Source organism: Haloferula sp., from assembly GCF_049672945.1.
GTDB lineage: Bacteria > Verrucomicrobiota > Verrucomicrobiia > Verrucomicrobiales > Akkermansiaceae > Haloferula.
Map to the genome: position 1 here is coordinate 1 of NZ_JBATWY010000214.1, position 43,550 is coordinate 43,550.

A 43,550-nucleotide genomic window follows, 5' to 3' on the forward strand; every position below is an offset into this window, starting at 1 on the left:
CTCCAACACAACCGCTGATAGGCGTCGCTGTCTCACGCCTTGTTCGGCTTGCCGGTGTTGCCTAGGAGGTCCGAAGTTCCCTCCGAGCCAGCAGCACTACCGGCAAATATCAATAGGTTAGAGTGGCCTCATTGATTCGGAATGTCCGGCCCATCATCAATGCGAGTTGTCGTCCTAGAATCTCGATCCACTCTCGTCTCTCTTCCCATGCGTGAACGAACCCGCCCATCCTCAGAGGCTCACTATCCCAGTGTAGTTCAAGGAACCCGTTTCCATCTCTCGCATCCTTTACGGGTTGAAGAATGACTTCAGAGGATCGGTCTAGGTGAATCCAGTCCGAACCAAGCGGGCTTTGAATTCCAGCGAGCCCAAGTCGACGGTCTATAACTGCAACCAGAAGGTCCGATCCGTCGTGCCTCCCATCCTTCATTCCTGCCAAGATGCCGAGCGACTCGGGCAAGACTCTAGGGGTTGAAATGCAGATAGAGTTCCCGCGGTCGGATGGAAGGGCTAGAGAGAACGAATCCATTTTTTGCCGAACGTCGATGGTGAGGCGATCCCGGTAACCGAATCGGGAAGGCTACGGACAGCCAAGCAGCTTCCGAAGCTGGCGGCAAGAACGTAACAAAGCCGCTGAAAGGGGTCGCCTCAACCGCCTTGTTAGGTGTTCTTGATTCTTGCGCTATCGGCGGCCATGCGAAGGCAGGTGAACGTGCAATACTCGTCTGAAGGTGGTCTGGAATCGGCCTCTGCGCCAGCGAGCCATGTGTCTAGGCGATCATCCCACGAATCAAGGAATTCGATCAACTCGGTCCGTTCGTGGTCAGTGAGGCTTTCGACCATCTCCTCGCGGTAAATGTCGTCACCAACGCCATACCTCTCTGCGAGTGGAGCCAACGAATGGAATTCTTCGGGAACTTTACTGAGATCCAGTTTCGGCGGTATTGCCGCAGGGTCATCGAAGGTCTTCATTTCTTCACCTAACGATTGAGCTGAGGCGATCCCGGTGACCTCACCGGGAAGGCTGCGAACATCCAATCAGCTTCCGAAGCTGGCGGCAAGAACGCAACAAAACCGCTGATAGGGGTCGCCCTCCAGCGCCTTGTTCTCCGATTGTTGTTTAGACCGGTATGGCGACGGAGCTCTCAGAAGAGGAACGACCTGGGATAAAGCCACACTCGATAATCAGCCAGATAAGTCCGGCAACAGGGACTAGGCCGATCAACAATAACCAACCTGAGCGCCCCCGATCTCGAAGCCTTCGCAGCGATACCGCAACCGTGAGCCACAGAACAACCGTCACCAAGACCAGCAACGATACAAGCATGGGCGGTTGCAACGAACCCTCATCAAGTGCCGGAATGATCAGGGATAAGATTAGGCATTGGGCAACGAACTCGGAGACTAGCGTGACGATCCACCACTCAGAACGTGAGGCGTCACCTTTTGGTGAGAATAGCTTCGTGATCATAGTATTTTCTGGAGAACGTCAGAGAACAGGCGATCCCGACCCATATGGCGGGGCTCCGATTCTCGTTGCCGGATGTAAGCACCAAAACCGTATCGTAACAAGGCCGCTGAGAGGGGTCGCCTGATTCGGCTTGTTCGGCTTGTTTGTCGTCTTCTTACGAGCGTGCAGCAATATAGGCAATAAGCGCGAGCGCAGGGGCAACTCCTGAAATCAGGACGAGGGACAAAATCGGCGTAAATTCCTCTGTCGGATCAATCATGACCCTTCCCGCAATCAGAAGCGACATGAGGCCAGCTCCGCCGACTGAGTAGAACCACACCCAGACCATCCAATCCGGGAGTCCACTGTTCACCTTCCCGTAGCCAACCGTCCAACTTAGTAGCTGGGCGATCCATGCTATCGTCGTCAGCGAAAGAATCAAAATCGACGCCGCGCGCAATACAGGGCGATCTGCGAGGAGTTTCATTTCTGCCGAACGTTTGAGGAATGGCGCGGCGATGAGAAGCTTCGAATTCAACAAAGCGGCTTATTCGCCGTCGCCATGTCCGTCTTGTTCGGCTGCTTTTTGTTCTTGTTCTAGAAGCTGTAGTGCGACCCGAAGTTCATCGATCGAGCCGGGAAACGGAGCGATTCGGGGGTACATCACACCAAGTTCGGGGTCGTCCACACTATTGAAGCACCAAGCTACTTCGCCTAAGCTTTCGGGCTCGAAGGGCTGGACCCTGCCCTTGGTGTTTGGTGGGTGGATCGTCTTGAACCAGAAAACGGCTATCCGCTCTGGCGGCTCGTACCCCGAAGGAACTTTGATGAAATCCTCTAGGCTGATTTCCGCCCAATAGAGTTCTCTGGTAGGATTTACTTCGGACGGGAGGTCCTTTGAGAACCCGGCGATTCTCTTCCAATTCGTTATTTTCCCAGTAGCGATGGTGTCGTTGACCTCCGCATATGCTCGAACAGTAAAGTCAATCTCGGCTCCAACTAGAGCCGTAGAGCAAAGGGAGAGGGTCAGTATCCATAGCGATTTCATGGCACGGTGTGAAAAGGGGGTCAGTCAAGGTTTTTAACCCTATTCTTGTGGCGGTGCAGGCGAAACCCAGAGGTAGCTTAAACCCGGCGCTCCATCTCCAGAACTCAAACCGGCATCGGGAAGGCGCGCATGAATTCGTGCACGCGGTCGCGCAGGGCGTGAAGCTTGGCTTCATCCCCGACCGATTGAAGCGCTTCATTGATGAAGTCGGCCACTTGTTGGATGTCGGATTCCTTCATCCCGCGAGTCGTCACCGCCGGCGTTCCAATTCGAATGCCGCTTGGCTTCATCGGGGTGCCTGTGTCGAAGGGAATCGAATTCTTGTTCACCGTGATCCCCGCTTCATCGAGAGTCGTCGAAGCCACGGAACCATTCAGGTCCTTCGAACGCAGGTCGACCATCAGCACATGGTTGTCCGAACCACCGGACACCACCCGGAAGCCGTGCTCCGTGAGGCGTGTGGCCATCGCCTGCGAGTTCTTCACGACCTGCTTCTGATAGCCCTTGAATTCGTCCTTGAGCGCCTCACCAAAGCAAATGGCCTTGGCGGCAATCACATGCATCAGCGGTCCACCCTGAATGCCCGGGAAAACCTGCGAGTCGATCTTCTTCGCGAATTCCTCCTTGCAGAGAATGATGCCACCACGCGGTCCGCGCAGCGACTTGTGGGTCGTCGACGTGACGAAATCCGCGTGAGGAAACGGACTCGGATGCACCCCGGCCGCCACCAGTCCGGCAATGTGCGCCATGTCGACGAAGAGATAGGCGCCCACTTCACGAGCGATCTCACCCATTCTTTCGAAATCAATGACCCTCGAGTAGGCGCTGGCCCCACAAGTGATCAAAGCCGGCTTGGTCTCGCGGGCAAGTTCGGCAAGGTGATCATAATCGATCCGCTCATCTTCCTGAGACACCCCGTAGTGGGTGACCTCATAGAATTTTCCGGAGAAGTTCGCCTTGTGGCCATGGGTCAGGTGACCTCCATGGGCCAGGTCCATCGTCAAAATCCTGTCACCCGGCTTGAGCACCGAGAAATACACGGCGGTATTCGCCTGCGATCCGGAGTGCGGCTGCACGTTCGCATGATCGGCCCCAAAGAGCTCCTTCGCCCGCTCGATCGCGATCCGTTCGATCACGTCGACATTCTCACAACCCCCATACCAGCGTCGACCGGGATAGCCTTCGGCATACTTGTTCGTCAGCACCGAACCCTGCGCCTCCATCACTGCGGGAGATGCGAAATTCTCAGAGGCGATCAGCTCGATGTTGAAACGCTGGCGCTTCTCCTCGTCCACGATCGCCGCATAGATATCGGGGTCGGTTTCCGCGATGCGCGACCCTGAGGCTTTGCACACCCGACGCTCGTGGCGTCCACCTTCGAATGCGGTCGCCAAAAAGGCGTCCACCATCTCGAGCGCGGTCGCCTCATCGGTCGCCTTGCCACTCAAACACAGCACGTTGGCATCGTTGTGCGAACGGGTGATGATCGTTTCGTCAACGGTCCTCACGTTCGCGGCCCGCACGTGCGCGTGTCGATTCGCTGCCATGCAGACACCGACGCCCGAAGTGCAGCACAAAATGCCGAACTCATGGGTGAAATCCGCAACCGCACGGCCAACGAGGTTGGCGAAGTCCGGATAGTCGACCGACTCCCTGCCATGGGTTCCGAAATCCGTAACCTGATAGCCCGCCGCCTTCAAATGGGCGACGATGGCTTCTTTCAGGTCCACTCCGCCGTGATCGGCTCCAAGGGCGATTCGAAGGTCTTTCTTACTCATGAAATCAGAATGAAGGGGGCGGAAGGGAAATGGCGGTGGAACACCGATGTTCCAAGTGAAAAGTGCCCGCGCGAGTGCGATTCCATCGGATCAACCAATTCGCCCATTTCCGGACTCTAATCACCACGCTCCCCCTGCCAGGTCTGGTCGATGAAGGCGATGATGGTGGGAATCGCATGGTCGAGCGTCTTCGCGACATCTTCGTAGGCCCGTTTTCCCATGCCAATCGGATCCGGCACATCGCAGGCCAGCCCCTTTCCGGGAACCTCGGCGAACTCGCAAGCGAGGTAGAACTTGTCCTCGTGATCGGGAAAAAGGGAGCTCAAGGCCTGCAAATGGCCCGCCGTCATTGCGAAAACGTGGGTCGCCTGATCGATCAGTTCCTCGCTGACCGGCTGACTCTCAAATCCCTCCAGCTCCACACCGCGGGACTTGAGCAAAACCCGGGTCTCCTGGCTCACCGGCGATCCCGGATAGGCGGCCACTCCAGCTGAGGCCACGGTGAAATCATCCCGATCCGCGATCGCCTTCCGAAAAAGACCCTCAGCCATCGGGCTACGGCAGGTGTTTCCCGTGCAGACAAAGAGAACCGATTTGCTCGCCGACATCGTGCCTACCTTGTTCGGGATGCAGCGGCCGGTCAAGCGGCAGCCTTCGCCGATCAAGCCCGGCTCTTCTTCCAGACCAGAATCACATCCAGAAACGGCCGCAAATACCGCTGTGCCTTCGCCTCGCCGATGCCCGGAACCGCGAGCCCTTCCTCGAGAGTCGCCGGCTGATATCGCGCCAGCGCCTCCAGGGTCCGGTTGTTGAAAACCACATACGCGGGAACACTCTCCGCCTTGGCCAACTTCGCCCGCAGGTCCCGCATCATGCTGAAAAGCTGCGGATCGAAGCCCTGATCATCGAGCCCCTCGACGACCGCCGGACCTCCTTCATTTCTGGAAGGCCAGACGAGTCGGTAGGACTTCGAGCCCTGCATCACCTTGTCACCGCGGTCACTGAGGGTCAGCAGCGGGTACTCACCGGTCTCGACTCGCAGCAATCCACCATCCGTCATCGCCCGGAAGAGCCCGTTGAGGTAACCGGTCCCCTGCTCTTTCAGAATGCCGTAGGTGCTCAGCTGGTCGAGTTTGGCAGCGATCACTTCCTGCGAACGACTGCCCGTCAGCATCATCACGATCTTCCCCCGGCCGAAGCAGCCTTCCCATCCGGCCGAGGTCCTGCGCGACATCCGCGCCACCCCCGCGAGGGCCTTGCGCACGATCAGGTGCTCCTCATCCGTGGCGACCCGGGTACTTCCGCCATCGTCGCAGCAGACATCGCAACTGCCGCAGACATCCGCGTTTTCCTCACCGAAGTATTCGAGAATCCACTGCTGGCGGCAGGCACGGGCGTAACACATCTCGACCATCGCCTTGAGCTTTTCCCGATCTCGGCGGTCCTTCTCTTCGAGCGCCGCCTCGTCCAACTCCAGACCTGACGCCGAAACCTGAGGCTTTTTCAAACGCGTTCCCCGCATCCGCTTTCCGGGAATATCGAAGCGCTCGATGTATCCGGCCCGAGCCAAGGCCGCCACGGCACTGCTCACCGACATCGAATTCTTCAATCCCACTCCTTCGGCAATGTCGTCAATACTACGATGAACCTCGTAGTCATCATCCGCCTCATCCAGGAAATACTGGTAGACATCGCGAATGGCCTGGGCCCCGGGGTTTGCCCCATCGATGAAGAATTCCTGCGTCCGGGTATCCGCGTAGTTGTAGAGCAATTCGCACACCGCCGCTTCCCCGTCCCTCCCGGCACGTCCCGCCTCCTGATAGTAGGCTTCGATACTACCAGGGATCTCGTAGTGGATGACAAAACGCACGTCCGCCCGATCGATCCCCATCCCAAAGGCATTCGTCGCCACCGCCACATCCGCCTTTCGCTGAAGGAAGACATTCTGCGCCCGCTCACGTTCCTGGTCACTCATTCCTCCGTGGTAGGCGATCGCCTTCATCCCCCACGCCGCCAGGGTCTCACTCACCTCGTCCACCTTCTTACGCGTCGCACAGTAGACGATCCCCGTCTTGTGCTCCTTCACGATCGCCTTCACCCGCTCGAGCTTCTGTGCCTTCTTCTCCACCGCAGTGATCGCCAAGGAGAGATTGGGCCGCGAAAACCCACTCACCACTTCGAAAGGATCGCGCAGACGAAGCACCTTCATGATGTCCTCCCGCACCATCGGCGTGGCGGTCGCCGTCAAGGCCACGCATTGAGGATGCCCGATCATTTCCAGCGACTTTCCAAGCCGCATGTAATCCGGTCGGAAATCATGTCCCCACTGGCTCAGACAGTGCGCTTCATCGACCGCGAAAAGCGAGACCTCGATCCCTTCGAGAGCCCGAAGAAACGACTCCGCACGAAACCGCTCGGGAGCCACATAGACCAGCTTGTATTTGCCCGAGCGCATTCCATTCAAGCGCTCCTTCTGCTCCTCCCACGGCACGGTCGAATTGATCACCGTCGCCGCGATTCCCTTGGCCTCCAGCGCATCAACCTGATCCTTCATCAAGGCAATCAGCGGCGAGATCACCAGCGTCACTCCTTCAAAACAAAGCGCCGGCAATTGGTAGCACAGCGACTTGCCGCCACCGGTCGGCATCACCACCAGACCATCGCGCCCACTGGTGATCTGATCGATCACCACGTCCTGACCATCGAGGAAGGCACGGTGCCCGAAATGCTTCTCAAGTGCCTCCAACGGCGTCTGGACCAACTTCTTGCTCACAACGGCCATAATTTCTCCTGTTCAAATGAACTTTTTTCTCCAAAGCGTCAAGCCAAGCCGGAGCATTCCGGACACGGAGCCCAAGCAGCTCCGAGACTGATGACAGCAACGGAGCAACCAAACATCCACGAATGGGTGATTGCCACCAAGTTCTTTCGATGGTTAATGCTCACTCCCATTTCGACGACCTCTTCTCATGAAACATCTCCGCACGGCTTTCCTCCTCCTCACGATTTCGCCACTCAGCGCCCAGATCGTCCTCACCGAGACCAACGACCGCCTGCGGGTCGAGATTGATGGCGAGCTTTTCACCGAATATCGCAGCGATCGGAAAGTCCCCTGCCTCTATCCGATCATCAGCCCGACCGGAGCCGGCTTGACCCGGAACTTCCCCTTCGACGACTCCATTCCGGGCGAAGAACACGACCACCCCCACCACGTCTCCGTGTGGTTCACCCACGGCCTCGTCAATGGCGTCGATTTCTGGGCCCAGCATCTGAAGAGAAAGGGGGAAATCGTCCACAAGAGCTTCGGTCCCCGCAGCACCCAATCCAGCTCGGCCAACGGACTCCCCTCACACACCGCCACCTTCTCCGTGAATCTCTCATGGGAGGAAGGCGACACCGTCCATCTCACCGAGACGCGCACTTACACCATCACCGCTCGTGGGGACACCCGCCTCATCGACGTGGAGTCGGTCCTCACCGGAGTGGATGGCGACGTCGTCTTCGGCGATACCAAGGAGGGTACCGCCGCCATCCGCGTCGCTCCGACCATGCGCCTGAAAGGCAAGGTCGGCAAAGGCTCGATCCTCAACAGCAATGGCGAACGCGATGGAGATGCCTGGGGAAAGCGCGCGGCCTGGGTCGCCTACTCGGGGCCTGATCCCGAGGGGAAAGCGGCCGTCATCGCGATGTTCGATCACCCCTCCAACCTGCGCCACCCCACCTGGTGGCATGCCAGAGATTACGGCCTCCTTGCGGCCAATCCCTTCGGCCGGCACGACTTCGAAAAGAAGAAAGACAAACACCTCGGGGACCACATCCTCAAACAAGGCGACACCCTCACCTTCAACTACCGCATGCTTTTCCATCAAGGTGACTTGAAATCCGCCAAACTCGCCGAAGAGTGGCAGAGCTATTCGGGCCAGTAACCGAAAGACAGAATCGCGGATTAAGGAGGAGTTCGTATTGATGTTGGCTGCCCTACGAGCGGAGGCCGAACCCCTGCAAGATTCACCTTCCCTCGATCACCCACTGGAATGACAGCTTCCTTGCATTTCAGAATTCTGTAGGCTCGAATTTTTGGTCACACCGATCTCTTCGGAGTTCCAGATCACCGCTCTAATTTCTACCCTACTCCTACCATGCAACGGCGACTTTTCTTCTGGGCATTGACCGCCTCTCTGGCCGGTTTCCTCTTTGGCTTCGACACCGTGGTGATCTCCGGAGCCGAGCAGACGATTCAGGAACTCTGGAACCTCAGCCCGGCAACCCACGGCTGGGCCATGAGCATGGCTCTCTGGGGAACGGTGCTCGGTTCGCTCATCGGCGCATGGCCCACCGACAAGTTCGGACGCAAAGGAACCCTGCTGTGGATCGGTATCCTCTATCTGATCTCAGCGGTGTGGTCGGGCCTGGCGACTGACGCCTATTCGTTCATGGTCGCCCGCTTCATCGGCGGCCTTGGCGTCGGCATTTCCACCGTGGCGGCCCCGCTCTTCATTGCTGAAATCTCCCCGGCAAAATACCGCGGTCGCCTCGCCGGGATGTTCCAGTTCAACATCGTCTTCGGCATCCTCATTGCATTCATCTCCAACAACCTGCTCGCCGGTCTCGGGGACAACGCCTGGCGCTGGATGCTGGGCATCGAAGCGGTGCCCGCACTGATCTACAGCCTGATGTGCTTCGGCCTCCCCGAAAGCCCCCGCTGGCTCATTGGTCGCCGGGATGATCGTGCCGCCGGTGCCAGGGTCTTGCAAATGATCCACCCGGAGGCCTCGGATACCGAGATTGAGGCCAAGGTGGAAGAGATCAGCACGGTCTCGCACCAAGCATCCAGCACCGGGGGTTTCTGGAGTAGCGGTCTAAAGGCCCCGATCCTGCTCGCCTTCCTCATCGCCTTTTTCAATCAACTCTCCGGGATCAACGCCATCCTCTACTTCGCCCCGCGCATTTTCGAAATGACCGGACTCGGTGAAAAGGCCGCGCTGCTCCAGTCGGTTGGAATCGGTATCACCAATCTCATCTTCACTTTCGTCGGTCTCTGGCTCATCGACCGACTCGGCCGCCGCACCCTGCTTTACATCGGCTCCTTCGGCTACATCGCCTCGCTCGGACTTTGCGCCTGGGCTTTCCACAGCGGGAACTTCGCCATCGTGCCCGCCTGCATCTTCGCCTTCATCGCCGCCCACGCCGTCGGTCAGGGCGCCGTGATCTGGGTCTTCATCTCCGAGATCTTCCCCAACCGCCACCGCGCCCAGGGACAGTCTCTGGGAAGTTTCACTCACTGGATTTTCGCCGCCCTGCTGACGCTGTTCTTCCCATCGATGGTCACGGCATTCTCGCCAGCCGTCGTCTTCCTTTTCTTCGCCTTCATGATGGTACTGCAACTGGTGTGGGTGAAGGTCATGGTGCCTGAGACCAAGGGTCGCCCTCTCGAAGACATCGAACACCAACTTGGAAAGGGCCGGTGAAACCAAGCAACCGACCCTCTCCCCAAACTTTGGTGCACAGCCCTGATTGACCCAAAAATCACTAGAACCAGGAGGCACCTTGCAAAAAGCCTGGAGCCGCTGGTCGGAATCGAACCGACGACCTATTCATTACGAAGGGAAGCGCGTTTTACTTTAAAAAACTTACAATCAATTACTTACGATTTCGCCACTAAAGAAATTCTTGGCGGTTGCCAAAAAGGTTGCCAAGAAAGCTCATGCCTAAACCTGAAAATGTAGTCCGCTTTAAAGCTACCGCCTTCACAAACCGGTCAGGCAGCACATCGTGGCGCGTTACCGGAACTAAGCCTGACGGAACTCGAGTGCGTCAAAATTACCCCAACAAGCTACAAGCAATACAAGCGGTTGCCGACCTTGAGGAGGAAGCGGCGGGCCAGACCGATGTCCGGCGAGCTTTGAGAACATCTCTGAGTTCAGCCGAACTTGCCGACGCTGAGGCTGCTGCCGAGCAGGCTAATGGGCTTAAGCTTTCGCAAATCGTCTCCCACTACCTCAACCTGCAAGCAAGAGCTCGAGCGAAAGGCCTTACCCTCGACGAAGGCATGGCTTTCCTTGAAGCCCGTTACCGGGCGGAAACGAAAGAGATCACGATTCTGAATGCCAAAGACGAGTTTCTCGCCAGTCGAATCAAGATCTCAAAGTCGACACTGCGGAACTACGAAGGGAGTCTACGGCTCCTCCTTCGTCCGGATCCAAATAAGTTTGTTCACTCCTTCTCGGTGAGCGACATCGAGAAGGCCACCAGCAGCTACGAAAATTTGAGTTCGCTAAAGACCCACCGTCGAATCTTCTCCGTCTTCTTTCATTGGGCGGAAAGACATCACTACTGCCTAGAGGATCCCTGCAGGCGACTCGACAAGCTTCCCCAGGACTTGAGTCAGATCTCGATCCTGTCCCTGGCCGAGGTTCGGAAGTTACTTAGCTCAGCAATACAGTACCAGGACGGAGTCTCAGCCGCAGTGGTGGCAATAGGACTTTTCGCGGGCCTGCGCCCCAGTGAAATCGAGGATCTGAAGCCAGAAGATGTCACCACAGACCGGATCCGGGTGTCAGGCGGCAAACTGCGTCGCAAGCTCAAGCGAACGGTGCCGGTCTCACCGGTGTTGTCAGCCTGGCTGGAGAAGTATCCATTCTCTGGTCTGCCCCAAGGCTGGGACTACAAAATGAAGGTGCTCAAAAAGGGTACCGGGGCGAAGAATTGGGTGCAGGACATCATCAGGCACACTTCCATCTCGTTCCAGACGGAGCGAGACAAGAACGAGGCACTCACCGCCTACAACTGCGGCACTTCCATCCAGATGATGAACCGGCACTACAGAGACTCCGTTGACGACGAAAAGCTGGTCAAGGAGTTCTGGAACCTCACCCCGGAGAAGATCCGCAAGGCCAAGCTAAAGGTAAAGCTACCGACAAGTCAAAGGGTCGACTGGCCGCCGAAGGCCAAGCTCAAGAAACTCGTCTGGCAAAAGCCACTCGTCCATGCCGCCAAGGATCTCGGCGTCTCAGATGTGGCGCTGAAAAAGCACTGCGTGAGGCTCGGCATCGAGCTGCCGCCCCGAGGCTACTGGCTGAAGAATCAACCGTAGCACTGCACGAGTTACGGATATGGATGAGGGGGAGTTGGGATCGCATTAAAAATTTGAAGTTTTTTCCCTGAGCCGGTTGCAAACGCTAACCTTTGGGAATATAACTTCTTTGGGGATGGTAATCCGTCTCAAAGGGTGGTGTTTCGGCCGCCTACTGTGGAAGCCCCGAAAGGGCAAACGGACAACTGGCGAAGCAACGAGGGCGATGATGCCCCCAGCGCTAAGCCGCCGTCGAAACTCGAAAGGCAGCGACCCGATAATGGCGCTGGGCCCTTGGGTTTTGGTTGGGCTTCCCACGACCTGATTCTGGGTTCCGCTCCCTCATTCCCGCACGCCCTGCTACCAGTTTCGGTCGCTCATCAAAGAAATGAGCAACACGAATAATAACAGTCAGGGTGGCGCATGCGTCACTAAAACCACCACCATCAACGTGAAGACGGTCATAGTAGGCCGACTCCCAACCACAGACGAAGTGAGGACGGTCATAGTAGGCCGACTCCCAACCACCACCATCAACAAGAAGCCGGTCATCTTGCGTCCCAACGCGAGGACCGTTTTGAACCTGAAGAGCAAGGGATTTGCCGAGAAACTCCTGTGCGACGGTATCACGCTCAACCCGGGCGACGCCTGCGCTTACAGTTGCGCGTACTGTTACGTCGGAGCCCAGATGATCAAGGTCGACCGGCCTCATCTCGATTCCCTCAATGCCGAGCGCCGCGCCCGCGGGAAAAGCGAGCTGGGATTTGAGGATGTCGTCATTCGGCGTCCGGACCCAGTCGGACTGCTGCGCAAGCAGTTGTTCAGCAAGAACGGCCAGCCGAAGTTCCCGGACCCGGAGGACAACCGCGTCGTCTATGGATCCACGCTGGTCGATGTGGCCGCGACGATGGAGTTGCTGCGGGAAACCGCCGCACTCTGCAACATGATCCTCGACAGCACCGCGTGGCAGATCCGGCTGCTCTCGAAGAGCAACCTACTCCATCGCCTGTTCAAGGACGACCTGATTCCAGAGCGGCACCGGCACCGGATGATCCTCGGTTTCTCCACCGGAACGCTCGACGACAACGTGGCCGGCGCGATCGAAGCCGGCACCGCGAAGGTATCCAAGCGTCTGGAGTCACTCCACTGGCTCCAAGACAACGGCTACCGCACGTTTGCGATGATCTGTCCGAGCCTTCCCCAGCCGGATGGTGACTACGAGCGCTTCTCCCGGGCGATCTGCGAGGCGGTCCGGATCGACCGTTGCGAGCATGTCTGGGCCGAGGTGATCAACCTCCGCGGGAAGTCGCTGGTCCGCACCTTGGCAGGACTGCATCAGGCTGGCCTCCAGCGGGAAGCCGAGGCGTTGTGCGCAGTGATGGGACCCGGCAACAAGTTCCAGTGGGAGCAGTATGCTCGGGACACGTTCCTCGCCCACACCCGCCACATACCGGCGGAGAAGCTCCGGTTCCTCCAGTATATCGACGGAGCCACCGCGGACTGGTGGTCCCAGCACCAGGAAGATGGAGCGGTTCTGCTCGGCAAGGCAGCCGAGAATAGGAACCTGACTGCCGTTGCAGGCTGATCATCACATTGAGGGAGGGGCTGAAGTCAGTTCTTCAGCCCCTCCCCATACTCACACGCAGAATACCTACAGCTCACACATTTCAGGTTTCGTTCTCGGTCCCTGAATTTCAACAGTTATAACCACTACAACTACCCACACCCAAGAACCATGCTCGACCAATGCACCATCACCGTTCCAAACGGCCCCCTCGTGAAGCCTGAGATCTTCACCGACGAAAACTTCGAGATCGACGGCTGGCTCCAGTTCCACGCCGTCTTGAACAACAACCACCGCCAGTGGCACAAGGACGGTCCCATCCGCACCGGCAAGTGGAAATTCGACCTGTTCGGCGATCGTGTTCTCCGCTTTCGCACCACACACGTGGGCACGCGCAAGGACCCATGCCGGCAGGTCATCGACCAAATCGAACTCAACCTCGCCAAAATCGCCCACGGCCACAACGCCATTCCCATCTCGCATGAACGGGAACTCTGCGGCCTGCTGATCCTCGTACGCCATGTCCTCAGTGGTGTGCTCGTGGACCCGACGAAAGCCTCAACTCTGATCCCCGGATTGGTAAAAAACAGCGGCACCCACTGGAGCAAGATCGAGATCGGCACCCACATCGAGGATCCAGGCAAGACCCTCTTCAGACTAATGCGCCGGATGCGGTCAACGAGGGCTCGCAACTTGGAGTTTCTGAAGAACACCGTCCGACTGAACGGGACCAACGTCATGATGAAGGTCTACGACAAGACCGCCGCGATGATCGCCAAGAAGCACGGAAAGAAAAACCTCCGTCCCTCGACCAACCATCCCATCACGCGCCTGGAGCTTGAGCTGACCAACAATAAGACAACCTCGCTGTTGCCCCTTCCCGACGGGACGCCGGCCTTGATCCGAAAAGATGACGGCAAGTTGTTCCTTGAGGGTTTCACTCTTGAGCATCTAAAGCTGACCCACCGTGACTACTTCTCGGACATCAAAGGAATCTTCCACGCTGGGAAGAAGCCGGGAGACGGTGAGCAAGCAGGACTGGCATCGCTATTGGCGGCCGTACACCTACGCTCGGAAATGCCGGTCGACGACCTACTCGATCTTTACGTCGAACTTGGCATGAGGGACCGGAAGAAGCCGCGAACCGAAGAGGAAGAAAAGGAAGCTCGTCAACGAGCCCGGCGTGACATGCGGGCACGGATCGAGTTATTCCTCGAAGCGAGTAGCAGCGTCACCGCAGAAGAACTGCTGTCGGATGATGCCTACCGGAGACAGCCGATCATCGCCGTGGAAGGGGCCTACGGCGTTGGCGACATGTACATTCACAAGCACAAGATAGACTCCATCTGGGAGTTCGCACACGACCCCCATGCCGATCGGCGGATCAACGAAGTCTACATGGTCAAAAATCCCACACATTTCGATCCGATTACTGAATTCACATGGTGGTCGTATACCGTGCCTACTAAACCAAAGAAGCACCGCGGACAGTAGGCCAAGCAGCCTACCGTGCACCAGCGCCCCTTCTGTCCTGCATACTTCTGATCCGTGCCGCCACTCCGTCCCAATCCACCTCCGGTGTCAGATGGCACCAACTGAAGCGCAGCGCCTCGTTGGCCTCGTCCTCGTTGTAACCCATTGCAAGCATCACATGGCTTGGCGTGTAGCTGGTCGAGGTGCACGCTGAGCCGTTAGATGCCGCCACCAGATCCTTCAGCGCGACAATCAAAGCCTCCGAGTCGATCCCCGGCACGGCGAAGTTCAACACGTGGTCAAGCGTGTGCTCCGAGTCGCCGTGGATGCGGATGCCAAGCGGCTCCAACGCTGCCAGTGCGGCCAACTTGATCTTCCGACAGGCTGCCGCTCTCGCCCCGTGCTCCTTCACCGCCATCTCGGCGGCCTTCCCAAGCGTGGCGACCAGCGCCACCGGCAGCGTCCCCGCCCGCAGTCCTCCCTCTTGTCCACCGCCGAAAACCAGAGGCCGCAGCGGCACCTTACAGTAACGCCGCCGACGCATGACCAGTGCCCCGACCCCCTTCGGCCCGTAGATCTTGTGCCCGCTGATACTGATCAGGTCGAGCCGGTGGTTCCTCAGCGTCTCCACGTCCTTGCCGAACCCCTGGGCGGCGTCGGTGTGCAGAAACGCTGGGTGGCCGTCGAGGAGTTCCGCGATGTCCCCAAGCGGCTGCAGCACACCGGTCTCATTGTTCACGTGCATCACGGAGACGAGCAAAGTATCAGCCCTAACCGCCGCCGCCACGTCGTCCGGATCCACTCGCCCAGATCGCCCCACCCCCACCCGCGTCACCTCGAAGCCTCGCCGCTCCAGCTCCTCCGCCGGCTCCAGCACCGCCTTGTGCTCTATGGTGGTGGTCACGACATGCCGGCGGTCCTCCTTCTCGCCATAGGCCGCCAGCCCGAGGATCGCCAGGTTGTTGCTCTCGGTCGCCCCGCTGGTGAAGATCACCTCGTCGCGCTTGAATCCAACCACCGCAGCCACCCGGCCCCGTGCTTCCCGCACCGCCTCCTTCGCCCGGGCCCCGTAGTCGTGCGTCCGGCTACCCGCGTTGCCATACTCGGTCTCGTGGTGGAGGCGCAGGCACTCCGCCACCGCCGGCTCGATCGGAGTGGTGGCGTTGCAATCAAGATAGACGGGAGTCGGGGACATGCGTGCTGCCAAGGGCTCGGCGACTTATCGCCAATGTCCGGTCGTTGATCCACCCGCAATCGGAGATGCCGAGGGCCTGACACGCGAAATTCTCGCTCCGGCCCCCCTGACTGACCGCCTGCCGCCTCAGAAAGGCGCACAGGGGATCGCCTCAGGTGAGGTCCTTCACCTCGGTGCTCGGGCTGTTCGACTTCACCGACTCGATCCCGTTGTCCCGGGCGGCCGCGGATTCATACATCTCGCTGGTGCCGATGATCTGGCCGTTGGATGCCTTGAGGACGAAATACGGCTGATCTGATTTGGCGGTCTTGCGCTCGAAGTTCCCTTCGTCGCCCCCGTGCTTCCGGACCGACTCGATGCCGTTCTCCGCCGCAGCTTTACTCTCATAGGTTTGGCTGGTGAGAATGACCTGGTGATTCGCAGCCTTGAGGTTGAACGAGTGCTTCACCCCCCTCTTCAGTTCGTAGTATCCTATTGCCATGGTTGCAGGCTATGGGGCGACCGCAGGTGATGTCCAGTCCTCCAACAGCCTCACCGAGCCCCTTGTGAGCCCCTTGTGAGCCCCTTGTGAGCGCCGCCCGACTACCAGCCTACCGCCCATGATCCGTCGGATAGTTCTCGTCCCCTTCCCGGTTGCGGCCGCCGAAGCACTAAGGCTACAGACTTCCCGGGACTGGATTGGACGGCTCCCACTAACCAACTCATGCGTGAAACCGGGTTGTGTCGACCGGTGATTTACCGTTTGACGAAGGCAGCCGGGGTCGATCCGCAGTCGAAAGCAGTGACGAGGAAAAATCCTCGGAGAGGTAGTTAGGTACGCCAACATCGAAAAAAAGCGTACGCCATCATCGAAAACCGAAAGCCATCATCGAAACGTACGCCATACGCCAACATCGAAGACCCTCGGGCTTGTGCTTCGATGGCGTCTTGTAAGTCATTCATACGCCGGGAGTTACGAGACGCCATCATCGAAAATCCCCTCCTACGTGGGAAGGAAGAAAATACCTCAAGATCGCGCACGCGTATATGTAGAGAAAGGTTTTCGATGATGGCGCATTGTAAGTCACTCATAATACGTCGGTTGTAGAAGACCATCGAAGCACAAGCCCGAGGGTTTTCGATGTTGGCGTATGGCGTACGACTTTGGTGTAACTTCACACCCGGATCACGCTACACCCGGAAATGACAAGCGCCGATCCCGGTGAAGGGATCGGCGCTCGCATGGCTTGTGAGGAAGACCGGTAAAGAAAACCGTACACAATGCGACTCGTGTGACCACTGGCACTCGCTGACGCACTGGAGGCGACGAAGGTCACAACAAGGCCGCCCATCAGCACCCAGGGCTCTGAGGCAGCCTCTTTGGACCGCACTGGCGACTCCTAAACTGCCTCCACCATCACCTTCCAGCACGTCGCCCGAATCGTCCCCCGATCCTCAGGCGACTGGACCCCTCCAATCCAGAAACATTCGCTCCGGCCCCACTAGTGGCCTTGAGACGTGCCGGGAGACGTTGGGCCTGGCCCTTAGGCGGAATGAACAGTGGACGCGTGAAAACGCCGCACAGAGGATCGGGCGACAATCCGCATGACACCTCGCCTCCTCACCCTCCCGTCACCTGCCTCCGGCTACGGGCCACCATCACCAACTCCGTCAGCCACCCGGCGCCGACTCCCACGGTGTAGCAGATGAGGTCGCTCCACAGGAACCCGTGACCAAGCACGAGCGCACCAACCCGCGTGTCCCTCACCGCGTTGATCCACCCAGCCTGATAGAGCTGGCTGAACTCGATCGCGAAGGCCAGCGCCAGAGTCGCCACGGCAATCACCCCGGGCCACGTCCTCGGGAAAGCGAAGCCGAGCACGAGGAACAGCGTGAGTGCCCACAGCGTGTCCCCGGCGTAGGTGGCGACGAAGGCGGGCAGGTGGACGGCCAGGGACGACCGCGAGGCGAGCCCGGCGGCGATGGTGATCACGATCAAGACTCCATACAGCAGCCGACTCCGGCGATGGGTTCGTTTCGGGCGGGCTTCCATGGCGAGAGTCTGGCAGGAAGTTCGGCAGCCGGTATGCGGGCGGCGTGAAATCACGGTGAAGTCTCGCCCAGCAAACGTTACCGATCGGTAACACTTCCGGCAGCCAGTTCGGTCAGGACGGGAGCTGCGGTGTCACTCCGGCGGCGGAGCATCGTAGGGCAGCCCGTAGTAGCGGAAGATGTCGCCGCTCCGTTGGTAAATGTCCGTCTCGCTCATCCCGGCCCGTTCCATCATCATGTTCAGCGGCACGAAGTTCCGCTGGATAAAGTGCAGCAGTTCCATCGGGTCATACTGCACCGCAGCCTTCGGTTCACCGAGACGCTTGAAGCCCTCCAGATTCGGCAGCAGGCACATCGTCATCATCTTCAGGGTCTCGGTCTCCAGATCGCAGAAGTAGAACCAGTAGGGCCAGAGCTCGTGGAAGTGGGCGTAGAACTTTCGGATCTCCGGGATGGCGTAGACTTCCTCCGGCACGTCGTCCCAGCCCTCGACGAAAAATTGAAAGGTTCCCATCAGCTCCGCCAGCTCCGGACCCTCGGGTAGCACGCCGATACCGTAGTGCTTCAGGAAGTGCGCGAGCTTCCGCTGTCGCACCTGCTGCTCGCGGAAGACCACCACAATTCCCTGATCACTCTTCTCCATGGTCTCAGTTCATCGACGGGTCGAAACCCCGGTTCTCAATCCGCATGCCGAGCAGCTCAAGTTGCCTGCGTGCCATCTCCACATCGGACGAGGCCGGTCTGTGTTTTGGCATCAGCTGAGAAAAGCGTCCCTCACCTTCGCCGTATTCAAGCGCCCCACTGTCACCGAGGCCGGCAAAGCCACCAGCGTCGTGGCGGATGATGGGAATGAGGCGGGTGGCGGCATGAATGGCGTCTTCCAACAACACCGCTACCATCTCTCGGCGGTCGGGCGATTCCGAAGGTGCCACGCTCGTGTCAAGATGCCCGGAGGCATCCGGCAGACTCACCCACGACTCGACAACCATGACCAACGCCCGCGCCCGGCAGGCTACCGCGAACAGCCGTGCCACTTCCGCGAACCGGTCCTTGGCCTCATCATCGACCAGCTCGGTCGGCATGCAGAAAATGTAACCATCGTCAGTGTCGGCAATCACTGTCGACGGCACCGAGCCGGTGGTCCGCAGCATGTGCAGCGCATAGTCCTGCGCCTGATCCGCCAGCCTTTCGAGTCGCTCCGGATCACTTTGTTTTCGGCTGCGCTTCACGGGCCCACGCTACCTCCTGTCCCGAACGTATGGCCAGCGAATCCCAACGGTGCTTGCGTGGGCGTTCACACGTTGCCAGCCTCGCCCCGGCGTCCCAAGACGCCGACGCCGCATGCCATTTTCTCCCGAAGTCCAGCAGCTCATCGAACAGGTCGAGCAGACGTCCGGCCTCCCGGTGCACGTCGCCGAGGAGCCGAGCATGAGCATGCGTGCCACGGTGGTGGCAGCGCGGGGCGGAGCGCCAGCCCACCTGATACGCTTCAAACCAGGCATCCTCAATCCCGACTACCTTGTCGCCAGTCAGCTCCTGTTCCTACTCCGCCGACTTACCTTGCCTCCAGCCGAACGCTGGGACCTTGCAGGCACTCCGTCCGAGCAGGATGTCGCCATCAAGGTCCTCGGCCTCGACGTGTTCCCTGTCGACTTCGCCCGTAAAATGGTCGGGCAGGTCTCCAACCAAATGCGCAGCTTCCCCGTCGGCTTTCGGGTGGACGCCACCATTCGCGACGACTTCCCCGGCCTCGCTCAACAGCAGCACGACGAAATCCTCACCCAACTCGCTGAGATGGAAAAGGCACTCGCCCCCGAGTTCCGAGGAAAGTTCCCACGCGGCATCGTCGACGCCAACACCACGATGAACGCGGCCTTCGCCATCCACTGGGCAGGCGTCCACGACGAGCCACGCTACGCGATCCCCTTTGAGGCCCTCGGCTACCGCGACCGGGCCGAGGAACTCCTTTCCGCCCTCGAGGTGGTGGATGATGCCCCTTCCTCCGACCAGGACCTCGTCATTTGCTGGGCCTCCACCCTCGGGCTCACCGGCAGCTTCCATTTCCACACCGAACCGCGAAACGACTGATGGCCGATATCCCGCACGACATCCGCTTCGCCCTGACCGAGTTCGACCGCTCCCAACTCCCGGAGCCGCAACGCGAACTCCACGGCGAGGCGTTCCAAGAAGCCGTCCGCGAATACTTCACCAAACGCTTCCAGCCATACGGCGGTGCCGCCCATATCGCCGTCAGCGAGGAACTCGTCATCCTCCGTTGGACGGGGAAAGCGGAACCAGCGCCGCTCGCGAGCCAGGCAGCCGACCAACTCCGCGAGGGAGACACCGACAAGGGCATCGCACTCCTGCGGGTCGCCCTCCAGCGCGATCCCAACGATCCCGACGCCCTCTACAACCTTGGCATGGCCCTCGGTGACCGGGGCGAGGCGAACGAGGCCATCCGTCTCCTCCATCAACTCACGACCTCTCACCCGCACTACCCCGGTGCAAACGTCGCACTCGGCGTCGCCAATGCACGGGCCGGAAAGTGGGACGATGCCATCGCTGCCTTCCGGGTGGCGCTGGAACGTGATGCTCACGACGGCCTCGCCCGCAAGAACCTTGGTGCCGCCCTTGCTCAAATGGATCTGCTTGAGGAAGCCTTGGAGCATCTCAAGGCTGCGGTGGTTCTTTTGCAGGACGATCCAGAAGCTTGGCTGAACCTTGGCATGGCCCTCGAACAAACCGGCGTGACGGCCGAAGCCGAGACCGCCTACCGACGCGTCATCGCACTCGACAAGACCGGCTCACTGGCCGAACGCGCCGAGCAGCGCCTCACCCGGATTTCCTCCGAACGCTTCACCGGCGAAGACAGCGGCGAACTCCGCGAGGATGCCGTCGCTCATCTGGTCGATGCCCTGAAGCGCTTCGCCAGCATGACCGACGGCCAGGTCCGCGACCTCACCTTCGAGATCGCCATGCTCGGCTCCAAGGGCCTCTCCATCCGCAGCCGCGAGCCCGTCCACACCCTGCGCAACCTACCCGGGAAGTTCTCCGGCTTGGAGTTGCTGTGCCTCGAATACGCCGGCTTCCAGCGCATCGACCCATCCGTGGACATCGGCATCGACCTATCGGCGGAGTATGCGGAGGCTGAGCGGCGGGCGTAAGGGGCGAGGCAAGTGCTGGCAGTGACCAAGAGATCGTCACTCTCCCTCTGTCATTTTCCCTCCCCCCACAGATGTCCGACCCCGGCAGACTAGGATGGAAACATGAGCGAGATCCACAAGGGCGACCGCGTTGTCTGCATTGACGCCACCCCAATCCCCATCAGCCCCAACGGGCTATCTGGCACTGACTTTACCTTCCCCGGTGGGTTTATCGCCGAAGGTGATGTCTACTTCGTCTCCACCGTCGCCAAAGACTATCGGGGCGGCCAAACCCTGCGGCTCGTCGGCCATCCCGTGCTGGCCTGTGGCAGAGAGGTGCATTGGAACGGTCTCCGATTCCGCAAGCTCTCCGCGCACACCGCGATTCAGCAGGCTGAAAAAGCCATCCAAGCTCAACCAAACATCCCAGTCCCCATATCATGAACAAGCACCTCACCGAAATCGCCTACATCCTCGACCGCTCCGGATCCATGAACGACATGGTCGAACCGGCCATCGCCGGCTTCAATCAGTTCCTCGGCGAACAACGCAGAGCACCGGGCTCCGCGCGTTTCACGCTCGTCCTGTTCGACGATGAATACCTGGTTCCTTGCAGCAGCCTACCCATTGGGGAAGTCCCCGAACTCGATACCAGTACCTATGTCCCGCGAAGCATGACGGCTCTGCTGGATGCCATTGGACGCACCATCACGGACATCGGTAAACGTCTGGCCACGACACCAGAACCCGACCGTCCCGGCCAGGTGATCGTCGCCATCTTCACCGACGGTCTGGAGAACGCATCCACCGACTACGACCTGAAAAAGATCAACGCGATGATCACCCACCAGCGGGAGCACTACAGCTGGGAGTTTCTTTTCCTCGGTGCGACCCAAGACGCCATCGCTACTGCGGCGAAGATGGGAATCTCCCGGTCAAACGCCTCGGCAGTAGAATACTCGAGGGTCGGAATTCATACTTCTTCCACGAGCTTCTCCAGAAAGATGTCAGCTCTACGGAACCACTCCGCCACGGGCGAAAAGTCGGCAGACTATTCTGCCCCGATGGAAGATATCGTGAAGGATGAGGAAAAGCAGATGGAGGAGAAGTGAACTCATAGAAAATTCTCCCCTTCGCCCAAGAACTCCTTCCGTCTTTCCAGTGGGTTATTAGTGTCCGTCCGTTCCCCCATGCGCCAGCTCTCGAAGTCCAAAATCATCGCCTTCCGCCAGTGCCCCAAGCGCCTCTGGTTGGAACTCCACAAGCCCGAGCTGCGCGATGACTCCGGAAGCGAGCTGGTCTTCGCGATTGGCAATCAGGTCGGTGACGTCGCCCGTCAAATCTACGACAGCACAGGTGACGGCAAGCTCATCGACATCAACGCGATTGGCTGGGACGCCGCTTACTCGGAAACCAGCGCCTGGCTGGCCAGCACACCGGCTCCCCTATTCGAGGCCGCCCTTCGCATCGACGGTGCCCTGGCCCTCGCTGATGTCATGCTTCCCGAGTCAGGCGAAAACGGTCTCCGCTGGCACATGCTTGAAGTGAAGTCTTCCACAAGCGTGAAGGACTACCATCGTGAGGATCTGGCTGTGCAAACCTACATCGCCACCACGGCCGGCGTTGATCTGGCGAGCTCCTCACTTGCCCACGTCGACAACACCTTCGTCTATCCCGGCGGTGGCGACTACCGAGGCCTGCTCAAAGCCGTCGACCTTACCGCCGAGTCCCAGGCCATGGCTGGCGACGTCGCTAACTGGATCCGCGAGGCGCAAGAGGTCGCAGCCCTATCCGCCGAGCCCGAAATCGAAACCGGCCCGCAATGCTCCACTCCCTTTGACTGCCCATTCCGCCAACACTGCGACCGCGACAAGCCCACCATCGACTTCCCTCTGAGCTCGCTCCATCGCGTCGGAGCCAAGAAGCGCGATGAGTTGGAAGGTATGGGCTATGACGATCTCCGGGAAATTCCCGCCGACATGCTTTCATCCGTCAACCGGATGATCAAACGGCAATCGATTGCTGGCGAAGCTTGGTTCGATGCCGAGGGTGCCGCCGCCGACCTCGCCCCGCACACCGGCACCGCCTACTTCCTCGACTTCGAGACCATCAGCTTTGGCGTTCCCATCTGGAAAGGCACCCGCCCCTACCAGCAACTCCCCTTCCAATTCAGTCTCCACATCGTTGCCCCGGATGGAAAAATGGAACACCGGGAGTTCCTCGACCTCTCCGGCGATGACCCCAGCGAAGCTTTCGCTCGGGCGCTAATCGATTACTGCGGCAAGACCGGCCCGGTCTTCGTCTACAATGCCGGCTTCGAGAACGGAGTGATGCGAGGCTTAGCCAAACGCTTTCCGCTCCTCGGCCCCGACCTTCACGCGATCATCGCCCGAGTCGTCGATCTGCTCCCCATCGCCAGAAACCGCTACTACCACCCCGATCAACACGGCAGCTGGAGCATCAAAGCGGTCCTCCCCACAGTCTGCCCGGACCTCGCCTACGATGACCTCGACGGCGTGCAGCACGGCCAGGCCGCCCAGCAGGCATTCCTCGAAGCCATGGCTCCGGAGACTACCGCTGAGCGAAAGACCGAGATCGCGCGACAGCTCCTCTCCTACTGCGAGCTAGACACTTTCGCGATGGTCCGGCTGTGGGACTTCTTCAGAGGTTCCGAACGAACCGCTCCCAGCTAGGAACAAAATCGAGAGCTCCCCCCACACTTGTCCCACCCTCTGGGTAACAATCCCTCATCTTACCCTCACACCCATGGACTTTCTCGACGATGACCTCTTCTCGGATGACGATGTGTTTCACTTCTTCATCGACGACTGGAAAGACGAAAATCCCGAGGACGACGCTCCAAAAACAGACATCACCGACACTGAGACCCTTTGCCATTGGGGCCACTTGTTCGAACGTCTTCCAAAACCGACTGACTTTCCCCCTCTCCCGCCACTCAACGATCCTTCAGACAGCTCCCGCTTTTCGAGCTAATCGTCGACGGATATTCTTCACATGAGTGTTAGAATCCGAAAGAGTTGTCTGTCTCTATGTGAAGAGCAATCCAATCCCTGATCATCCCCACCGCCGTTTCCCCCAATGCCGCTCAAAATTCTCCACACCGCCGACTGGCAGATTGGCAAACCCTTCGCCTCCACTCCCGATCCCGACAAGCGTCAGCGCCTCCAACAGGAGCGGCTCCGCAGCATTGAACGGATTGGTGAACTGGCAACGTCCGAATCCGCCGATATTGTGCTCGTGGCCGGCGACCTCTTCGATTCACCGAGCCCGACCAAGGCGACGGTCTCCGCGACCTTCCACGCCATCGGCAAAATCCCAGCTCCGGTAATCGCCATCCCGGGAAATCACGATTTCGGCGGTCCCGGTGGTCCTTGGAATCAGGAATTCGTCCAAAAAGAGGCCCGAGCGCTCGCCCCCAACTTCCAGATCCTCACCGAGGCCGTGCCGTTGGTTCTCGATACCGCCGTGATCCTCCCGGCCCCACTCCAGCACCGGCAGAATTTGTCCGACCCGACGGCCTGGATTCGCACCGCCTTCGACGAGTCATCCATTCCCTCCGACCACCCCCGCATCGTCCTCGCCCACGGCAGCGTGCAGGGCTTTTCCTCATCCGGCGACGAGGACGATGCCCAGGATTCCAATCTCATCGACCTGCCAAAACTGCCGCTCGATGAGATCGATTACATCGCGCTCGGCGACTGGCACGGCACCAAGCAGGTCGCAGAAAAGGCTTGGTATGCGGGAACTCCGGAAATCGATCGCTTCCCGAAAGGCAATGACAATCGCCCGGGCCACGTGCTGATCGCCACAATCGCTCGTGGCAAATCCCCCACTGTCAAAACCATCCCGACTTCCAAGCTTCAATGGCACCAACTCGCCATCCGTTTCGATGGAGAGTCGGACCTTGCCCAGCTTGAGCAGCAATTTGCGGAAACGGTCGGCACCGGCGCGGATGGGGTGCTCCTCCAACTCGAACTCAGCGGCGGCCTGACGATTAGCGAATCGCTCCACCTGCGCGAACTACTGGAAACCTGGGAGTCCCGACTCGTGCGCCTCAAGCTGCGCGACACCGTCGTCGAGATGCCCTCCGACGATGAAATCGCCCAGCTCACCGAACGGCGCAGCGACCCCCTGATTTCACGAGTCGCCACCCGGCTCGTCGAGCAGGCCGCCGGTAGCGACGAACAAGCCGCCGCCGCGCGCCTTGCCCTGCGCGAACTTTACCAACTGACCCTCCGTCACCAGCCCGCATGCGCCTGATCTCCCTCCATGTCCGGAACTACCGGATCCACACCGACACCCGGGTCGAGTTCGATGCCTCTCACAACCTCATCGGAGGCCCGAATGAAAGCGGCAAGAGCACCCTTGTCGAAGCCGCCCATCGCGCCTTGTTCCTCAACCACCGGCGCGGCGGCAACGTGCTCGAGAGCATGCAATCGAAAGACGCATCGGGACCCCCTGAAGTGGACCTCGAGTTCGAGCAAGGCGGCACCCACTACCATCTGAGCAAACGCTTCAAAGGCGCATCGACGGCGAGTCTCGCCGAACTCCGCACCGACACCCATGATCGCTGGACCGGAGCCGAGGCCGAGACGAAACTCGCGCAGCTCCTGGGCTTCGACGAACCCCTTTCCGCCAGCGCCGCGACCCAGTCGTGGGCCCACCTCTGGATCCGGCAAGGCGCCTCCGCCAATGACCCGACCCTCGACCTGAACGCCGAGCAAGCCACACTCGTGTCGCGCTTGCAGGAAGAAGGAGGCGCCGCCTTGATGCAGTCCGAGCTCGACGCCGCCGTCGCCCTGCGCTGTGCCGAGGCATGGGACGCCAACTTCACCAGCACCGGACAGACTCGTGCCGGCTCCGATCTGAAGCAGGCGGAAACCAACCTCGCCGAACAAGAGCGAATCCTCACCGAACGGACCGCCACCGCAAACCGGCTGGAGTCAGCTGTTAGAAATCATGAACGCGCGAGCCAACAACTCACCGAGATTGGTAAAACCCTGCCGGAACTCGAACAGCTCGAACAACAGGTCGTCGCCAAGCTGGCCGAAGTCGAAAAACTCAGAGCCGAGAAAGCAGACGTCGATCGCGAACTCACAGAAGCCCGCAAGTCACTCGCCGCCGACACCAAGGCAGACGGACGCATTCGTGATCTCGCCGGGGAAGTGGCGCGACTTGAAAAAGCCATCGAACCCCTGAACGCCGAGGTTCTCAAGGCACGCGAAGACCGGACCGCCGCCGAAGGAGCATCGAGGGAGTTGACCACTTCCGCAGACGCCGCAGCGGTCGCGACAAGAACCGCCCGACACCGCCGCGAGCTTGCCCAGCAATGGATCGAACAACTCCGCTGCCAAGCCTCCTTGGCAAAAACGAACGAGCGTCTCAAAAAAATCACCGCATTGCAGAACGAACTCGCTCCCCTTCAGCGAGCTCTCGCCGGCATGCCAAAGATCAGCAGCAAGGATCTGGATCGACTGCGCGCCCTCGAAAACAAAGTAGACCAAACCCGCGTCTCGCTTGAGGCGATTGCCGCAGGTGTGGAATGGACAAGCGGCGACGGCACTCCGCTATTGGACGGAGAGTCCCTGGAACGAGGAGTCGCCCGCACCATCACCGAGCCCTGCGACCTCGAAGTCGCCGGACACCGTTTCCGAATCCGCCCGGGTGGAGGAGCCAGCCTCGAAGAACTCCGTTCATCCCTCCACAAGTCCGAGGAAAAGCTCCGGGAAGCCTTCGAGGCTCTCGGCGTCGCCGACATGGCGAATGCTGCGCGCCATCTCGAAGAGCGCAGCGCCCACAGTGCCCGGATCAGCACCATCGAATCCAAGCTCGAAGCCCTCGATCCCGACGAAACCCGCGAGCACGCCACCCAACAGCAACGCAGCCTTTCGGAAACGGAGGCAGAGATCGCCCGACTCACCCCACTCGCAGGCGAGGTTAAAAAACCGAGCGACCTGAATGCCGCCACCGAAGCCCTCACCGACGCGGGACGCCTCCTAGCCTCCGCCGAAGGGGAAGAAAATGCCGCCCGGGGTCGTCAGCAGGCCAACCACGTGAAGGTCCAGGAGCTCATCCATAAACTCGAATCTTCCACCGAGAAACTTGCCGCCGCCACCACCGGCGCGGACCGAGCCCGCACCCAGCACGAGACGCTGGTGAAAGAACACGGCGATCAGGCGGCCCGCCGCGAACGCATCACCGCGACGGAGCGCAAGGTCGAAACCCTTGCGGCAAGCGAACTTCGTATTAGCAACAAGCTCAAGGAGCTCCAGCCCGAGTTGTTAGAACAGGACCTCACGCGCCATCGCCGGGCCATTTCCACCCAGCAGGAACTCCGCAACCAAGCGCAGCTTTCCCAGGCAGAGACCGCCGCCATCCTCAAAAGCGACGGCACCAGCGATCCCTATGCCGCCGTCGGCGAAGCCAAAGAAGCCGTCATCCGTGCCAAGGAAACTCACGCCTCCGCCTCCCGCCGGGCCGCTGCCGTGCGCCTCCTCCACGAGCTCTTTGAAGAAGAACAACAACGCTTCTCCGATCAACTCACCGAACCGCTTGCCCAGCGGATCAGCATTTATCTCCAATGCCTCTTCGGCCCCCAGGCCCGCGCGCGGATCCGCCAGAACACCGGCGACTTCTTCGGCCTCGAACTCATTCGCCCCGGCGGACCCTTCGAATTTGAAGAACTCAGCGGCGGCACCAAGGAACAACTCGCCGCCGCCGTCCGCCTCGCCATGGCCGAACTCCTCGCCGAAAGCCACGGCGGCTGCCTGCCCGTCATCTTCGACGATGCCTTCACCAACAGCGACGCCGATCGCATCGCCGGCCTCCAGCGAGTCCTCGACTTCGCAGCCAGCCGCGGCCTCCAGATCATCGTCCTGACCTGCACCCCCATCGACTACGCCAGCCTGGGTGCTCGAAACATCACCCTGGAACCCCTTAGCCCGAATCAAGCAGCACTCTCTTCATCGAAAGCACCGGAAAATTCAGGACCCGCCTCAGGAAATCTTTGATTCCGAATGTAGAACCTTTAACTCTGGACGCTGCCAACTGCATGCACAGACTCATCAATGCCTTGGAGTCCAGACAGATTGTCTTATCCCAGCCCTCTTAAAAGCGTGCAGCCTGTGACTACCCTTGCAGCCCAGTTCTCCACTCCGAAAACGATTTAAAGAAACCCCACTGACCAAAGCCAAATTCCAAAGTATCAGTCCATGTCCAAACCCACTATCGTCTGTCCCGACCTAAAATCTGCATTGGACCTCGCTCAGTCGAAGCGCCCAGATGCCGTCGGCAATCGCTTCCACTCCTTCCGAATTGAACTGCAAGACCCAGGACCAACAGCGACGGACTTGGTATCCCAGCTCGTGGACAATGGCTGGCACTTGATGGGCCTTCCCCTTGTCGTCGAAGCGAGCGAAGACAGGTCGAAGCACCTTCTAGTCTCGATGATGCAGTCGAACCCCCGGCCTCTTGAGTTACGAGCCCATCTCAATCTTGAAGGTCAGTTTCGTGCGGATGGTGAGCTGCGTGGCGAATCACGCATAATATGATCCACCCCTCACCACCAAGGATCACCTCCTCGAACGCGGCGACCTTATTTCGGGGCGCGGAAGAGATAGAAGTATCCAGATGCCGTCCAAAGGATAGAAATCACCAGCGTCCAACAGACTGCCCAAACAGCCATATCTCCCCACCAATCGAACGCCTACGGCATCCAAGAATTCTCATCTGTTCATGCCACACTTTCAGACAATTATGCTTCATCTTTGATTTATCTTCCGTATCTAATCCTAAAGGAAATCTCTCTGTGATCATCAATCGATAGAAGGTGTTCCGAAACACGACTCAACCGCCCTAACCCGCCCAAACCATGCCAAAGCCTCCTCCCAATCCTCTGAAGAAATTCCTCTCCGACTTGGACCCTAAACAACGTGAACTTGTTTCGCTCAGCCTCGACCTTCAGATCGAGAGCCTCAAGCCGAAGACGAATGACGAGAAAAAGGGCGTCCTAGAGGCTCGGATTCTGGGTCAGGTCAATTAGCCAAAAAACGCCATGATTTTCGAGCGGATCACCCTCCACAATTTCCAGCGGTATTGGGGCACCAACACCATCGATTTCCCGTCGGCGAACGGATCAAAGTCGATCGTTCTAGTGCTCGCGCCAAACAATAGCGGCAAAACGACGATCCTACGAGCGCTCCGCTTCCTTCTCTATGGCCACCTTGCGGGCAACCAACGAGAAACCGCATGGAATCTGGCAAACGACCGATGCCGACGCGAGGCCGAGGTTGGCGAGAATATCGATGTTTGGGTCGAAGCCCGTTTGTCGATTGGAGACAAGGAGCCCATCACCCTCCGTCGGCAGCTTCAGACCCGCCAATCGGGTCCAGACCGGTGGATAACCGAGGGACCATTTCTCCAGCACAAAAAGACTGATCGTCCGAACGAGCAGTTCGCGGATGATGCCGATGGCTCCCTACAGCTCCAGATCGATGCGGCCGTGCCGCAAGACCTCTTCTCCTGGTTCTATTTCGCTGGCGAACCGGCAGAGGGCAAGATGTCCCACGGGAATAGCGGGGCGCTAACCGAACCATTGAAAAAGGCAATCCAGATTCGCCGTTGGGCAGACGCAATCCACACCGCTCAGGGAGTTCTCGCCAACTTAAAGTCCACGCTCCAAAAGGAGACAAGAAACCACGGTGCCTATTCCGAGCTCTTGAGAAAGAAGGACGTCGTCTCTCGGAGCAAGGGAGAGAACCAAGAAGCTCTCCTTCAAATCAAGGGTGAACTCCACTCACTTCAGCAAAAGTATGACCAACTCGATGGCGAGTGCCTGAGAACCAGCAGGAAGGCGGAAGAATCGCAGAAGCTCTACCAACGTTTGAAGGATCAGGAGCAGAAACGGGACCGAGCCCTTTCAAATCTCGATAGATCCCGCAACGAGATCTGCGCACTGGTCTCTAAAGGCTCCGGCCTTCCCCTTCTTGAGCCAATCCTCGGCCAGATTGAAGACCGACTTGAAGCCCTGAGAAAAGCCAACCTTCTTCCTGCTGACATCTCGAAGGGCTTTATCGAGCGTCTCCTTCGGACCCAGACCTGTGTCTGCGGAAGAACACACGACGATGATGCGAAACACCATCTCCAAGCCTACCTCGATAAGACTCTGGCGAATCATACGAACAACGATCTGGTCAACCTCGCCAATGCTTTGGAAGGCGGCCAAGAAGGGCGGATTCGCTCAGCCATCCGAAGCTTCTCTCCGCTGCTGAGACAGGCGTCCGAGCGCAAGATTGATGCCACACGGGAAGTATCGGAATCAAAGAGAGCGATCGAGGAGCTGAAGCCCCAGGTCCAATCGTCGTCGATTGAGGAATTCAATAAATTGGTCCGCGCCCGCGAGGAGGCGAGCCGAGACCTCCGATCAAAACAGGCTACCGAAGCCGAACTCGATCGCAAGATCAAGACACAGGAGGCGACGCTCAGGGACCTTAGCCCCCAGATCGCAAAAGCGAGACCGAAACGAGGAAGCGGCGAGGCCGAGAAGCTTGAGGCCGCGATCGAAATTGCTGAGGACCTCCTTTCCAATCTGAGAGAGGGTCGCCAATGCTTCCAGGACTCCGTTTACGAGCTTCTTCAGGAACGCATGAGCCACCACTTTGATTCCTCGGTCACGGGTGGAAACCGATCCAAGCTTGATCGAGAAACCCTGCTTCCTATGATCGTCGATTATTCAGGGAATCTGGTTCGAAATCCAGGCGGCGGTGAAATGCAGGTCCTCTCGATCGCGTTCGTCGCAGCACTTGCCGAACTCCGCTCGCGTATCAATGCCGACCTCAAGGGAGCGGGGCTAGGCGGACGTCTCCTCGGAGAACAATCCTTCATTCTCGACTCCCCCTTCACGAGTGCCGACCCGGTTGTTCTCGTCGCTTTCAAAAGCTTCACAGGTGTTCGGATTGCAGCATTCTGCGTTTCCAACTAGAAGGTTTAACGAGAATCATGGCGGACCTGAACTACAACACACTTCAAGTGCTCCAGAAGGAACACCCCGCGTGGCGTCTGCTTCGTTCGGATCATGCTCCGCTGGTGGTCTCGTTTCTCAACCGCGTGTTCGTGCAACCGAATGTCCGCGTGATCCCCGAAGCGGATCTAGCAGAAGCTCTGGAGGACGAACTCTTCGGTGTGCGTGAACGTTTCGATTTGACGGATTATCCGCGCCCGGCCCGGGAATACCTAAACGACTGGGCATCACCTGAAAAAGGTTGGTTGCGGAAATTCTACCTGCGCGGGACAGACGAGGCTCATTTCGACTTGGTGCCCGCGACTGAACGAGTCATCACTTGGCTCGGTGAACTGGGTTCGCGTGCATTTGTAGGCACCGAGTCGCGGCTGCTCACCCTGTTCGAACTTTTGCGCCAGATGGCCATGGGATCAGAGACCGATCCCGAAACCCGCGTGACCGAACTGCAGAAACGCCGCGATGAAATCGACCGGGAAATCGCCGCCGTGCTGGCCGGCGACGTGGCCTTGCTCGACGACACCGGCATGCGCGACCGCTTCCAGCAGTTCACCCAAATGGCCCGCGAACTCCTCTCCGACTTCCGGGAAGTAGAACACAACTTTCGGACGTTAGATAGATCGGTGCGTGAGCGAATCGCACTCTGGGAGGGAGGCAAAGCCGCGCTGCTGGATGAAATCCTGGGCCGCCGAGATGCGATCGATGATTCCGATCAAGGCCGCAGTTTCCGTGCGTTCTGGGACTTTCTCATGTCAGACCGCCGTCAACAGGAACTCACCAAACTATTGGACTCCATTCTGGATCATGCCGCCGTTCGAGCCACCGATCCGGACCCTCGACTCCGGCGCGTGCATTACGACTGGCTTGAAGCGGGCGACCACACTCAGCGAACGGTAGCCGACCTTTCGAAGCAGCTCCGGCGTTTTCTCGATGACAAGGCCTGGTTGGAAAACCGACGCATCATGGATCTCCTGCATGGCATCGAAACCAAATCGCTTGCGGTGCGTGAAACGCCGCCGGGCACAGCCTTCTTCATGAATATTCGTGAAACCTCCGCCGCGATCCAACTGCCCTTTGAGCGTCCGCTTTATACTCCCCCCTTTAAGCCCGATCTAAATACGAGCGTGCTAGCCGCAGACGAAGTGGAAATCGATGCCGCGGCACTCTTCGCCGTGCGTTTTGTCGATAAAGCGGCACTTTCTTCCCACATCCGCCATGCGCTCCAGAACACCCCGCAGGTAAGTTTGCGCGAGCTTGTGGAATCCAAGCCGTTAGAGCACGGCCTGGCGGAAATCATCGCCTATCTTGAAGTAGCTTCCGGGTCATTCAAGATCACCATCGATGAATCCAGCGAGGAAATCCTAGTATGGGAGTCGCTTGTCGAAGGCGGTATCCCACTCCATAAGTCCGCTCGTCTTCCCCGCGTGATATTCGTCCGATGAACCCACCTCCCACCACTCCCGAATCACCGCCTGATGTCGCTTTGTCAGCGATCATCATTCCCTTGCTCAAAGGGGTCGTCTATCAGGATGGCGATCCCAAGTTGTGGGCCGGTCTGCTCGCCTTGGATGCGAGAGTTCGGGATTACGTAGAGGTGCTCGACCTGGAGCTTGTTCTCGATGAATCGGAGGGATACGCCTTTCTCCGATCGCGGGAAACGGATCCGGACGAGTTATCCCAAAGCCCGCCCCGCACCGCCACGCCACGGCTTTACATGCGCCGCCAGCTTTCGTTTCCGGTAAGCTTGATGCTGGCGCTGCTGCGCAAGAAACTCGCGGAATCCGATTCCACCGGCGGTGACACGCGGCTCGTTCTCAGCCGCGATGAATGCGCCGAAATGCTGCGGCTTTTCCTCCCGACGCAAACGAACGAAGCTCGAATCACCGATCAGATCGAGACACATCTCAACAAAATCGCCGAACTCGGATTCATCCGCAAACTCAAGAGTGCTGCCGGTTCTGGTCAAGCGGTAGCTTACGAAGTACGCCGTATCCTCAAAGCCTTTGTCGATGCCCAGTGGCTCGCCGAGTTCGATGCACGCCTAGAGGCCTATCGCTGCCACATGGAATCCCCGACGGAGGAGACGAATGAAAACTGACTCTGACGATACGTTCCTGGAGTTCGCGGAGGACGATTCGTTGACCGGGTTCCGCCTCCGCCGATTGGAGGTCTTCAACTGGGGCACCTTCGATAAGAGGGTCTGGAGCCTGCATCCAGAAGCCCGGAACTGTCTCATCACCGGTGATATCGGTTCAGGAAAATCCACTCTGGTAGATGCTATCACCACGTTGCTCGTTCCGGCCAATCGTATCGCGTTCAACAAAGCTGCCGGTGCGGAATCCAAAGAGCGGAGCTTGCGATCCTACGTGCTCGGATACCATCGCACCGAGCGTTCCGAAAGCGGTGTCGGAGCCGCGAAACCAGTGGGGCTCCGTGACGCGAACTCCTTTACCGTGTTGCTGGCGGTATTTCACAACGAAGGCTATGACCAAACGATTTCACTCGCCTGCGTGCTTTGGATGAAGGACCCCAATGGTCCGCCATCCCGGTTCTATGTGGGGGCCGAGCGCGACCTTACAATATCTAGCGATTTCACAGATTTCGGCTCGGACATGCGGGAGCTGCGTCGCCGACTTCGCCAATCCGGGGCGACTCCCATCGACTCCTTCACGGAATATAGTGCATGGTTCAGAAGGCGCTTCGGAATCGAAAACGAACAGGCGCTCGACCTTTTTCACCAGACGGTTTCGATGAAGTCGGTCGGGAATCTCACCGATTTTGTCCGCGACCACATGCTCGAACCCTTCGAGGTGGAAACGCGTATTTCATCGCTGATCAGCCACTTCGACGATCTGGACCGAGCTCACGCCGCCGTGCTCCGTGCGAAGCGTCAGGTGCAACTCCTCACGCCGATCATTGGCGACTGCAACCGCCATGAGGAACTGCGGGCCGAGTCAGACGAGTTGAAGGAAGCTCGCGAGTTACTAACAGCGCATTTTGCCTCACTGAAGATTGGATTGCTGAACGAACGAAACGCCAGCTTGCACGCCGAGGAAGAACGGCGACGACAGAATCTCGCGGCCATCATTGAGAATCTCGCATCCCTGCGTAAGGACGAGTCCGCGCTCGCCCGCCAGATCGCGGAAAATGGCGGTGATCGAATTGCGGTGCTTGCCGCCCAGATCGATGAACTAACCGCCGAGCGCAATCGCCGCAGCTTGAAGGCTGAGCGCTATGCCGACCTCGTCCGGCAGCTTGACGAAGCCGTTGCCAAAACTTCCGATTCGTTTGTCGAGCAGCGCGACCGGATTGCTGGAATGAAAAGGGATGCCGAGAACGAGGAGGCAGACCTTCAGAACCAAGTAACAGATGACGCTGTGGCCATGCGGCGCTTGCAGGATGAGCAGCAGGAACTGGCAAATGAAATCGCCAGCCTCAAGGCACGGCGGAGCAATATACCGTCTAAACAGATCGCAATCCGTGAAGCCCTTTGCGGCGCGATGGGAGTCTCGGAGAACGAAATGCCCTTCGCAGGTGAGCTGTTGCAAATTCATCAGGAGGAATCCGTATGGGAGGGCGCTGCCGAGCGGCTTTTGCACAACTTCGGGCTATCACTCCTCGTTCCGGACAATCACTATTCCGAAGTCGTCGAGTGGGTGGACCGCACTCACCTGCGGGGACGTTTGGTTTACTTCCGGGTGCGCCAAGCGCGTTGTGAGGAATTGTCCCCGGCGCATCCGGATTCCATCATCCGCAAACTCTCGATCCTCCCAGATTCTCCATTTTACGACTGGATGGAACGCGAACTCTCTCATCGTTTCGACGTGGCTTGTTGTGAAACTCATGAGCAATTCCGGCGGGAAACTCGAGCCATCACCCGAGCCGGACAGATGCGGATGCCGGGGGAACGTCACGAAAAGGACGACCGCCATCGGCTTGACGACCGGTCCCGTTACATTCTCGGCTGGAGCAACGAGGCGAAGATCGCGACTCTGGAACGCGAAAAGGCGAAAGTGGAATTCGACGGCGCGGCGATTGCATCCCGTTTGGCCAACACTGAAAAGAAACGCAGTAATTTGCGCACACGAATCGGCTTGCTTTCCAAACTCGAAGAATACCGGGAGTTTCGTGAGATCGATTGGGAATCCATTGCGTCTCAAGTCGCGAACAAGACTCAAGAGTTGCGAGAATTGAAAAACGCATCGGACATTCTTCGCGAACTCAACGAGCGCCTGAAAATTGTCCAAACTTCAATTGAACATGAAGATGCGAAGAAGAGCGATGAAGACAGCAAGCTCGGAGCTGTCGAAGTGCGAATCCAGAATACTCAGGCACTGAGCGATTCCGCGAACGCTCTGGTGAGAGAAGCAGACGCCGACGCGCTAACAAGCAGAGTCGACCGTCTGGACGAACTACGACGTGAGGCACTCGGCGAGCACACGCTCACGGTTGAGGGCTGCGATGCCCGCGAGCGCGAGGTGCGTGCGTGGATGCAGGCACGCATCGATTCAAGAGACAAGGCGGGCAATGCGGTGCGTGACCGATTGATCGGGCGCATGAGTGATTTTTGCCGGGAGTTCGAGGCGGAAACCCGCGAGATGGACGCATCCGTGGAATCATCCGGTGAATTCCGAACTTTGCTGGAGCGCCTTCGGGGAGACGACCTGCCGAGGTTTGAGAAACGTTTCAAAGAACATCTCAATCAAAATACCATCCGGGAAATCGCAAACTTCAATGCGCACCTGAATCAACAACGCGAAACAATTCGCGAACGCGTGGATCGGATCAATCAATCCCTTGTGGAAATTGATTACAATCCCGGGCGCTATATCAAACTCGAAGCGACGCCTGTTCCCGATCAGGACATTCGCGCATTTCAGAATGAATTACGTGCCTGCACTGAAGGCGCTCTAACTGGATCTGACGATGAACAGTATTCCGAGGCAAAGTTTATTCAGGTCAAAAGCATCATCGAGCGCTTCCGGGGTCGCGAGGGAACCACGGATCTGGATCGTCGCTGGACGCGAAAGGTCACCGATGTTCGCAACTGGTTTGGTTTCGCCGCCAGCGAGCGTTGGAAGGAAGATCACAGTGAGCACGAACACTACTCGGACTCCGGTGGTAAATCGGGCGGGCAAAAGGAAAAGCTCGCATACACCATTCTCGCGGCGAGCTTGGCTTATCAGTTTGGTTTGGAGTGGGGGCGAGTCCGCTCTCGCACGTTTCGTTTCGTTGTCATTGATGAGGCGTTCGGGCGTGGATCGGACGAATCCGCACAATACGGGCTGCGGCTTTTTGAAAAGCTCAACCTCCAGCTTCTCATTGTCACCCCGTTGCAGAAAATCCATATTATCGAGCCCTATGTCGCGTCAGTTGGATTCGTTCACAATGCGGGCGGTTGTGATTCACAGCTACGCAATCTCACAATCGAAGCCTACCGCGAGGAAAAGGAGCGTGCCACGTCATGAGCCGATCCAAGAAAATCGACTGGATGACACCGGGCGATGTGAAATCAAAGCTCCGTCGGCGCTGGGATCGCGGCGACATTCTGTCCGGCCAAATCAAAAGAGAATCGTTGTTTCCCCTTCGCTTTACGATCCGTGGACCAAGCTCGTCTGAGCTTTCATCGAACTTCTCCGCAGTCGGGGACTGGGCGTTGAGTTGGCGCGAGCAAGCGGCAATTCAATGCGAATGGAAGAACATCCAACACAAACTGTTCGGAGCCAATGAATTGCCCTCCGCTGCCGTTTTTGGCGACGTCGAAGCCGCAGTCCGGTTACTGGGGGTTCGGCGTGAGTGGGACACCTTCCGCAGGATCTCAGAAATGACAGACTCCGCATTTCCCGACTTACACCCTTGGTTGGCCCGACGGCCCATGTTTGCGCTCGATCTAGCTGACGATTGGGAGCGACTGCTCTCTGTGCTCAATTGGATTCGTGATCATCCACGCAGCAATCTCTACCTTCGTCAGATCGACGTTCCTGGAGTCCATACCAAATTTGTCGAGCGGCATCGCGGCACTCTTGCCGAACTGCTCGATCTCATACTTCCGGCAGAACTGATCAATCCCGATTTCCGAGGGGTCACCGGCTTCGCCAATCGATATGGATTGCGTGACAAACCGGAGCGCATCCGTATCCGCTATCTCGATCCAGCCTGCGCCATTGAGCCGAATCGCCTGGGACTCGATCTCACTCTCGATGCCGCAGCCTTCCGTCTGCTAGATCCTTCCGTGGAACGCGTCTTCATCACCGAGAACGAAATCAACTTCCTGGCTTTTCCAGATTTCCCCCGGAGTATCGTGATCTTCGGTGCGGGTTATGGTTGGTCAGCCTTGGCAGGCGCGGAGTGGCTCCAGCGCTGTGCCATCCATTATTGGGGGGATGTCGATACTCATGGATTTGCCATTCTCGATCAACTACGGACATATCTACCACACACTCAGTCGCTGTTGATGGATCTCGATACCTGTGTCGCATTCCGCGATCTCTGTACCCATGAAGCAACCCCCACCAAACGAGATCTTCAGCGTCTAACTGCTGGCGAATTGGCGACACTTGATTATCTCCGTGCCGACGCGCGTCCTGAGTCTCCACGTCTTGAACAAGAGCGCTTGCCATTCTCGGTGCTCGAAGTGGTTCTGCGTGACATCAATGATCGTGATAGTCGGGTGATTGGAAACGGTGGGCTTTCCGATGCCACTCAAAGTGCTTCGGATCCGGCCTGAGACGGGCTTGAAGTTGAAAGTTCAGTGGCTGGTTGTGAAATTGCGCCAGCAATTTCCCATGTGGCGATGACTCGGTGTAGCGTCCGAGGGCGATCTGGACGAGCAGATCATCGCCATTTGGAACAACTGTCCAAAGTCCGGCGTCGAACATCCAGTGGGCGTCGGGAGTGAGGGCGAGGCCGTTTCGGGGATCATCGTTGCCGCTTTTGGCGTGTTGGTGGATGTGGGCGGCTTGGACAATGTAGCCGTCGGTAGTTTCAAGTCGGTAACCGGTGAGGGCACATGTGAATTGATAGCCGCTGGTGACATCAACTTTGAAACGGCTGTCGCGGCCTTTCTTCCGACTCGCTTTGAACGCGTCGGCGTTTTGCTTGAAATCGGCCATCTCGGCGGAGTCGGGAATGGGAAGACCGAGGCGTTCGCAGATGCCAACCTGTTCTCCAGGAGTGAAGTAACTGGCGATCAAGCCGCGCCGGGCTTGTTGGCGGAATGCGGGATCTTGGAGGCACGAGAACAGACCGGGATCGAGTTTGCAGAGGCGGGTGGTGAGTTTTGAACTCGATGGCGCGCCGTGTTCGTCGAAACGCTCCCAGATTGAATCGTGGATGCCGCCGAGAGCGTTGAAGGGCATGGCGATGTCAGGGCGGTTGCGTTGGCGATCGAGAACCAAGTCCCAGTAGCTGCGGAATTGGGAGACGAGCCGTGCATGAAATGGAACTAAGGCATCCTTGAACTCACCGGCTTCGATGAGATCGATCACGCTGAGTAACATCAGTGGCTTGTGCGGGGCTATGCCGCGTGCCTCGGTGCGGGCCGCGTTGAGGTTGGCGAGTTTGCCAAGCCAGTAGGCACTTTTATTTGTCTCCATTTGCCTATTCGGATCCGGTCTTTGGTGTTTTTTGTTGAGGTTTGCGTTTTGATTCCTTGCGCAGGTTATCAATCAGGCATCCGGCATCTTCCAGGTCGGAGCATTCGATGTATTCGACTGGCCATTCCGACTCGGTTAGACTTTTAGATGGTAGATCCAGTTGCCGCAATGCTGCTATCCGGTGAATACCGTCGCAGACATCGATGAATTTCGAAAGCGGAAGCTTCAGCGTTCCAAAGCCGCTTTCGGGATGTGCGGGGTGTGGCGTGAATGTGCTGCCTTGCCCGATGGCAACCAGCAATGGCGGGGCGGGAGGTATGGAACCTGCGGACAGCCAATCGTTTGCCATTCTACGGGCGCGGGGATGATTTAGCCGCAGGCCGCTGCCTTGTGTTCCATCTTTGGCGAATGAACCCAGGCAGAAGAGAATCGTTTTCAAAGACCAATTTGCGATGAATTGCGGACGCCCCTTTTTTTGAAGACGAATCGCCATGAATTCGAGAGTGGGTTCATCGATCATGCCGCGAGCTGGATTTTGTCTGATAGTTCAGTCTGTTTTTTGGATTTGGCAGGCATGGTCTGGGGTAAAGATTGAAATTCCGAAATGCGGAGATGCTAAAAGTTGGTTGGCTTGGTGAAGCTTGGCTGGTCAATCCTTCGGAATGCGCCCGGACTTCGACTCGATTTTCTTTTCCTCGGCCTTCACCCGGCGTTCGAGTTTTTTGATGTCTTCCTCAGGGGGCAGGTTTTCGGCTTTGATGCCACGCTGGCCGAGCATTTCACGGACGCTATGGTTGTTCTGGACGTGTTCACGAGTGAGCATGAAGTCCTCGACGGGACGCTCCGCCCCGCTTCCGAGGGGGACCATTTTCGTGACGCCACGAAAATGGTGTTCAGGATCGTAACCTGTTGTCTTACAGGAATCGATGGCCCGCTGAATGGCGGTCATAAAGTTCTCCCAGCGTGCGTAACCAAGAGGGGCCTGAAGGTCCCTGGCAAACCAGAACTCCAGTGCGGCTTCTTCGGGATGGATTTGGACCAGTTGATCGAACTGAACTTGCAGGGTGACGATGGAATCGGGATTCATGGCGGTAAATCAGGTGAGTGGCCTCTGCGAAGCGGGTCGTTTCAAGCAATGGCGTGCATGGATCTTCACTTCTTGTCCCGTTGGCGGGAAGCGGCCTCCACCTTCTTCTCGGACTCTTCCAAGGGCAAGCCAAGCGCTTGCTTGATGACATTGGTGGTGAGGATGACGTTGGTCGTGACCTTGGAAACCTTGCCGCCGATCAGGGCACGGCCTTCCCAGACTTTGGCGTTGGCGCGGGACCAATCGATTTTCTCAAGGGAGGCAAGTTTGGGTTTCCAGCCCTTGGGGTGAGCCTTGAGCAAAGCATTCCCGGCCTTGCCGATGGCTTGAAGGGCGATGCCGTGGGAGTGGATGAAGCCTTCACGGACTTCGCTGGCGGGCATGCGGCCGTCCTTGACCTGGGTCCACGCCGGGAAGTGGAAGGCGACTTCCTCCCAGAACTCGCGGGCGAGTTTGGCATCGGCGTTGAGATCGCCGGTGGCGAGGCCTTCGACGAGGTCGGCGCAAGCATTGTAAAAAGCGGACAGGGTGAAGAGCTTGCGCGAACGGGGAGCGAGCGAGGATTTCTCCATGTCCACGATTTCCTTGTAGAAGCGGGACTTGAGGATGACGAGCTTGGCGAGCTTCGCCTTGTCGTTGCGGTGATCGTAGAGCAGGCTGATCGAGCGGCTGGGGCGGATTGCGTGGCGGTTGAGGTCGGCGAACATCTGCTGGCAGCGCTCCAGCCCAATATCGAGAAAGAAGACCACGGCGATAGTCTCGTGGGCGAGTTCCGGGCGCTGCTCCAGTGCGGAGATGATGGCGGCGCGGCGGTGCTGGCCATCATTGATGATGAACTTGGCGTCCATGGGCACCTTGAGGATGCCGAGTTTGTCCTGATCTCCCAAGGCTTCAAAATCGACCTTGGAATCAATGGACACCGTGAGCGCGGAGAAGACGTAGTCGTCTGGGTTGTTCAAAACGTAGCCCGCCATTTCCGGGATGCGGCCTTTGCTAAGGATGCGCTGGGCCCGGAGTTCCGGCGGGAGTTCGTCCTCGTTGAAGATGGAGATTTGGCGCATCATGCGTAGACTCCACATGGCGACGTAGTATTCGCGTCGGGCCTGGACGCCGCGGATGACGGGGAAGCTGAGAGTGGGTTCGGTATCCATGGGGTCTGGGGGATCAGGGTAGTTCGTGGAAGGCGGCAAGACGTGGGATGGCTTCGCGGGCGATGCGGACGGATTCGCGAGCGAGCTGCACCCGGGTTTCCAGATCGGCGGTTTTCCCGGTGTCGCCGGATTCGCTTACTTCTCGGAGTCTTCCTTCGAGTTGGGCGAGACGAAACTCGGATCGTTGAAGGATCAAGAGCCCTTCGTAATAGGCGGGGGTGGAGCGATAGAGGTCATGCGCCCGCCTAGCTCCTGCAGCCAGTTCTTCGGCGCTCTGCCAATCGAGAGTGCTGTGGAAAATCTCGTCCCGCATCAAATTCTCAAGCAGCGCAAGCCGACGCTCCGGCGCACCTGTGGCGGCGGCGATAAGGGATGCGTAGGGCGATGCTTTTTGACGTTGCACGGGAAAATGCTTTGGTATTTCTTTCGGGGCAGATGGCCTTGCGAGCGGTATCTGTTTGTTAAATACGACACATCGCTTTAGCAAACACTTTTTAGATTTTCTTATCAGCCTCCTGAAATGTCCCCAGTTTACCTCGACTGCAACGCCACCACTCCCCTCGACCCAGCGGTCCAGGAAGTGCTGTTTCGCTATCTGACTGAAGAATTCGGCAACGAAGGGAGTCGCACGCACGAATACGGGTCACGGGCGAAGCAGGCGGTGCAGAAAGCTCGCGATCAAGTGGCGGCGGTAGTGGGAGCGAAACGCGATGAAGTGATTTTCACCAGTGGCGCAACGGAGTCCAACAATTTGGCCATCCTTGGGTTAGCCGCTCACGGGAACGAGACAGGAAAGCGGCACCTCATCGGCACACGGATCGAGCACAAGGCGGTGATTGAGCCGCTGGAAGCAATGGAGAAACAAGGCTTCGAAGTGACCTGGCTGTCATCGGACGAGCATGGTCGAGTGCGCGTAGAGGATCTGGAAGGTGCGCTCCGGCCGGACACACTGCTGGTATCGATCATGGCGGCGAACAACGAGACGGGTGTTCGCCAGCCGCTGCATGAGATCTGCAAGATCTTGGAAGGCCACGAAGCCTATCTCCATACCGATGCGGCGCAGGCTTTCGGCAAGGATCTGGAACCCTTGCGCAAGGTACGGATCGACCTGATTTCGGTGAGTGGACACAAGATTTACGCACCGAAAGGGATCGGAGCGCTGATCACACGTCGCCGGGGATATGATCGCCCTCCGCTCAAGCCGCTCTTCTACGGCGGTGGCCAGGAACGCGGCCTGCGACCCGGCACGCTTCCGGTCGCACATGTAGCCGCGTTGGGTATGGCCGCTGAGGTCGCACTCAAGCAGCACGAGAAGCGTCGCGAACACTGCCGCAAGATCAAGGACGCGGCGCTGGCAGCATTTGCTCCGCTCTCCTCACGGATTCACGGGCCGGCGGAAGAGACGATGGATCATGTGCTGAATCTCGCTTTCCCGGGCATTGATTCCGAGGCGCTGATCGTCGCGCTCAAGGATTTGGTGGCGATCTCCAACGGTTCAGCCTGCACGTCGAGCAGCTACACCCCCAGCCATGTGATCAAAGCCATGGGCTACGGGGATGATGAGGCCAACGAGGCTCTTCGTTTTAGCTGGTGCCACATGACGCCGGATGTGGACTGGGAAGAGATTGCACAACGAATCCGCAATCTGGTATAGGTCGGACGTGCCCCTAGTCGAACTCGATCAAGACATTCTCGACCATCTCAAGTCGGAGGTCCGTGACTTTGGTGAAACGCCCTCATCCGTCTTGAGAAGGCTGCTAGGTCTGAATAGGGGTACCGCGCCGGAGATTGCCGAACCTAGACAACCGCCTGACCCACCAGCCATCCATGTGGATCCTCCCCCCTGCCCCCCAACTACGGCACCCGGTCACCAGAGTTCGACAACCCGCAACCAAGCTCCAAATGCTGACCAAACTGCCATTATTAGTCCACACGAAGTTGATGCAGCGAGGCACGCGATTGACCGTTTCATGCTGATCCTCAAAAAGCTCTACCTGTGGAGTCCTGAGCGATTTGTAGCGGTAGAGCGAGTGAAGGGACGGAGGCGAATCTACTTTTCGCGCTCAGTTGCAGAGGTGGCGGCAGCAGGGAATGCTGTAAATCCCCAACGCATCCAAGGAACTCCTTATTTCGTAGCGACGAATCTCAGCAACGATAGGAAGGTCGCAATCATGAATGAAGTCCTCACACTTCTTCAAGTGCCCTTCCCTAAGCGCCCCGAACTTATCCGAATTCTGAACACTCAGAACATGATCCATCAGCCGATTGAACTGCCTCCATTACCCGAAACCATGGAAGAAAAAGGCGCGATCGACGACGATCAGATATAGGTAAACAAGCTCATCGCCAAAACAGGGAAACTATGGAGAAACAAATCTTTGTCTGCCCCCTCCCTTACGCGGCCTACGCTATCTTTAAGCGATTGAGATCGGCATGGGAGTTGAACGGCTCACAGGGACAGGAGCCGCCACTACCACTTGTTCTAGATGGATGGCACTACTCCTCCGATGTCGACAAACAGTTCCGCTGGAGGCAGGTGGTTGATTGGGCCAAACGCAATGGGGAGCACGAAGCTCTGTTAGACCTTAAAGAGGAGGACTGCTACTATGTTAGTGAACTTTCAACTTCGTACCCGGAACAGCACTATAGTTTCGAATACATCGAGCCTCGCGACCGGCCTACCGACGCACAAATCGACACCGCATTTACTACCCTCTTAAAGAATTGGACGCACATAGCCGGGCCAGAAGTCTCACCCTACTGTGTTCCGCATTCCATCACGGGCCGGAAAGCTCGCCGTCTTCTCGTGAAACTAACAGGAGAAGGCAACCCGCCTTGGGGTAGCTGGTTTTCTCTAGACTCCGGTCCTAGCCGGAAACGCTTCACTGAATTCCGGCAACGAATCAATGATGCCGTCAAGCCAGCCG

Annotated in this window: 39 protein-coding genes; 22 read left to right on the forward strand and 17 right to left on the reverse strand. The window is 58.3% G+C overall.

The features are described 5' to 3' along the window. Positions 1-660 precede the first annotated feature (660 nt). From WBG04_RS18625 to WBG04_RS18655, 7 genes are all read right to left on the reverse strand, one after another. Positions 661-972, reverse strand: a complete 312-nt coding sequence (locus WBG04_RS18625) for a hypothetical protein (RefSeq protein WP_424316222.1) — start codon at positions 970-972, stop codon at positions 661-663. A 148-nt stretch (positions 973-1,120) separates the two neighbouring features. Next, positions 1,121-1,471, reverse strand: a complete 351-nt coding sequence (locus WBG04_RS18630; RefSeq protein WP_424316223.1) for a DUF805 domain-containing protein — start codon at positions 1,469-1,471, stop codon at positions 1,121-1,123. Between the two features lie 154 nt (positions 1,472-1,625). Further along, positions 1,626-1,937 carry a hypothetical protein gene (locus tag WBG04_RS18635; RefSeq protein ID WP_424316224.1) on the reverse strand — a complete coding sequence of 104 codons (312 nt, stop codon included), beginning with the start codon at positions 1,935-1,937 and terminating at the stop codon, positions 1,626-1,628. Positions 1,938-1,997: 60 nt separating this feature from the next. Continuing rightward, the gene (locus WBG04_RS18640; RefSeq protein WP_424316225.1) at positions 1,998-2,498 is read right to left on the reverse strand and encodes a hypothetical protein; all 501 of its coding nucleotides are present in this window, start codon (positions 2,496-2,498) and stop codon (positions 1,998-2,000) included. Positions 2,499-2,602: 104 nt separating this feature from the next. After that, complete coding sequence (locus WBG04_RS18645) at positions 2,603-4,276, reverse strand: serine hydroxymethyltransferase (RefSeq protein WP_424316226.1); 1,674 nt, start codon at positions 4,274-4,276, stop codon at positions 2,603-2,605. A 116-nt stretch (positions 4,277-4,392) separates the two neighbouring features. Then, on the reverse strand, positions 4,393-4,827 hold the full coding sequence (locus tag WBG04_RS18650) for a low molecular weight protein arginine phosphatase (RefSeq protein ID WP_424316227.1): 435 nt from the start codon (positions 4,825-4,827) through the stop codon (positions 4,393-4,395). Between the two features lie 110 nt (positions 4,828-4,937). After that, positions 4,938-7,058 carry a RecQ family ATP-dependent DNA helicase gene (locus WBG04_RS18655; protein ID WP_424316228.1) on the reverse strand — a complete coding sequence of 707 codons (2,121 nt, stop codon included), beginning with the start codon at positions 7,056-7,058 and terminating at the stop codon, positions 4,938-4,940. A 187-nt stretch (positions 7,059-7,245) separates the two neighbouring features. Here WBG04_RS18655 and WBG04_RS18660 point away from each other — a divergent pair, with 187 nt between their 5' ends. The 5 genes from WBG04_RS18660 to WBG04_RS18680 all read left to right on the forward strand — a co-directional run bounded on the left by WBG04_RS18660 (position 7,246) and on the right by WBG04_RS18680 (position 14,406). Further along, positions 7,246-8,202, forward strand: coding sequence for a PmoA family protein (locus WBG04_RS18660; protein ID WP_424316229.1), 957 nt, complete (start codon positions 7,246-7,248; stop codon positions 8,200-8,202). Positions 8,203-8,415: 213 nt separating this feature from the next. Further along, the gene (locus tag WBG04_RS18665) at positions 8,416-9,744 is read left to right on the forward strand and encodes a sugar porter family MFS transporter (RefSeq protein ID WP_424316230.1); all 1,329 of its coding nucleotides are present in this window, start codon (positions 8,416-8,418) and stop codon (positions 9,742-9,744) included. A 341-nt stretch (positions 9,745-10,085) separates the two neighbouring features. Continuing rightward, positions 10,086-11,369, forward strand: a complete 1,284-nt coding sequence (locus tag WBG04_RS18670; RefSeq protein WP_424316231.1) for a tyrosine-type recombinase/integrase — start codon at positions 10,086-10,088, stop codon at positions 11,367-11,369. Between the two features lie 367 nt (positions 11,370-11,736). Continuing rightward, the gene (locus WBG04_RS18675) at positions 11,737-12,933 is read left to right on the forward strand and encodes a hypothetical protein (protein WP_424316232.1); all 1,197 of its coding nucleotides are present in this window, start codon (positions 11,737-11,739) and stop codon (positions 12,931-12,933) included. A gap of 150 nt (positions 12,934-13,083) precedes the next feature. Next, positions 13,084-14,406 carry a hypothetical protein gene (locus WBG04_RS18680; protein ID WP_424316233.1) on the forward strand — a complete coding sequence of 441 codons (1,323 nt, stop codon included), beginning with the start codon at positions 13,084-13,086 and terminating at the stop codon, positions 14,404-14,406. 10 nt (positions 14,407-14,416) lie between these two features. Here WBG04_RS18680 and dndA (WBG04_RS18685) read toward each other — a convergent pair whose 3' ends face one another. The 5 genes from dndA (WBG04_RS18685) to WBG04_RS18705 all read right to left on the reverse strand — a co-directional run bounded on the left by dndA (WBG04_RS18685) (position 14,417) and on the right by WBG04_RS18705 (position 18,840). Continuing rightward, a complete protein-coding gene (gene dndA / locus WBG04_RS18685; RefSeq protein WP_424316234.1) occupies positions 14,417-15,580 on the reverse strand; it encodes a cysteine desulfurase DndA in 1,164 nt (387 codons plus the stop codon). Positions 15,581-15,731: 151 nt separating this feature from the next. Continuing rightward, a complete protein-coding gene (locus WBG04_RS18690; protein ID WP_424316235.1) occupies positions 15,732-16,061 on the reverse strand; it encodes a YegP family protein in 330 nt (109 codons plus the stop codon). 1,119 nt (positions 16,062-17,180) lie between these two features. Next, a complete protein-coding gene (locus WBG04_RS18695; protein WP_424316236.1) occupies positions 17,181-17,666 on the reverse strand; it encodes a DUF2809 domain-containing protein in 486 nt (161 codons plus the stop codon). Positions 17,667-17,744: 78 nt separating this feature from the next. After that, on the reverse strand, positions 17,745-18,254 hold the full coding sequence (locus WBG04_RS18700; RefSeq protein ID WP_424316237.1) for a hypothetical protein: 510 nt from the start codon (positions 18,252-18,254) through the stop codon (positions 17,745-17,747). A 4-nt stretch (positions 18,255-18,258) separates the two neighbouring features. Further along, positions 18,259-18,840: a hypothetical protein gene (locus WBG04_RS18705; protein ID WP_424316238.1), complete on the reverse strand. Its 582-nt coding sequence runs from the start codon at positions 18,838-18,840 to the stop codon at positions 18,259-18,261. Between the two features lie 112 nt (positions 18,841-18,952). On the opposite strand from WBG04_RS18705, the gene WBG04_RS18710 reads away from it, so the two are divergent. From WBG04_RS18710 to WBG04_RS18775, 14 genes are all read left to right on the forward strand, one after another. Next, on the forward strand, positions 18,953-19,699 hold the full coding sequence (locus WBG04_RS18710; protein ID WP_424316239.1) for a hypothetical protein: 747 nt from the start codon (positions 18,953-18,955) through the stop codon (positions 19,697-19,699). Further along, a complete protein-coding gene (locus tag WBG04_RS18715; protein ID WP_424316240.1) occupies positions 19,699-20,775 on the forward strand; it encodes a tetratricopeptide repeat protein in 1,077 nt (358 codons plus the stop codon). Before WBG04_RS18710 ends, WBG04_RS18715 begins: the two co-directional genes overlap by 1 nt. 102 nt (positions 20,776-20,877) lie before the next feature. After that, positions 20,878-21,198, forward strand: a complete 321-nt coding sequence (locus WBG04_RS18720) for a hypothetical protein (RefSeq protein ID WP_424316241.1) — start codon at positions 20,878-20,880, stop codon at positions 21,196-21,198. After that, a complete protein-coding gene (locus WBG04_RS18725; protein WP_424316242.1) occupies positions 21,195-21,866 on the forward strand; it encodes a vWA domain-containing protein in 672 nt (223 codons plus the stop codon). Before WBG04_RS18720 ends, WBG04_RS18725 begins: the two co-directional genes overlap by 4 nt. A 78-nt stretch (positions 21,867-21,944) precedes the next feature. Then, positions 21,945-23,447, forward strand: a complete 1,503-nt coding sequence (locus WBG04_RS18730; protein ID WP_424316243.1) for a DUF2779 domain-containing protein — start codon at positions 21,945-21,947, stop codon at positions 23,445-23,447. 73 nt (positions 23,448-23,520) lie between these two features. Next, positions 23,521-23,748 carry a hypothetical protein gene (locus tag WBG04_RS18735; RefSeq protein ID WP_424316244.1) on the forward strand — a complete coding sequence of 76 codons (228 nt, stop codon included), beginning with the start codon at positions 23,521-23,523 and terminating at the stop codon, positions 23,746-23,748. Positions 23,749-23,853: 105 nt separating this feature from the next. Next, positions 23,854-25,035: a metallophosphoesterase family protein gene (locus tag WBG04_RS18740; RefSeq protein ID WP_424316245.1), complete on the forward strand. Its 1,182-nt coding sequence runs from the start codon at positions 23,854-23,856 to the stop codon at positions 25,033-25,035. After that, positions 25,026-27,785: an AAA family ATPase gene (locus WBG04_RS18745; protein ID WP_424316246.1), complete on the forward strand. Its 2,760-nt coding sequence runs from the start codon at positions 25,026-25,028 to the stop codon at positions 27,783-27,785. Before WBG04_RS18740 ends, WBG04_RS18745 begins: the two co-directional genes overlap by 10 nt. A gap of 860 nt (positions 27,786-28,645) precedes the next feature. Further along, positions 28,646-28,816: a hypothetical protein gene (locus tag WBG04_RS18750; protein WP_424316247.1), complete on the forward strand. Its 171-nt coding sequence runs from the start codon at positions 28,646-28,648 to the stop codon at positions 28,814-28,816. A gap of 12 nt (positions 28,817-28,828) precedes the next feature. Then, positions 28,829-30,754, forward strand: coding sequence for an AAA family ATPase (locus WBG04_RS18755; RefSeq protein WP_424316248.1), 1,926 nt, complete (start codon positions 28,829-28,831; stop codon positions 30,752-30,754). Between the two features lie 17 nt (positions 30,755-30,771). Further along, entirely contained in the window at positions 30,772-32,232 is a 1,461-nt protein-coding gene (locus WBG04_RS18760; protein WP_424316249.1) for a DUF3375 domain-containing protein, read from the forward strand. Further along, positions 32,229-32,888 carry a DUF4194 domain-containing protein gene (locus WBG04_RS18765; RefSeq protein WP_424316250.1) on the forward strand — a complete coding sequence of 220 codons (660 nt, stop codon included), beginning with the start codon at positions 32,229-32,231 and terminating at the stop codon, positions 32,886-32,888. Before WBG04_RS18760 ends, WBG04_RS18765 begins: the two co-directional genes overlap by 4 nt. Beyond that, complete coding sequence (locus tag WBG04_RS18770) at positions 32,878-36,258, forward strand: ATP-binding protein (RefSeq protein ID WP_424316251.1); 3,381 nt, start codon at positions 32,878-32,880, stop codon at positions 36,256-36,258. The genes WBG04_RS18765 and WBG04_RS18770 overlap by 11 nt, the downstream gene beginning before the upstream one ends. A gap of 23 nt (positions 36,259-36,281) precedes the next feature. Beyond that, positions 36,282-37,517, forward strand: coding sequence for a DUF3322 domain-containing protein (locus WBG04_RS18775; protein WP_424316260.1), 1,236 nt, complete (start codon positions 36,282-36,284; stop codon positions 37,515-37,517). Here the strand turns inward: WBG04_RS18775 and WBG04_RS18780 are convergent. From WBG04_RS18780 to WBG04_RS18800, 5 genes are all read right to left on the reverse strand, one after another. Continuing rightward, positions 37,441-38,385: an HNH endonuclease gene (locus tag WBG04_RS18780; protein ID WP_424316252.1), complete on the reverse strand. Its 945-nt coding sequence runs from the start codon at positions 38,383-38,385 to the stop codon at positions 37,441-37,443. The genes WBG04_RS18775 and WBG04_RS18780 overlap by 77 nt on opposite strands. Before the next feature lie 4 nt (positions 38,386-38,389). Then, entirely contained in the window at positions 38,390-38,905 is a 516-nt protein-coding gene (locus WBG04_RS18785; protein WP_424316253.1) for a hypothetical protein, read from the reverse strand. Between the two features lie 129 nt (positions 38,906-39,034). Then, positions 39,035-39,472 carry a hypothetical protein gene (locus WBG04_RS18790; protein ID WP_424316254.1) on the reverse strand — a complete coding sequence of 146 codons (438 nt, stop codon included), beginning with the start codon at positions 39,470-39,472 and terminating at the stop codon, positions 39,035-39,037. A 65-nt stretch (positions 39,473-39,537) separates the two neighbouring features. Continuing rightward, positions 39,538-40,623 carry a DNA sulfur modification protein DndB gene (dndB, locus tag WBG04_RS18795; RefSeq protein WP_424316255.1) on the reverse strand — a complete coding sequence of 362 codons (1,086 nt, stop codon included), beginning with the start codon at positions 40,621-40,623 and terminating at the stop codon, positions 39,538-39,540. Between the two features lie 13 nt (positions 40,624-40,636). Continuing rightward, on the reverse strand, positions 40,637-41,026 hold the full coding sequence (locus WBG04_RS18800) for a hypothetical protein (RefSeq protein ID WP_424316256.1): 390 nt from the start codon (positions 41,024-41,026) through the stop codon (positions 40,637-40,639). 117 nt (positions 41,027-41,143) lie between these two features. Between WBG04_RS18800 and dndA (WBG04_RS18805) the strand changes: the two genes are divergently transcribed. The 3 genes from dndA (WBG04_RS18805) to WBG04_RS18815 form a co-directional block, all read left to right on the forward strand. Beyond that, positions 41,144-42,277, forward strand: coding sequence for a cysteine desulfurase DndA (gene dndA, locus WBG04_RS18805; protein WP_424316257.1), 1,134 nt, complete (start codon positions 41,144-41,146; stop codon positions 42,275-42,277). Further along, entirely contained in the window at positions 42,231-42,953 is a 723-nt protein-coding gene (locus WBG04_RS18810) for a hypothetical protein (RefSeq protein ID WP_424316258.1), read from the forward strand. Before dndA (WBG04_RS18805) ends, WBG04_RS18810 begins: the two co-directional genes overlap by 47 nt. Before the next feature lie 92 nt (positions 42,954-43,045). Next, positions 43,046-43,550: hypothetical protein (locus WBG04_RS18815; RefSeq protein WP_424316259.1), on the forward strand; the 505-nt coding region annotated here is incomplete at its 3' end.

Excerpts from the sequence above, each read along its gene's own strand:
- WBG04_RS18625 (WP_424316222.1), bottom strand. The coding sequence starts at position 972 with ATGAAGACCTTCGATGACCCTGCGGCAATACCGCCGAAACTGGATCTC.
- WBG04_RS18630 (WP_424316223.1), bottom strand. The coding sequence starts at position 1,471 with ATGATCACGAAGCTATTCTCACCAAAAGGTGACGCCTCACGTTCTGAG.
- WBG04_RS18635 (WP_424316224.1), bottom strand. The coding sequence starts at position 1,937 with ATGAAACTCCTCGCAGATCGCCCTGTATTGCGCGCGGCGTCGATTTTG.
- WBG04_RS18640 (WP_424316225.1), bottom strand. The coding sequence starts at position 2,498 with ATGAAATCGCTATGGATACTGACCCTCTCCCTTTGCTCTACGGCTCTA.
- WBG04_RS18645 (WP_424316226.1), bottom strand. The coding sequence starts at position 4,276 with ATGAGTAAGAAAGACCTTCGAATCGCCCTTGGAGCCGATCACGGCGGA.
- WBG04_RS18650 (WP_424316227.1), bottom strand. The coding sequence starts at position 4,827 with ATGGCTGAGGGTCTTTTTCGGAAGGCGATCGCGGATCGGGATGATTTC.
- WBG04_RS18655 (WP_424316228.1), bottom strand. The coding sequence starts at position 7,058 with ATGGCCGTTGTGAGCAAGAAGTTGGTCCAGACGCCGTTGGAGGCACTT.
- WBG04_RS18660 (WP_424316229.1), top strand. The coding sequence starts at position 7,246 with ATGAAACATCTCCGCACGGCTTTCCTCCTCCTCACGATTTCGCCACTC.
- WBG04_RS18665 (WP_424316230.1), top strand. The coding sequence starts at position 8,416 with ATGCAACGGCGACTTTTCTTCTGGGCATTGACCGCCTCTCTGGCCGGT.
- WBG04_RS18675 (WP_424316232.1), top strand. The coding sequence starts at position 11,737 with ATGAGCAACACGAATAATAACAGTCAGGGTGGCGCATGCGTCACTAAA.
- WBG04_RS18680 (WP_424316233.1), top strand. The coding sequence starts at position 13,084 with ATGCTCGACCAATGCACCATCACCGTTCCAAACGGCCCCCTCGTGAAG.
- dndA (WP_424316234.1), bottom strand. The coding sequence starts at position 15,580 with ATGTCCCCGACTCCCGTCTATCTTGATTGCAACGCCACCACTCCGATC.
- WBG04_RS18690 (WP_424316235.1), bottom strand. The coding sequence starts at position 16,061 with ATGGCAATAGGATACTACGAACTGAAGAGGGGGGTGAAGCACTCGTTC.
- WBG04_RS18700 (WP_424316237.1), bottom strand. The coding sequence starts at position 18,254 with ATGGAGAAGAGTGATCAGGGAATTGTGGTGGTCTTCCGCGAGCAGCAG.
- WBG04_RS18710 (WP_424316239.1), top strand. The coding sequence starts at position 18,953 with ATGCCATTTTCTCCCGAAGTCCAGCAGCTCATCGAACAGGTCGAGCAG.
- WBG04_RS18715 (WP_424316240.1), top strand. The coding sequence starts at position 19,699 with ATGGCCGATATCCCGCACGACATCCGCTTCGCCCTGACCGAGTTCGAC.
- WBG04_RS18720 (WP_424316241.1), top strand. The coding sequence starts at position 20,878 with ATGAGCGAGATCCACAAGGGCGACCGCGTTGTCTGCATTGACGCCACC.
- WBG04_RS18725 (WP_424316242.1), top strand. The coding sequence starts at position 21,195 with ATGAACAAGCACCTCACCGAAATCGCCTACATCCTCGACCGCTCCGGA.
- WBG04_RS18730 (WP_424316243.1), top strand. The coding sequence starts at position 21,945 with ATGCGCCAGCTCTCGAAGTCCAAAATCATCGCCTTCCGCCAGTGCCCC.
- WBG04_RS18735 (WP_424316244.1), top strand. The coding sequence starts at position 23,521 with ATGGACTTTCTCGACGATGACCTCTTCTCGGATGACGATGTGTTTCAC.
- WBG04_RS18740 (WP_424316245.1), top strand. The coding sequence starts at position 23,854 with ATGCCGCTCAAAATTCTCCACACCGCCGACTGGCAGATTGGCAAACCC.
- WBG04_RS18745 (WP_424316246.1), top strand. The coding sequence starts at position 25,026 with ATGCGCCTGATCTCCCTCCATGTCCGGAACTACCGGATCCACACCGAC.
- WBG04_RS18750 (WP_424316247.1), top strand. The coding sequence starts at position 28,646 with ATGCCAAAGCCTCCTCCCAATCCTCTGAAGAAATTCCTCTCCGACTTG.
- WBG04_RS18755 (WP_424316248.1), top strand. The coding sequence starts at position 28,829 with ATGATTTTCGAGCGGATCACCCTCCACAATTTCCAGCGGTATTGGGGC.
- WBG04_RS18760 (WP_424316249.1), top strand. The coding sequence starts at position 30,772 with ATGGCGGACCTGAACTACAACACACTTCAAGTGCTCCAGAAGGAACAC.
- WBG04_RS18765 (WP_424316250.1), top strand. The coding sequence starts at position 32,229 with ATGAACCCACCTCCCACCACTCCCGAATCACCGCCTGATGTCGCTTTG.
- WBG04_RS18770 (WP_424316251.1), top strand. The coding sequence starts at position 32,878 with ATGAAAACTGACTCTGACGATACGTTCCTGGAGTTCGCGGAGGACGAT.
- WBG04_RS18775 (WP_424316260.1), top strand. The coding sequence starts at position 36,282 with ATGACACCGGGCGATGTGAAATCAAAGCTCCGTCGGCGCTGGGATCGC.
- WBG04_RS18780 (WP_424316252.1), bottom strand. The coding sequence starts at position 38,385 with ATGGAGACAAATAAAAGTGCCTACTGGCTTGGCAAACTCGCCAACCTC.
- WBG04_RS18785 (WP_424316253.1), bottom strand. The coding sequence starts at position 38,905 with ATGATCGATGAACCCACTCTCGAATTCATGGCGATTCGTCTTCAAAAA.
- WBG04_RS18790 (WP_424316254.1), bottom strand. The coding sequence starts at position 39,472 with ATGAATCCCGATTCCATCGTCACCCTGCAAGTTCAGTTCGATCAACTG.
- dndB (WP_424316255.1), bottom strand. The coding sequence starts at position 40,623 with ATGGATACCGAACCCACTCTCAGCTTCCCCGTCATCCGCGGCGTCCAG.
- dndA (WP_424316257.1), top strand. The coding sequence starts at position 41,144 with ATGTCCCCAGTTTACCTCGACTGCAACGCCACCACTCCCCTCGACCCA.
- WBG04_RS18810 (WP_424316258.1), top strand. The coding sequence starts at position 42,231 with ATGTGGACTGGGAAGAGATTGCACAACGAATCCGCAATCTGGTATAGG.